At 74.8% G+C, this 56,640-nt stretch carries 52 protein-coding genes, 1 pseudogene and 1 riboswitch (2 of these 54 cut by a window edge); of the genes and pseudogenes, 17 read left to right on the top strand and 36 right to left on the bottom strand.

The features are described 5' to 3' along the window. Positions 1–300: the beginning of a L,D-transpeptidase gene (locus RMN56_RS19135; RefSeq protein WP_313718831.1), read on the bottom strand. 615 nt of this gene lie to the left of the window's left edge; only the first 300 of its 915 coding nucleotides appear in the window; it begins with the start codon at positions 298–300; its stop codon lies off the left edge, out of view. 82 nt (positions 301–382) lie between these two features. Further along, positions 383–1,828 (bottom strand): alpha-amylase, encoded by a 1,446-nt coding sequence (locus tag RMN56_RS19140; RefSeq protein ID WP_313718833.1) that lies wholly within the window; start codon positions 1,826–1,828, stop codon positions 383–385. Between the two features lie 249 nt (positions 1,829–2,077). Here RMN56_RS19140 and RMN56_RS19145 point away from each other — a divergent pair, with 249 nt between their 5' ends. Genes RMN56_RS19145 through RMN56_RS19160 form a run of 4 tightly spaced genes read left to right on the top strand, consistent with a single transcriptional unit; the run spans position 2,078 to position 6,713 of the window. Beyond that, on the top strand, positions 2,078–3,778 hold the full coding sequence (locus tag RMN56_RS19145) for a hypothetical protein (RefSeq protein WP_313718834.1): 1,701 nt from the start codon (positions 2,078–2,080) through the stop codon (positions 3,776–3,778). Beyond that, on the top strand, positions 3,775–5,241 hold the full coding sequence (locus tag RMN56_RS19150) for an NADH-ubiquinone oxidoreductase-F iron-sulfur binding region domain-containing protein (protein ID WP_313718835.1): 1,467 nt from the start codon (positions 3,775–3,777) through the stop codon (positions 5,239–5,241). The genes RMN56_RS19145 and RMN56_RS19150 overlap by 4 nt, the downstream gene beginning before the upstream one ends. A 21-nt stretch (positions 5,242–5,262) precedes the next feature. After that, positions 5,263–5,838, top strand: coding sequence for a redoxin domain-containing protein (locus RMN56_RS19155; protein WP_313718836.1), 576 nt, complete (start codon positions 5,263–5,265; stop codon positions 5,836–5,838). Continuing rightward, positions 5,835–6,713, top strand: a complete 879-nt coding sequence (locus tag RMN56_RS19160; protein ID WP_313718837.1) for a cytochrome c biogenesis CcdA family protein — start codon at positions 5,835–5,837, stop codon at positions 6,711–6,713. Before RMN56_RS19155 ends, RMN56_RS19160 begins: the two co-directional genes overlap by 4 nt. Here the strand turns inward: RMN56_RS19160 and serS are convergent. From serS to RMN56_RS19225, 14 genes and pseudogenes are all read right to left on the bottom strand, one after another. After that, on the bottom strand, positions 6,697–7,983 hold the full coding sequence (serS, locus tag RMN56_RS19165; protein WP_313718838.1) for a serine--tRNA ligase: 1,287 nt from the start codon (positions 7,981–7,983) through the stop codon (positions 6,697–6,699). The genes RMN56_RS19160 and serS overlap by 17 nt on opposite strands. A gap of 107 nt (positions 7,984–8,090) precedes the next feature. Continuing rightward, positions 8,091–8,249, bottom strand: a complete 159-nt coding sequence (locus tag RMN56_RS19170; protein ID WP_313718839.1) for a hypothetical protein — start codon at positions 8,247–8,249, stop codon at positions 8,091–8,093. A gap of 34 nt (positions 8,250–8,283) precedes the next feature. Continuing rightward, a pseudogene (locus RMN56_RS32690) lies at positions 8,284–8,823 on the bottom strand (alpha/beta hydrolase); the annotation flags it as partial. Continuing rightward, positions 8,814–10,202 (bottom strand): amidase, encoded by a 1,389-nt coding sequence (locus tag RMN56_RS19175; RefSeq protein ID WP_313718840.1) that lies wholly within the window; start codon positions 10,200–10,202, stop codon positions 8,814–8,816. The pseudogene RMN56_RS32690 and the gene RMN56_RS19175, both read right to left, overlap by 10 nt. Next, the gene (locus RMN56_RS19180; RefSeq protein WP_313718841.1) at positions 10,199–11,137 is read right to left on the bottom strand and encodes a hypothetical protein; all 939 of its coding nucleotides are present in this window, start codon (positions 11,135–11,137) and stop codon (positions 10,199–10,201) included. The genes RMN56_RS19175 and RMN56_RS19180 overlap by 4 nt, the downstream gene beginning before the upstream one ends. Next, a complete protein-coding gene (locus RMN56_RS19185) occupies positions 11,124–12,365 on the bottom strand; it encodes an acyl-CoA dehydrogenase family protein (RefSeq protein ID WP_313718842.1) in 1,242 nt (413 codons plus the stop codon). Before RMN56_RS19185 ends, RMN56_RS19180 begins: the two co-directional genes overlap by 14 nt. Beyond that, a complete protein-coding gene (locus RMN56_RS19190; protein WP_262282181.1) occupies positions 12,362–12,766 on the bottom strand; it encodes an SCP2 sterol-binding domain-containing protein in 405 nt (134 codons plus the stop codon). The genes RMN56_RS19185 and RMN56_RS19190 overlap by 4 nt, the downstream gene beginning before the upstream one ends. Before the next feature lie 78 nt (positions 12,767–12,844). Beyond that, positions 12,845–13,774 (bottom strand): ThiF family adenylyltransferase, encoded by a 930-nt coding sequence (locus RMN56_RS19195; protein ID WP_313718843.1) that lies wholly within the window; start codon positions 13,772–13,774, stop codon positions 12,845–12,847. Beyond that, positions 13,771–15,342, bottom strand: a complete 1,572-nt coding sequence (locus RMN56_RS19200) for an MFS transporter (RefSeq protein ID WP_313718844.1) — start codon at positions 15,340–15,342, stop codon at positions 13,771–13,773. The genes RMN56_RS19195 and RMN56_RS19200 overlap by 4 nt, the downstream gene beginning before the upstream one ends. A gap of 17 nt (positions 15,343–15,359) precedes the next feature. Next, positions 15,360–16,466: a TauD/TfdA family dioxygenase gene (locus tag RMN56_RS19205; RefSeq protein WP_313724793.1), complete on the bottom strand. Its 1,107-nt coding sequence runs from the start codon at positions 16,464–16,466 to the stop codon at positions 15,360–15,362. Positions 16,467–16,995: 529 nt separating this feature from the next. Then, a complete protein-coding gene (locus RMN56_RS19210; RefSeq protein ID WP_313718845.1) occupies positions 16,996–17,487 on the bottom strand; it encodes a MarR family winged helix-turn-helix transcriptional regulator in 492 nt (163 codons plus the stop codon). 205 nt (positions 17,488–17,692) lie between these two features. Continuing rightward, the gene (locus RMN56_RS19215) at positions 17,693–18,766 is read right to left on the bottom strand and encodes a DNA polymerase III subunit beta family protein (protein WP_313724794.1); all 1,074 of its coding nucleotides are present in this window, start codon (positions 18,764–18,766) and stop codon (positions 17,693–17,695) included. A 47-nt stretch (positions 18,767–18,813) separates the two neighbouring features. Beyond that, a complete protein-coding gene (locus tag RMN56_RS19220; protein ID WP_313718847.1) occupies positions 18,814–19,989 on the bottom strand; it encodes a saccharopine dehydrogenase family protein in 1,176 nt (391 codons plus the stop codon). A 53-nt stretch (positions 19,990–20,042) separates the two neighbouring features. Beyond that, a complete protein-coding gene (locus RMN56_RS19225; RefSeq protein ID WP_376787203.1) occupies positions 20,043–20,468 on the bottom strand; it encodes a hypothetical protein in 426 nt (141 codons plus the stop codon). A gap of 163 nt (positions 20,469–20,631) precedes the next feature. On the opposite strand from RMN56_RS19225, the gene RMN56_RS19230 reads away from it, so the two are divergent. Next, positions 20,632–23,547 (top strand): winged helix-turn-helix domain-containing protein, encoded by a 2,916-nt coding sequence (locus RMN56_RS19230; RefSeq protein WP_313718848.1) that lies wholly within the window; start codon positions 20,632–20,634, stop codon positions 23,545–23,547. A 12-nt stretch (positions 23,548–23,559) separates the two neighbouring features. Here the strand turns inward: RMN56_RS19230 and RMN56_RS19235 are convergent, their stop codons facing one another. After that, the gene (locus tag RMN56_RS19235) at positions 23,560–24,111 is read right to left on the bottom strand and encodes a DsbA family protein (protein WP_313718849.1); all 552 of its coding nucleotides are present in this window, start codon (positions 24,109–24,111) and stop codon (positions 23,560–23,562) included. A 103-nt stretch (positions 24,112–24,214) separates the two neighbouring features. Further along, entirely contained in the window at positions 24,215–24,892 is a 678-nt protein-coding gene (locus tag RMN56_RS19240) for a BON domain-containing protein (RefSeq protein WP_313718850.1), read from the bottom strand. Positions 24,893–25,178: 286 nt separating this feature from the next. Here RMN56_RS19240 and RMN56_RS19245 point away from each other — a divergent pair, with 286 nt between their 5' ends. Then, positions 25,179–27,914, top strand: a complete 2,736-nt coding sequence (locus RMN56_RS19245) for a cellulose binding domain-containing protein (protein ID WP_313718851.1) — start codon at positions 25,179–25,181, stop codon at positions 27,912–27,914. A gap of 63 nt (positions 27,915–27,977) precedes the next feature. Here RMN56_RS19245 and RMN56_RS19250 read toward each other — a convergent pair whose 3' ends face one another. After that, on the bottom strand, positions 27,978–28,382 hold the full coding sequence (locus RMN56_RS19250) for a hypothetical protein (protein ID WP_313718853.1): 405 nt from the start codon (positions 28,380–28,382) through the stop codon (positions 27,978–27,980). A 436-nt stretch (positions 28,383–28,818) separates the two neighbouring features. Here RMN56_RS19250 and RMN56_RS19255 point away from each other — a divergent pair, with 436 nt between their 5' ends. Both RMN56_RS19255 and RMN56_RS19260 read left to right on the top strand, forming a co-directional pair. Further along, positions 28,819–29,178, top strand: coding sequence for an STAS domain-containing protein (locus RMN56_RS19255; protein WP_313718855.1), 360 nt, complete (start codon positions 28,819–28,821; stop codon positions 29,176–29,178). A 127-nt stretch (positions 29,179–29,305) separates the two neighbouring features. Next, positions 29,306–29,758, top strand: a complete 453-nt coding sequence (locus RMN56_RS19260; protein ID WP_262282193.1) for an SRPBCC family protein — start codon at positions 29,306–29,308, stop codon at positions 29,756–29,758. 24 nt (positions 29,759–29,782) lie between these two features. Here the strand turns inward: RMN56_RS19260 and RMN56_RS19265 are convergent, their stop codons facing one another. From RMN56_RS19265 to RMN56_RS19285, 5 genes are all read right to left on the bottom strand, one after another. Continuing rightward, the gene (locus tag RMN56_RS19265; protein WP_313718856.1) at positions 29,783–30,292 is read right to left on the bottom strand and encodes a hypothetical protein; all 510 of its coding nucleotides are present in this window, start codon (positions 30,290–30,292) and stop codon (positions 29,783–29,785) included. Positions 30,293–30,388: 96 nt separating this feature from the next. After that, positions 30,389–31,465, bottom strand: a complete 1,077-nt coding sequence (locus RMN56_RS19270; RefSeq protein WP_313718857.1) for a coiled-coil domain-containing protein — start codon at positions 31,463–31,465, stop codon at positions 30,389–30,391. A gap of 5 nt (positions 31,466–31,470) precedes the next feature. After that, positions 31,471–31,601, bottom strand: a riboswitch (cyclic di-AMP (ydaO/yuaA leader). Positions 31,602–31,744: 143 nt separating this feature from the next. Then, entirely contained in the window at positions 31,745–32,659 is a 915-nt protein-coding gene (locus RMN56_RS19275) for a cation diffusion facilitator family transporter (protein WP_313718858.1), read from the bottom strand. 90 nt (positions 32,660–32,749) lie between these two features. Beyond that, complete coding sequence (locus RMN56_RS19280; protein WP_313718860.1) at positions 32,750–34,864, bottom strand: HelD family protein; 2,115 nt, start codon at positions 34,862–34,864, stop codon at positions 32,750–32,752. Positions 34,865–34,973: 109 nt separating this feature from the next. After that, positions 34,974–35,915: an alpha/beta fold hydrolase gene (locus RMN56_RS19285; protein WP_313718862.1), complete on the bottom strand. Its 942-nt coding sequence runs from the start codon at positions 35,913–35,915 to the stop codon at positions 34,974–34,976. 132 nt (positions 35,916–36,047) lie between these two features. On the opposite strand from RMN56_RS19285, the gene RMN56_RS19290 reads away from it, so the two are divergent. Then, entirely contained in the window at positions 36,048–36,677 is a 630-nt protein-coding gene (locus RMN56_RS19290) for a carbonic anhydrase (protein ID WP_376787204.1), read from the top strand. A 65-nt stretch (positions 36,678–36,742) separates the two neighbouring features. Here the strand turns inward: RMN56_RS19290 and RMN56_RS19295 are convergent, their stop codons facing one another. Next, on the bottom strand, positions 36,743–37,072 hold the full coding sequence (locus tag RMN56_RS19295; RefSeq protein WP_151463449.1) for a hypothetical protein: 330 nt from the start codon (positions 37,070–37,072) through the stop codon (positions 36,743–36,745). Positions 37,073–37,402: 330 nt separating this feature from the next. Here RMN56_RS19295 and RMN56_RS19300 point away from each other — a divergent pair, with 330 nt between their 5' ends. The 4 genes from RMN56_RS19300 (at position 37,403) to RMN56_RS19315 (ending at position 43,003) form a co-directional block, all read left to right on the top strand. After that, complete coding sequence (locus tag RMN56_RS19300; RefSeq protein WP_262282200.1) at positions 37,403–37,894, top strand: DUF3145 domain-containing protein; 492 nt, start codon at positions 37,403–37,405, stop codon at positions 37,892–37,894. A 25-nt stretch (positions 37,895–37,919) separates the two neighbouring features. After that, positions 37,920–39,650: a glycoside hydrolase family 3 protein gene (locus RMN56_RS19305; RefSeq protein ID WP_313718863.1), complete on the top strand. Its 1,731-nt coding sequence runs from the start codon at positions 37,920–37,922 to the stop codon at positions 39,648–39,650. Positions 39,651–39,743: 93 nt separating this feature from the next. Beyond that, positions 39,744–40,730 (top strand): glycosyltransferase family 2 protein, encoded by a 987-nt coding sequence (locus RMN56_RS19310; RefSeq protein WP_313718864.1) that lies wholly within the window; start codon positions 39,744–39,746, stop codon positions 40,728–40,730. Beyond that, on the top strand, positions 40,727–43,003 hold the full coding sequence (locus RMN56_RS19315) for a hypothetical protein (protein ID WP_313718865.1): 2,277 nt from the start codon (positions 40,727–40,729) through the stop codon (positions 43,001–43,003). The genes RMN56_RS19310 and RMN56_RS19315 overlap by 4 nt, the downstream gene beginning before the upstream one ends. 7 nt (positions 43,004–43,010) lie before the next feature. On the opposite strand, the gene RMN56_RS19320 is transcribed toward RMN56_RS19315, so the two are convergent. From RMN56_RS19320 to RMN56_RS19350, 7 genes are all read right to left on the bottom strand, one after another. Further along, the gene (locus RMN56_RS19320) at positions 43,011–43,643 is read right to left on the bottom strand and encodes a lipoprotein (protein ID WP_313718866.1); all 633 of its coding nucleotides are present in this window, start codon (positions 43,641–43,643) and stop codon (positions 43,011–43,013) included. A 47-nt stretch (positions 43,644–43,690) separates the two neighbouring features. After that, on the bottom strand, positions 43,691–44,434 hold the full coding sequence (locus RMN56_RS19325; RefSeq protein WP_313718867.1) for a class I SAM-dependent methyltransferase: 744 nt from the start codon (positions 44,432–44,434) through the stop codon (positions 43,691–43,693). Between the two features lie 266 nt (positions 44,435–44,700). Beyond that, positions 44,701–45,927: a beta-ketoacyl-ACP synthase II gene (gene fabF, locus RMN56_RS19330; RefSeq protein WP_313718869.1), complete on the bottom strand. Its 1,227-nt coding sequence runs from the start codon at positions 45,925–45,927 to the stop codon at positions 44,701–44,703. Positions 45,928–45,929: 2 nt separating this feature from the next. Next, positions 45,930–46,169 carry an acyl carrier protein gene (locus RMN56_RS19335; protein WP_088972559.1) on the bottom strand — a complete coding sequence of 80 codons (240 nt, stop codon included), beginning with the start codon at positions 46,167–46,169 and terminating at the stop codon, positions 45,930–45,932. Positions 46,170–46,254: 85 nt separating this feature from the next. Then, the gene (locus RMN56_RS19340; protein WP_313718870.1) at positions 46,255–47,199 is read right to left on the bottom strand and encodes a beta-ketoacyl-ACP synthase III; all 945 of its coding nucleotides are present in this window, start codon (positions 47,197–47,199) and stop codon (positions 46,255–46,257) included. Between the two features lie 58 nt (positions 47,200–47,257). Beyond that, positions 47,258–48,178 carry an ACP S-malonyltransferase gene (locus tag RMN56_RS19345; RefSeq protein WP_376787205.1) on the bottom strand — a complete coding sequence of 307 codons (921 nt, stop codon included), beginning with the start codon at positions 48,176–48,178 and terminating at the stop codon, positions 47,258–47,260. Positions 48,179–48,256: 78 nt separating this feature from the next. Further along, a complete protein-coding gene (locus tag RMN56_RS19350; protein WP_313718871.1) occupies positions 48,257–49,522 on the bottom strand; it encodes a PucR family transcriptional regulator in 1,266 nt (421 codons plus the stop codon). A 91-nt stretch (positions 49,523–49,613) separates the two neighbouring features. Between RMN56_RS19350 and pyrE the strand changes: the two genes are divergently transcribed. From pyrE to RMN56_RS19365, 3 genes are all read left to right on the top strand, one after another. After that, complete coding sequence (gene pyrE, locus RMN56_RS19355; RefSeq protein WP_313718873.1) at positions 49,614–50,159, top strand: orotate phosphoribosyltransferase; 546 nt, start codon at positions 49,614–49,616, stop codon at positions 50,157–50,159. Between the two features lie 129 nt (positions 50,160–50,288). Further along, the gene (locus RMN56_RS19360; protein ID WP_313718874.1) at positions 50,289–50,621 is read left to right on the top strand and encodes a hypothetical protein; all 333 of its coding nucleotides are present in this window, start codon (positions 50,289–50,291) and stop codon (positions 50,619–50,621) included. 36 nt (positions 50,622–50,657) lie between these two features. After that, positions 50,658–51,584 carry an NADP-dependent oxidoreductase gene (locus RMN56_RS19365; RefSeq protein ID WP_313718875.1) on the top strand — a complete coding sequence of 309 codons (927 nt, stop codon included), beginning with the start codon at positions 50,658–50,660 and terminating at the stop codon, positions 51,582–51,584. 9 nt (positions 51,585–51,593) lie between these two features. On the opposite strand, the gene RMN56_RS19370 is transcribed toward RMN56_RS19365, so the two are convergent. Beyond that, complete coding sequence (locus RMN56_RS19370) at positions 51,594–52,256, bottom strand: hypothetical protein (RefSeq protein WP_313718877.1); 663 nt, start codon at positions 52,254–52,256, stop codon at positions 51,594–51,596. Between the two features lie 210 nt (positions 52,257–52,466). Here RMN56_RS19370 and RMN56_RS19375 point away from each other — a divergent pair, with 210 nt between their 5' ends. Next, positions 52,467–53,072, top strand: a complete 606-nt coding sequence (locus tag RMN56_RS19375) for a copper resistance CopC family protein (RefSeq protein ID WP_313718878.1) — start codon at positions 52,467–52,469, stop codon at positions 53,070–53,072. A 55-nt stretch (positions 53,073–53,127) separates the two neighbouring features. On the opposite strand, the gene gltX is transcribed toward RMN56_RS19375, so the two are convergent. The 3 genes in view from gltX to RMN56_RS19390 are tightly spaced (at most 49 nt apart) and all read right to left on the bottom strand, a layout consistent with a single transcriptional unit that may run on beyond the window. Next, entirely contained in the window at positions 53,128–54,537 is a 1,410-nt protein-coding gene (gltX, locus tag RMN56_RS19380) for a glutamate--tRNA ligase (protein ID WP_313718879.1), read from the bottom strand. Between the two features lie 49 nt (positions 54,538–54,586). Continuing rightward, positions 54,587–55,864 carry an MFS transporter gene (locus RMN56_RS19385; RefSeq protein WP_313718880.1) on the bottom strand — a complete coding sequence of 426 codons (1,278 nt, stop codon included), beginning with the start codon at positions 55,862–55,864 and terminating at the stop codon, positions 54,587–54,589. After that, a protein-coding gene (locus RMN56_RS19390) for a GH1 family beta-glucosidase (RefSeq protein ID WP_313718881.1) crosses the window boundary here: on the bottom strand, positions 55,861–56,640 show its 3' portion. Its footprint extends 552 nt past the window's final position; the window shows 780 of its 1,332 coding nt (coding positions 553–1,332); its start codon lies beyond the right edge, outside the window; the stop codon is at positions 55,861–55,863. Before RMN56_RS19390 ends, RMN56_RS19385 begins: the two co-directional genes overlap by 4 nt.

Genomic DNA, 56,640 nt, shown 5'->3' on the forward strand with positions numbered 1-56,640 from the left:
CGGGCGGGTGTCGGCCGGACCGGGGTCGGCGGGGAACCCGCCGGGTGCCGGGTCGTAGGTGACCACCGGCAGGTCGTCCGGTGCGGGTGCGGCGGCCGGCACGGACTCCTCGGGGGAGGGGCTCGGCTCGTCCGGGGCGGGCGGCAGCGCCGCGGTGGGCGCGCCGGCGACCGGCGCCGGGGCCGGGCCGCCGGTGAGGCTCCGGCCGACCAGCAGCGCGGCCGCCAGCAGCACCGGTACGCCGATCGCGGTGAGCAGCCAGCCGAGCGTCCAGCGCGAGAACAATCGGTCAAACAGCACGATCAATACTGTAATCGGGCGGAAGGCCCCCGTGCCGCGAAACGGCGGCGCGGGGGGCTCCGGTTCGGCGGGGACGGCGAGGTCAGGACAGCTTCGCGCCGACGTGGACGGCCACCGCGTCGTGGGCGTTGACGGTGGCGGCGAACCAGCCGTTGGCGTCCACGGTGATCACCGGGCCGCTGCACGAGCCGTTGCTGAAGTCGCCGTGGATGACGTCGCAGTAGCGGCCGGCCGGCAGGCCCGTGTAGTAGGAGCGGCCGCTGATCGCGGCGTCCTCGTCGTTGATGGTCAGGTAGCCCCTGCCGGCCCGGCTGAAAGCGATGTGCTGCCAGCCGTTGTCGTACCAGTTGGCGACGGCGGCGCCCTGGGTGGCGTTGGCGAAGCCGACCATGTTGGCGATCACCCGCCAGCGGTGCTCGCACTCCCAGCCCGCGTAGCAGGTGGTGTTCGACGTCCGGTTGCTGGCGTCCGAGGGCGGTCCCTGGTCCTTGTTGCTGAACGTGTAGCTCGACATCACCGCCGGGGTGCCGTACGGCCAGGCGAGCATGAAGGCGTTCGCGAGGGCGTACTCGCCGCGGTCGCGGTAGGTCAGCACGCCGCCGTCGCGCTGGGTGTCGTGGTTGTCGGTGAAGACCACCGCCGAGCCGCCGGGCAGGTAGCCCCAGGACTCGCCGAAGTTCCGCAGGTACGCCAGCCGCTCGCTGTTGAACATCCGGGCCAGGTCCTTGCCGTACCGGAACTCGTGCACGTCGCCGTTGCCGGTGTACTCGGTCGGCTGGATCGGCTCGCCGGCTCCGTAGATGACCTCCTGCACCAGGTACGCCGAGCGGGACAGCTTCCCCCTGATCGCGGCGATGTCCGCGGCCGGCATGTGCTTGCTGGCGTCCAGCCGGAAGCCGTCGACCCCGAGCGAGAGCAGGTCGTTGAGGTACGCGGCCAGCCGGGTGCGTACGTAGTCCGACTCGGTCTTCAGGTCGGCGAGGTTGACCAACTCGCAGTTCTGCACCTCGTACCGGTCGCCGTAGTTGGCGATGTCGTTGTTGCCGTTGCGGCCGCAGTAGTGGAAGTCCTGGCTGGAGTAGGTGCCGGGGTAGTCGTAGTGGCCGAAGCCGCTGCCGGCCCACCCGGTGCCGCCGTTGTCCTGATCGGACATGTGGTTGACCACGGCGTCGACGATGACCTTCACACCGGCGTTGTGGCAGGTGTTCACCATCGCCTGGAACTGGGCGCGGGTGCCCTTGCGGGACTCGATCCGGTAGCTGACCGGCTGGTAGGCCACCCACCACTGGTTGCCGCGGACGTGCTCCTGCGGCGGGGAGACCTGGACGTAGCCGTAGCCCTTCGGGCCGAGGGTGCTGGTGCACTCGCCGGCCACCGAGGTCCAGTTCCACTCGAAGAGCTGGACGATGACCTTCTTGCTGCCGGGGGTGGCCGCGGCGGCCGGGGGAGCCGCCACGGTGGTGGGGACGAGCAGGCTGGCGGCCAGGCCCAGGGCGAGGGCAGCCGCGCGGCATCGACGTCGATGCATCGGGACTCCTGAGGGGGTGTGCGGCGCGGGGGAAGGCTTCGGTGCCGGCTCATTGCAAGTCGGCTTGAAATTTTCGGCAAGGTTACAAGCGTGTTGCAAGAAATGTCAACGCATGGACATACGTCGTTGCGTCAGGCGCTACACGCGCGCCGGGGCCGGACGGTTCGACGGACCGGCCGAGAAATTCGCCACCGGAGGTGATCCGCCCGCGCCGTCCGTCCGTACTGGAGAGGGGAGCAGGGTCGGCCGGTGGGGCGCCGCCGCGAGACGATCGAGGAGCAGATGGCCCGGGCACAGCAGAACGAGAAGGCGACGACCGTCCGGACCGCCACCACCAGCCGTGGTGCCCGGACGATGTCGAGATCCGCGATGGTGGCGCTCACCGCGTCCGCGCTCGCCGTCGCGTGGGCCGGCCTCGAACTGGCCGGCGCCGGCGGCGTCATGTACTCGTACGGATTCTTCTTCACCGAGTTCTTCGCCGGGGTGGTCGCCCTGGTCTCGCTCAGCCTCACCGTGATGCTGGGGCTGCTCGCCACCGACCGCCTGGTGCTGCTCATCCGGCACCGGGTGCTGCTCCAGTCGGCGCACCGGGCCACCGGCATCCTCGGTGTGGCCGGGCTGGTCTGCCACGTGATCACCAAGGTCGCGATCGGCCGGGCCGGGCCCACCGACGCGCTGGTGCCGTTCGTCGCCGGCCGGGGTCTCTACGTCGGGCTGGGCACCGTGGCCGCGCTCATGATGGTCGGGGTGCTCTGGACCGGCATCGTCCGGGTCCGGTTCGCCGGTGTCGGCCCCAAGTGGATGTGGCGGTCGCTGCACTCCATGGCGTACGTGTCCTGGCCGTTCGCGCTGCTGCACGGCCTCAACGCCGGCCGGGCGGCGAAGACCTGGGTGGTGCTGAGCTACCTGGGCTGCGTGCTGCTCGTGGTGATGGCGCTGCTGGTCCGCCTCTCCGTCCACCTCGGCAAGCGCAGCCGGGAGCAGCACCAGGCCGCCGCGCTGAACCAGGCCATGGCCGGCAAGGGGGAGGAGCGCACCGGCCTGCTCGCCGGGCTGACCCGGCGCCGGGGCGCCGGCAAGGAGGAGAGCCGGTCCAGCCGGGGCCGCGAGGGCGGCTGGGCCGAGGCCACCGCCACCTGGACCGCGCCGGCCGGCACCGCCCGCCGCCGCGACCCCGAGCGGTTCGCCGTACCCGTGGTGCCGGAGCCCGGGACGCTGCGCGAGCCCGTCCGCGCGGGGGCCAGCCGGCGGCGCGCCGAGGCGCCCGTCTCCCCGGCCCGCCGCCGCGACGCGGAGCCCGCGCCGGCCGCCCGGCGCCGCGAGGAGGGCGAGCCGGTGGTCCGGCGGGAGGAGCGCGAGCCGGTGGTCCGCCGCGAGGAGCGCGAGCCGGTGGTCCGGCGCCGCGACGACGAGCGGACCGGGCGCCGCTACCGGGACGAGGAGGAGCGGACCGCCCGCCGGTCCCGCGTCGACGCCGACGCCCGCTACTCGGCCCCGCCGGAGACCGGCGGCCGCCACTCGGCCCCGCCGGACACCGGCAGCCGCTACTCCACCCCACCCGACGCCGCCCGCTACTCGGCTCCGCCCCGCCGCGCCGACGAGCCGGAGGAGCCGTGGGACAGCCCGCGCCGCTGGGGGGGTCAGCCGGTCTCCGGCGAGCCGATCTCGGCCGGCCCGATCTCGGGCAGCCCGATCTCGTCGGCGCCGCGCAGCGGCAGCGGCCGGCACAGCGTCGAGGAGGACCTGCCGGAGGAGCCGGACTACTGGCGCCCGCCGGCCCGCTACGCCCCCGACGACGCCTTCGTCGACGACACACCGACCCTGGTCGACCTCGCCTCCCGGCGGGCCCGGAAGGCGTCCGGCGAGAGCCGGTCGAGCCGGCGCAAGCGGGCCAACGCCGACGCGGTGGACGGCGCGTACTGGGCCGGGCTGCGGGGTGAGGCCAAGTGATGCGCACGACCGTGCCGCCGGTGGCCTGCGTCGGCGAGCCCCGGCTCACCGCCGGCTTCGCCGAGTTCGGCCGGCTCGACCTGCTCGCCCACGAGGAGGTGCACGGCCCGATCGGGCCCGTGGAGCCGGCCGCCCTGCTCCGGCTGGCCGAGGCCATCGACCTCAAGGGCAAGGGCGGGGCCGGCTTCCCGTTCGCCCGCAAGCTGCGCGCGGTGCTGGAGTCCTGCGAGCGGCAGGACCTCGCCGCCGTGGTGGTGGTCAACGCCAGCGAGGGGGAGCCGGCGAGCTGGAAGGACAAGGTGCTGCTCACCCGGGCCCCGCACCTCATCCTGGACGGCGCCGCGCTGGCCGCGTACGCGCTGGACGCCGAGGAGATCGTGATCGGGGTGGCCGACGACGACGTGGGCCGGCCCTCGCTCACCGAGGCGTTGCAGGAGCGGCGGATGCCGGTGCCGACCACCATCGTCACCGTGCCGCACCGGTTCATCTCCGGCGAGGGCGGCGCCCTGGTCAACGGGATCAACGGGCTGCCGCACATCCCGCCGGGCACCAAGAAGCGGTCCAGCGACTCGGGGGTGAACGGCCTGCCCACGCTGCTCTCCAACGCCGAGACGTACGCCCAGCTCGCGGTCGCCGCCCGGATCGGCCCGTACGAGTACGCGGCGCTCGGCACCGACGACGAGCCGGGCACCGTGCTGCTCACCGTCACCGGGGCGGCGAAGCGGCCGGCCGTGGTGGAGTGCGCGGCCGGCACGCCGCTGCGGGAGATCCTGGAGCTCTGCGAGGTGCCCGACGGGCCGGGCATCCTCATGGGCGGCTACCACGGCAAGTGGATCACCCCGGAGGCGGCGGACCGGGCGGAGGTCTCCCGCAAGGGGCTCGCCGCGGTCGGCGGCACCCTGGGCGCCGGCATCATCGTGCCGCTGGCCCGGGACACCTGCCCGCTCGGCGAGGCCGCCCAGGTGGTCCGCTACCTGGCCGGCGAGTCCGCCGGGCAGTGCGGCCCGTGCAAGATGGGCCTGCCCGACCTGGCCCGCGCCGTCGACCTGGCCGTCTCCGGCAGCGCGCCGATCGAGGTGGTCCGCGCGGCGGCCGGAGACGTGAAGGGGCGCGGCGCGTGCAGCCACCCCGACGGCACCGCCCGGTTCGCGCTCTCCGCCATGGAGGTGTTCGCCGAGGACCTGCGGCTGCACGCCACCGGCGAGGGCTGCGGCAAGCGGGTCAAGGGCGTCATGGGCCTGCCCGGCGCGCCCGACGCCAACCCCCGGAAGCTCACCCTCGACTGGTCCCGCTGCGACGGGCACGGCCTCTGCGCCCACGTGGTGCCGGACTTCATCCGGCTCGACGGCAACGGTTACCCCGCCTTCCCCGCCACCCCGGTGCCGACCTGGCTGCGGGAGGGCGCGCTCAAGGCCGTCAAGGTCTGTCCCGAACTCGCGCTCCGGCTGGTCAAGGCCGAGTAGCCCAACCCGGAGGAGACGCGGATGCGCCCACGTACCGCCCGTCGACTGGTCACCGCCGCCGCGCTGGCCGCCGCCCTGCCCGGCGCCGCGTCCTGCGCGGTCGGGCCGGAACGGGCCACCCCGGTCGGCGCGGTGGCTCCCGCACCGGCCGCGTCCGCGTCGCCGGCCGCCCCGGTGGTGCCGGCCCGGGTGCCGGAGACGCTGTCGTTCACCGCGAAGACCCTCGACGGTACGGCGTTCTCCGCCGCCGCCCTGGCCGGGAAGCCGGTGGTGCTCTGGTTCTGGGCGCCCTGGTGCGCCACCTGCGCCAGCCAGGCGTGGACGGTCGCCGAGATCGCCCCGAAGTACCGGGACACCGTGCCCATCGTCGGCGTCGCCGGGCTGGGCGAGCAGAAGGCCATGAAGGAGTTCGTCAGCGAGTTCGAGCTGGCCGGCACCCCCCAGCTCGACGACCGGTCCGGCGCGCTGTGGCGCCGGTTCGAGGTGGTCGAGCAGAGCACCTTCGTGGTCGTGGACCGCGACGGCCGGGTCGTCCACCAGGGCTTCCTCGACGGCGAGTCACTCACCCGGCAGGTCGACGCGCTGGCCCGGGGATGACCGGGGGACTGCTGCTCGCGCTGACCGCGGGCATGCTCGCCGCGGTCAACCCGTGCGGCTTCGCCATGCTGCCCGCGTACCTGTCGCTGCTGGTCGCCGGCCCCGCCGACGGTCGCGGCGCGGTCGGCCGCGCGCTCACCGCCACGGCCGGGCTGACCCTCGGGTACGCGCTGGTCTTCGGCGCCTTCGGACTGGCCGTCGCGCCCCTCGCAGACTGGCTGCGCCCCCGGCTGCCCTGGCTGACCGTGACCCTCGGCGTGCTGCTGGCGCTGGCCGGCTGCTGGCTGCTCGCCGGCCGGCGGCTGCCCGCCCCGCGCCCGTTCGCCCGGGCGCCCCGGCTCACCCGCACCTGGCCGGCCATGGTCCTGTTCGGGGCGGCGTACGCGCTGACCTCGCTGACCTGCTCCATCGCGCCGTTCCTGGCGATCGTGGTGACCAGCCTGCGGGCCGGCTCGCCGCTGCGCGGGCTGGCGCTCTTCGGCGCGTACGCGATCGGGATGGGCCTGGTGGTCGGGGTGGCCGCGCTCGGCGTGGCGCTGCTGCGCGGCCGGCTGGTGGCCGGGCTGCGCGGCGCGGGCGCGTGGGTGCCCCGCCTCAGCGGCCTGGTGCTCCTGGTCGCCGGCGGCTACGTCGCCTGGTACGGCTGGTACGAGGTGCGCCTCGCCCAGGGCCGCCACGACGCCTTCGGCGACCCGGTCGTGCTGGCCGCCGCCCGCCTGCAGCAGGCCCTGGTCCGCGCGGTGGACACGGCCGGCCCGGCCCTGCTCGCGGCCGTGCTGGTGCTGCTGCTGGCGGCCGGCCTGCGGTGGCGACGACGGCGGGGCCCGGACGAGCCGGCCCCCGCCGCGCGTCAGGCCGTCAGCGGACCGGGGTGAGCAGGTCCGTGCCGAGCTTGTCGCGGAGCACCTCGGGCACCACGACCGAGCCGTCGGGCTGCTGGAACTGCTCCAGGATGGCCGGGAAGAGCCGGCTGGTGGCCAGCGCCGACCCGTTGAGGGTGTGCACGAAGCGGGTCTGCTTGCCGCCCGGCTCCCGGTAGCGGATGGCGGCCCGGCGGGCCTGGTAGTCGCCGCCCCAGGAGACCGACGACACCTCCTTGTACTTGCCGGTGCTCGGCATCCAGACCTCGACGTCGAGGGTCTTCTTCATGGCGGCGCTGGAGTCGCCGGCCGCGAGCAGGCTGGTCTGGAAGTGCAGGCCCAGCTTCTCGACCAGACCCTCCACGTGGCCGACCATGGCCTCCAGCGCGGTGCCCGCCTGCTCCGGCAGGGTGAACTGGAAGATCTCCACCTTGTTGAACTGGTGGCCGCGCACCGTGCCGCGCTCGTCGGAGTGCGAGCCGGCCGCCTCGCGCCGGTAGCACGGGGTGTAGGCGAACGCCTTCAGCGGCAGCTTCGCGGTCTCCAGGATCTCGTCCTGGAACGCGCCGAGGATCGCCGTCTCCGCCGTGGGCAGCAGGAACTGGCCGCGCGGGGCGGACTGCTTGTCCAGGTGGTAGACGTCGTCGTAGAACTTCGGGAACTGCCCGGCCGCGAAGCCGGCGCTGTCCAGCAGCAGGTGCGGCGGGAGCAGGAACTCGTAGCCGGCCTGGATGTTCTGCTCGATCAGCCAGTTGACCAGCGCCCACTCCAGCCGGGCGCCGAGGCCCGTGTACATCCAGAAACCGGAGCCGCCGAGCTTCACCCCGCGCTCGTGGTCGACCAGACCGAGCGCCCGGCTCAGCTCCACGTGGTCCCGGACCTTCTCGACGGCCGGCGGCTCGCCGAAGGTGCGGACCACCCGGTTGGCCTCCTTGCCACCGGCGACCACGTCGTCGGCGGGCAGGTTGGGCAGCTCGCTCATGGTGGTGCGCAGCCGGGACTGCACCTCGTCCAGCTGGGACTCCAGCTCGGCGAGCTGCTTGCGCTCGGCCTCCGGCGCGACCGGCTCCGGCGTGACGCCGGTCCGCTTCGCCTCCGCGTACGCCCGCGCCTCGGCCTTGCGCCGCTGCCGCTCGGCGTCGATCTCCGTGATGAGGGCACGGCGTTCCTGGTCGAGCCGCTGGATGTCGTCCAGCGCCCGGTTGGCCTCGGCGGGATCCAGACGCTTCGCCAGCGCGGTCGCCACCGCCTCGCGATCCTTCCGGATCAACTCCATGTCGAGCATGCTGCTCGTACGCCTCCGTCCAGGCAGTCAGGTAGGACCCCCAGATGCTACCGTCGCGGCCCGTCGCGCCCGGGCCGGGCGGCGGATGCCCGTCCCGACGGGTCTCCCTACGTGTCGACGGGCGGAGCCGGGCGGCCGGTGAGGAACGCCGCGGTGTGCGCGAAGATCAGCTCGGCGTCGTAGTCCAGGGTCGCCACGTGCCCACTCCGGGCGAGCGGCACCTCCACCAGATCCGCCGAGCCCACCCCGCGCCGGATCACCTCCACCGACCGCAGGCCGGCCGGCCCCGTCCGCCAGGGAACGGAACACCCGGATCGGCTGGGTGACCGCCGGAAGCCGCGGCCGCACGTCCGCCCAGAGCCGGGTCATCTGCTGCACCGCGGCGAGGGGGATCCGGCGGTAACCCGCGTACCGCGCCGACGGGTCCCGCACCTGCGGCCGCTCGTTGGCGATGCTGGGCACCACGTGCCTGAGCACCGGCAGCAGCGGCAGCAGGGGATTCTTCATCGTGATCGACGGATTGACCAGGACGACGTGACTGACGGCGGCATGCGTGGCCGCCAGCCGGAGCGCCAACGCCCCGCCCATGGAGAGACCGACGACGGCCACCGGGCCGGACCCGGCCACGTCGTCGACGGCGGCACGCGCGTCGTCGCACCAGTCCCGCCAGCTCACCGCCCGCAGATCCGACCACCGGGTGCCATGGCCCCGGAGCACCGGCACCGCCACCCGGCCCACGTGCGGCGCCAGCGCCCCGGCGAAGGGGCGCATGCTCGACGGGGAGCCGGCGAAACCGTGCAGCAGCACGGCCCCGCCGGCCACCGGCGCCGTCACGCCCACCCCGGTGCGAGCCCGGTCGTGGCGCCCGCCCGGGCCTGCACCTCGGCCACCTCGCGCAGGATCCGCCGCTCGCTGCCGTACGGGCCGCCCAGCATCGCGCCGACGGGCAGCCCGTCCACCACGCTGACCGGCACGCTGACCGCCGGCATCCCGGCGATGTTGTACATCGGCGTGAACGGCATGAACCGCGTCATGGCCTGGAAGTTCTCCTCCTCGTCGCGGGCCCGGCGGAACGCCCCGCGGGCCTGCGGTGGCCGGCCGAGCGTCGGCGTGACCAGCAGGTCCACCGTGCCGAAGACCATGTCCTCCAGCATCCGGGCCACCCCGCGGAACAGGGTCAGGCACTCGTGCAGGCGCGCGCCGCTCACCATCCGCCCCTGCTCCCGCAGCCAGCGGGTGAACGGGGTGAGGTTGTCCTCGTCGTCGACCTCGAAGGAGGTGGCGACCACCGACCACACGTCCCGGAAGGCCGCGGCCACCGCCACGTCCTGGCCCAGGTCCACCCGGACCAGCTCGTGCCCCGACTCCTGCAGGCTCACGGCCAGCTTCTCCGCGGCGGCCGCGCACTCCTGCGCCACCACCAGCTCCGGAACCATCGGGTCGGTGGTCAACCCGATCCGGAGACGTCGCCCCGGGTCGGACCACGAGCGAGCGGCGGTCAGGTCCCCGGCCATGGCGCCGGCGACCACGTCCAGCAGGGCGGACGCGTCGAGCGCGTCCCGGGCCAGCACCCCCGGCACCGACAGGCCGGTGGGCGCGGGATCCGAGGGCCCGTTGCTCACGGCGCCGTTGCTGGGGCGCACCCCCACGAGCCCGCAGCAGGAGGCCGGGATGCGCACCGAGCCGCCCGCGTCGGTGCCGAGGGCCAGCGGCGCCAGACCAGCGCTGACCGCCGCGGCCGAACCGCCGCTGGAGCCACCGGGTGAGAAGCTGGACCGCCAGGGGTTCGCCGTGTCCCCGCCCACGAGATTCTCCGTGTAGCAGGGGAGGGCGAACTCGGGCAGGTGCGTCTTGCCCAGGATGGGCAGGTGCGCCCGGCGCAACCGGGCCACCACGTTGTCGTCGCCCACCGCCTCGTCGTCCCGCTCCGCCGAGCCCCACCCGGTGAGCACGTCCTCGACGTCGAGGTTGTCCTTCAGCGCGATCGGCACCCCGTGCAGGGCGCCGACGCCGCCCGGACCCACCGCGCGGAGCACCGCGTCCGCCTCCTCCGCCTGGCGGAGCGCGAGGTCCTCGGTGACCGTCACGAAGGCGCCCAGCTCGGGGTCCAGCCGCCGGATCCGGTCCAGGTGGTGCCCGGTCACCTCGACCGAGGTCACCGACCCGGCCCGGATCAGCCGGGCGCACTCGATCGCGGACAGCTCGTGCAGCGCGGTCACGAGACGACCTCCCCCGACCCGGCCTGGCGGCGACCGCGCCGGTTGGCGGACAGCCGCGCCATCAGCCGTCGTTGCCAGGACTCGTCGTGGGTGCCGGCCAGCCCGTCCTCGATGGCATCGAGAGAACGCTCCAGGTCCTCCGGCACCAGGCTGGCGAACGGCACCGCCGGCACCGGCACCAGGTAGCTCGACCACATCAGCGACGTGCGCGGCAGCGTCGGCCTCGTGTCCGGGATGACCAGCGGATCGAACCCGATGAGCCGGAGGTGGCGCAGGGCGCCGTTCTCGCGGCTGTCGCCCACGAGCAGCGGTCGTCCCATCGCCAGCACCGACCGGCCCAACGCGAGGATCAGGTGCCAGGGCACCCGGTCCCGCGTCTGGCCGGCGGGCACGTCCCCGGCCCGCACGAACCGCTTGATCTCGAACACCTGCCGCGTGGTGAGCCCTCGGTCGGCGAACGGTGCGAGCAGGTCCACGCCGTGCGCGGCCTCGACCGGGAAGCGGCTCCGCGCCGGGTCGTCCAGCCGTCGCGGCAGCACGTCCCGCGAGCCGAGCAGACCCACGTAGCCGAGGATCCGGCCGTCGGCGTCCAGGCACACCGTGTGAACGACCGTCGAGTCCGGCGGCTCCGCCAGCAACGCCGTCTCCCGCGCCGTCCGCGAACTCATCATCGACAGGTCGATGAACTCGGCCAGCCGGAACCCGAACACGGCCTGCAGGTGGCGCTCCTCCACGGCGTCGGAGCTGAACGCGACGGTGGTGAGCCCGTCGCCCAGCTGCTCGACCCGGCTGAGCGCGGCCGCGCCGACCGTCGTCGGAAGATCCGGATAGCGCAGGGAGCGGTGCAGGGCGACCAGCGCCCGCGCGTACGTGAGGTCCAGTGGCCCGTCCCGGTGCTGGTCGCCGGGAATCGCGGTGAGTTTAGAAGTCGTCATCGTCGTCGTCCCGGTAGAGGCAGTCGGTGATCGCCAATGCCAGCGCCTCGGGCGTGCCCTCGAAGATCCGGGTGCCGAACGAGTCGCGGAGGACCTTCTCCAGGCCGTAGGACCGCATGTAGCCGCGCGAGCCCATGAGCGCGACGGCCGTGCTCGCCGTCTCGATGGCCACCCGGTCGGCGAAGAGCTTCGCCATCGCCGGCTCCCGCTCGGGAGCGGGCAGCTGGGTGTCGACCTTGACGGCGGCACGCTGGTAGAGCAGCCGCGCGGCGTCCACGTTGACGGCCATGTCGGCCAGGCGGCGCGCGGTCATCTGGTGGTCGCGCAGCAGCTTGCCGCCCTGCACGCGCTCACCGGCCCAGTGCACCGCCATGTCGAGGGCGTGCCGGGCGATGCCCGTGGAGATCGCCGCGACGGAGGACCGGGCCATGTTCCCCTGCGCCACGTTGATGGCGGCGCCCTGGCACTCGCCGCCCACCACGTCGCGGGCGGGCACGTGAACGTCGTCGAACCAGAGCTCGCTGCCGAGGCAGTTGCGGTAGCCCATCTTGTCCAGCACGTCGCCGCGGCGTACCCCGGGCGCGTCGAGCGGCACGATGACGCAGGTCAGGCCGGTGGCGCCGGGGTGACCCTCAAGGTTGGCGTAGACGGCCGAGAAGGTCGCGACGGCGCCGTTGGTGATGAACCGCTTGTGACCGTTGAGCCGGTAGCCGTCGCCGTCGCGGCGCAGCGTCGTGCGCATCCGCGCGTCCGGGAAGTGCTGCGGGATGACCAGGTCGCTGCCCGCCTCCTCCTCGGCGACCGCGTTGCAGGCCAGGATCGCCCGGGGCCCGGCGAAGTCGGACAGGTAGCGCTGCTGCAGGTCGGGATCGCCGGTGAGCAGAACGGGGGTCTGACCGAGCATGGTGGCGCCGAACGCCAGGGCGATGCCCGGATCGGCGGCGGCCAGCTCCTCCATGGCCATGGCCAGGCCGAGCACCCCGACCCCCAGCCCGCCCAGCTCGCGGGGAAGCAGCGCGCGGGTCAGCCCGATGTCGTGCCCGGCCTGGATGACCTCCCAGTCGAACTCCTCGGCGGCCTGCTGGTCGAGCCGCACGGCGCGCGGCGCGAGAACGCCCTGGGCGAACTCGCGGACCTCGTCCACGAACCGCTGGACCGACCGGGGGATCTGGTCGAAGTTCAGGTCCGCCTCGGCGGCGGTCTCCGCCCGTACGGTGGTCGCCGTCACTTCGCGGCCCCGTCCACCAGGCCCTGCGCCGCGACGAGCTGCGGGTAGCGGTCGAAGGCGGGCTGCAGGATCGGCACCAGTTCGAGGACCTTGGCCACCTTGCCCTTGATGCGCACCTTGCCGAGGGCGACGGCCGCGGGCATCAGCAGGGTGCCCGACCACAGCCGGTGGGCCGTGTCGCAGCTCATCTTGATGGTCACGGAGGCGTCCTCCGGCGCGTCGTCGCCGAAACGGACCTGGTCCGGCGTGACGTGGATGACGCAGTCCGGCTTGGTGTGCACCAGGCGGAGGGTCAGGTCGGCGTCTCGCAGCCGCTCGGTGAACTCCTCGTCGGCGGCGAGAATCGTGAACAGCTCGCCGAAGACCGCGTAGGCGGTGGACGAGTCTGGGTAGACGGACATGGCGATTCCTCCCCTAGAAATCGATCAAAATCAATGCGTTAGCCCCGGAGGGGGGCGATGGACGGGCGCCCGGGCGGCTCAGCGGCGGCGACGGGCTCCGCGGGTCATGGCGAGCAGCAGGCCGGCGACCTCGACCGGTTGGCGGAGCCGATCCCACAGCCGCTCGCCGGACGGCATGGCGAGACGGTGGACGTCGACCGTCGCCGACGAGGGCACCGGTCGCCCGGTCACCAGGCGGACCGTGAGCGTCGCCGCCAGGATGCCGAACATGTCGGCCGCCTGCACCAGCTGCGGGAAGGTGAACTCCTCCCGGTGCAGCCCGCGCCGGATGAGGCCGACCAGATCCCGCGGCACCTTACGAGCGGGCACCAGGCGGGCGAGCAGCTCCCACAACGGCATCTCGTCGAGCTGCCGCCGGGTCACCGCGCCGCCGAAGAGCCGCTGCTCCCGTCGGTAGTCGTAGACCCGGACATGTTGAGTGCCCGACATGTCCCATCCGGTCATCAACGGCAGGCCGCGGTCCCGGGCCCGCTCGTGCAGCAGGCCCTTCGCCGCGAGCCCCGAACGGGTGGTGACGTCCACGCCGTCGATGACCACGTCGACGCCGGCGAGCAGCGCGTCCACCCTCTCCTCGGTGACGCCGTCCGTGGCCACCTCGGCCACCACGTGCGGATTGATCGCCCGGGCCCGGTCGGCCGCCACGGCGGCCTTGTTCCGGCCCAGGTCGTCGACCGTGGCGTTCTGCCGGTTGAGGTTCGTCAGCTCGTAACTGCCCGGGTCGGCCAGCACCAGGGAGCGGAAGCCGAGGCGTACCAGCGGCTCCACGGCGGCGCCACCGATCGACCCGCAGCCGGCCACGAGGATCCGGGCGGCGGAGATCCGGGCCTGGTCCTCCGCCGCCACGACACCTCGGTTGCGGTCGACGAAGATGCGCTGGAACTCGTCGGGCGGCAGGGCCCGCGCCGCCTGCGGCGAGCTGACGTCCTGGTCGATCAGTGCCCCGGTCATCGTGTCTCCCCGGTCAGCGCGGAGTCCATCGGCAGGTCGTGCGCCGCCGGCCGCGGCGTGAGCCGCGAGGGAACCCAGACGAGCACCAGCAGCGCGCCGACGAGCAACACTCCGATGCCCACCCCCAGGGTCACGTGCATCGCGCCCACGAAGGCGTCCCGTGCGCGGTCGGCCAGCGCCAGCGTCTCGGGGCCGGCCGCACCCGCCGGGGGCCGGCCGCCGAGGGCGAACAGCGTCGCCCCGAGGGAATCCCCGGCGCGCTCGCGTTGCCCGGGCGGGAGCGCGTCGAGCACCGTGGCGGCGCGGTCGCGGTAGGCCATCGACAGCACCGAGCCCATCACGGCGACACCGAGTGCGGCGCCCACCTGCCGAACCGTGTTGTTCACCGCGCCGCCGACCCCCGCCTTCTGGGTGGGCACGGCGGACATCGCCAGCGTGGTCGTGGCGCCCATGACGAAGCCCATGCCGAGGCCGGCCACCAGGAGGCTGGCCTCCAGTCGCCACAGCGGCGACGTGGCGGTGGCGAGGAGCAGGCCGGCGAACGACACCGCCAGCAGCACCAGGCCCCCGCTCACGGTGAGCCGGAAACCGTAGCGCCGCACCATCCCGGCGCTGGTGACGGCCGACAGCACGCTGCCCACCGCGACCGGCAGCAGGATCAGGCCCAGCTCCAGCGGAGTGTGGCCGAGAACCAGTTGCACGTAGAAGACCAGCAGGAACGTCCCGCCGGTGAGGGCGAAGAACGCGAGCGACACGGCGGTGGTGCCGCCCGCGAACGGCGCGCTGCGGAACAGGCTCACGTCGAGCACCGGGTGCGCGGTGCGCCGTTCCACCAGGATCAGCACGGCCGTCAGCACGAGGCCGAGCGCCACCATGCCGGCGGAGGCCGGTGCGAACCAGTCGTTGTCCTCGCCGGCCCGGATCACCCCGTAGACGATGGCCGCGATCGCGGCGGTGGACAGCAGCAGACCCGGCAGATCGAGGTGGAACCGGGCGGTGGACCGGGATTCCCGGGCCACGACGAACAGCAGGGCCAGACAGGCGGCCGCCACCGGCACGTTGATCAGGAAGACCGAGCCCCACCAGAAGCGCTCCAGCAGGGCGCCGCCGAGGATGGGGCCGAACGCCACGGACAGTCCGCCGAGGGCCGCCCAGATCCCCATGGCCTTGCCGTGCTCCTCCTCGGGCACCGCGTGTTTGATGATGGCCAGGGTGGCCGGCGGCACGACCGCGCCGCCGATGCCCATCACGGCACGCCACAGGATCAGGGCGTCCGGGCTGTCGGCGAAGGCCGAGAACGCCGAGGCGACGGCGAACACGGCAAGGCCGACGGCCAGGGTGCGCCGCCGCCCCCACCGGTCGGCGATCACGCCGGCGGTGAACATCAGCGAGGCATAGACCAGAATGTAGGAGTCGACCGCCCACTGGAGCTGGGAGTTGTCGGCCCGCAGGTCCCGTTGGATGGCCTGCAGCGCCACGTTGAGGATGGTGTTGTCCATCATCACCATGAGGAAGCAGGCGCCGACGACCACGAGCAGCAGGCCCTGACGTTCCGATCTCGTCGTCATTGTGATGTGTTCCTTGTCTAGTCGTTGCTGTAGGCGGGGCGCCGGTCGACGCGCGACAGATCGGTCCCGGACTTGAAGATCCGCCGGTGCACGTGCGAGCGCGGCATCCGATCCGCGGTCGACCGGCGGAGGTCGGGCACGGCGAAGGAGCGGCGCAGCCACCGGTCCTGGCCGTCGTGCCGGGCGGCGAAGCCGGTGCGGCCGTGCACCGCCTTGTCGTTGTCGACGATGAGCAGGTCCCCGGCCTCGAGGACGTGACCGACCAGGTTGGTCAGCATCGCCCGGCGCAGGCTGGCCAGGGCCCGCCGGCCCTCCGGGTCCTCGGTGGTCATCGCGTGGAAGTCGACGCACAGCTCCGGATCGAAGGGCGACCCGCTGAGCACCGGGACCGGCCCGGCGTAGACGTCTTCCCGATCGCCCACGAACGAGCTGGCCAGCCGGATCCGGTAGATCGGCTGGGTGAGCACCTCCCGGGTCCCGCCGTCCAATCCCGCCAGCGCGCGGCGGATGCCGCTGGCCAGCGTGAGCGCCACCCGCTCGTGGTCCGGCCGGAGGGCGAGCAGGCCGATGAACCGCGGCCGTTGCGGGTGGAACCCGTCCTCGGTGTGCAGCTCCAGGAAGCAGCTGCCGGTGTTCTCCTGCCGCTTCTCGGCGCCGAGCACGGGCGCGACGTCCTGGATGATCCGGCCCGCCTTCTCGTCGGCGTACGAGATCACGTCGCCGAGGATGTTCATGACCGCCAGCTGGGTCATCGTGGCGACCTCGAGCCGCTGCCAGTCGCCGTCGTAGTTGCCCTGCTCGGGCGTGGGCGGCAGCACGTCGTCGATCGGCACGTTGCGCAGCAGCAGCGTCCCGTCCGGGTTGCTGCGGTAGCGGAACTGGGTGAGGGCGCGCACCAGCGTCTCCGGTCCCTCGCGCAGCATCCGCAACTTGCAGTCGACCATCAGGTCGTCGTCGTCCAGGTGCAGACCCGAGGGTCGGCTCGCATGCCGGGCGGCGATCCCCCGCGCCACCGTCCGCAGGCACTCGCGGTCGTCGTCGGTCAGCACGAAAGCCGCGCGCCCCGCCCGCCTGACGGGCCACGAGCGGCCCTCGTCGTCCGTCACCATGGCGACCTTGTCCATCGACACAGGTCCTCCCCCGTCTCAGTCAACTGATCACGCTCAGGATCCTGATCGCGAATCACACTACATCAATTGCTCGGGACGGACGGGGAAAAGCAATGTCAGGTCGTCGACATCTCGGCGGTGAATGATTGAACGAAGCGCACATATGCGGTGGAGCAACGCGGCTGGCGATATTGCGAGCTCGTTTCCAGCCGCTGGGACGACTGACGAGTCAAATTTCCCGGCCGGTGTCATCCCCGGGCCGCCGCCCGGCCGAGGGTCGGAAGAAGGGGCAGGATCGGCAGGTCGGTGGGCTGCGGCGAACGCCGGCGGGCGGCGCGGCGAGGGGAGCCGGCCGCTATTCCGCGCCGTCGAATCAGTCAACGATGTTGCGTAAATGTGACAGGACGCCGCTGTCGGCGCGGAGCCCTTTCGCGACCATCGCCGGCTAACGGACAAACTTATGAATCTGCTGCTTTCGCGACTTCCGGACCGGGTCGAGTGACGCGCCTAACATTTCCGCCGCAGGGTCCCGGACCGCCGGAAGTCACTCGCCGGACGTCGGCCTCGCCGACTTCTCGGGGTCGTCGAGCACCCGGCGCGCCCGCTCCAGCAGATGCCGCAGGGCGGCCAGCTCGTCCGCGCTGAACTCCTCCTCGTAGCGGGCGTCGACCTCCCGGGCGGCGAGGTCGGCGCGGGCCAGCAGGGCGGCGCCCCGACGGGTCAGGGTCAGCGCCAGGACCCGGGGGTGGATCGCCGCGGGAGTCCGCTGGGCCAGCCCGCGCTTCTCGAGGGCGGCGGTCACCACGCTCATCGACTGGGGCGTGACCCGGCACAGGCGCGCGAGTTGCGCGCTCGACGACCCGGGATTGCAGCGCAGCATCAGCATCGCGGTGTACTGGGTGACGGTGAGGTCGAACGGCGCCAGGCAGTCCGCCTTCCGGACGACCATCACCGACGCCGCGTGCTGGAGCAGGGTGCTGACCCGCCCGTTGATCTCCTGCTGCCGCGCCACGTCGGCCCTGCTCGTCGTGCCCACTGACGGTTCCTCCCGCGCCTGTCCGTCCCGGTCGGTACCCGCGGACGGCCGACCTCAGGGCCACTGTCGCACGGCGCGGGAGTACCCGACACTCGACACAGACACCCTGAGCAGCGGATCGGCCCGGGTCTCGCGCCCGGCGGCCGCCGGGCGCCGCCCGGGCGCGGCGATCAGCGGCCGCCGGCCGGGCGCGGCGATCAGCGCCTCAGAGGCGGACCGGCATGAGGATGGAGAACGCGTCGCCGTCGTCGGGGCGGCGCACGGCCAGCGGGGCGATCGGGCCGTCCAGCTCCAGCACGAGCTGGCCCCGGCCACCGGCGTCCAGGGCGTCGAGCAGGTACTCCCGGTTCACCGCCACCCGCAGGCCGTCCGGGGTGTCGGGTCCCACCACGCGCAGCCCGTCCCGGTCGTCCAGGCCGAGCACGACCACCTCGTGGTCGACCCCCGCGTACTCCCGGAGCAGCACCGGGACGCCCTCGGCGGTGAGCGCCCGCCGCAGCGCCGCCACGTCGACCGGGATCCGGTGGGTGGGCGGGTCGCCGACCTGCCCGTGCAGGAGCCGGCGGTAGTCCGGGAAGTCGTAGGGGAGCGCGGCGGCGGTCACCGGCCGGCCGGCCACCGAGACCTCGACCCGGTCCGGGGCCACCAGGAGGTACGCCTCCGGGGTGCTCCCCGCGCCGGTGTCGAGCAGGGCGCGCAGCGCGTCGACCGCGTCCACCGGCAGCAGCGCGCGCACGGGCGGGCCGTCGACCGTCCCGCCCGCTCGGGCCACGGCGAGCCGGTGCCGGTCGGTGGCGACGAGCCGGACGCCGTCCGGCTCGACCTCCAGCAGCACGCCGGAGAGCACCGGCAGTTCCGGGTCGGCGCCGACGGCGAACCGGACGGCGTCCACGGCGGCGGCCAGGTCGGCGCGGGACAGGGCGACTCGGGTGGTGGTCATGAGGTTCTCCTCCGGATCGATCAGGGTGCGGATCCGGGAGAGCTCACGGCGGGCGTCGGCGAGGCCGTCCTCCAGCCGGCGCAGGTGCGCGTCCAGCAGCCGGTGCACCAGGGCCGGCCGGTGCCGGTGCCGCAGGGCCTCGGCGATCCCGGCCAGCGGCATGCCGACCCGGCGCAGCCCGGCGACGAGGCGGGCCGGTGCCACCTGGTCGTCGGTGTACCAGCGGTAGCCGGTGACCGGGTCGACCAGCGCCGGCACGAGCACGCCGGACCGGTCGTAGAACCGCAGCGCGCTCACGGTCAGCCCGCTGGCCCGGGCCAGCTCGCCGATGCTGCGCAGTTCGCTCTCCACGACGCCGGATCCTGGGCCCTCGACCCGGTCGAGGGTCAAGCGTCCAGCACCCGGAACGTGATGCCGGCCCGGACCAGCCGGTCCAGCAGGGCGTCGCCCATGGCGGTCACCGGGGTCACCTGCCCGGCGGTCGGGGGCAGGTCGTCGAGGGCCAGGCAGAGCGCGGACTCGGCGAGCATCTTGGCGGTCTCGTCGTAGCCGGGGTCGCCGCCGGCCACCTCGGTGCGGACGGTCCGGCCGCCGCCGGTGCCGACGAACCGGACCCGGAACCAGGACTTCGCCCGCTGGGCGGCGTTCGGCCCCTGGCCGGAGGAGAGCCGGCCGAGCAGCCAGCGCCGGGTCGGCGGCAGCTTCACCAGCCCGACCACGCCGGCCAGGCCCACGCCGGCGGCCAGCACGGTGGGCAGCCGCTTCACCGCGGCGAAGTGGCGGTAGGTGAAGTCCGGGCCGTACTCGGGGCGGGCCGCCGCCGACCGGCGGACCACCTGCGGGTCGATGGTGGGCAGCGGCACCGCCCACTGGCCGAACTCCCGCACCCGGCCGACCCGCCCGGGCACCGCCCGGACCCGGCGGCCCTCCGGCCGTGGCTCGACCGCCCGGCGGGCCTTCGCCGCCCGGCTCATCTCGCCGGTGCGGGAGAACGCGGTCAGCGCCGAGTGGTACGTGCCGGCGGAGAACCGCCCGCCGGCCCGGACGTAACCGTCCACGGTGACCGGCCCGTCGGTCGGCAGCTGCTTGACGGTGAACCAGGCGCCCAGGTCGTGCGGGATCGAGTCGAAGCCGCAGGCGTGCACCAGCCGCGCACCGGTGCGCACCGCCTCGGCGTGGTGCCGCACGTACATGAGGTCGACGAACTCCGGCTCGCCGGTGATGTCGAGGTAGTCGGTGCCCGCCGCGGCGCACGCCGCGACCAGCGGCTCGCCGTGGTGGACGTACGGGCCGACGGTGCTGGCCACCACCCGCGCGCTCTCCGCCACGGCACGCAGCGACGCCGGGTCGGTGACGTCGGCGGTGAGCAGCGGCAGCTCGGCCAGGCCCGGCTCGATGGCGGCCAGCCGGTCGCGCACTCCGGCCAGCTTGCCCGGGTTGCGGCCGGCCAGCGCCCAGCGCAGCCCGTCCGGGGCGTGCCGGGCGAGGTACTCGGCGGTGAGGCCGCCGGTGAAACCGGTGGCGCCGAAGAGGACGAGATCGTACGAGCGGTCGTCGCGCATCCGCCGAGTGTGCCACCCGCGGCCGTCCGGATCACGGGGTGCGGCGCCCGCCCTCAGCCCGCGGCCGGCCGTTCCAGGGGGGAGCGGTCCGCCCGCAGCACCTCCCCGGTCTCCACGAGCTGCTGCGTCTCCCGCAGCGCCTGACGCAGGAACCGGCCGGGGTCGTCGCCGACCAGGTGGGCGGCCAGCCCGGGAAGCATCGTCGGCCCACCGGGCAGGCGGGCCGCCAGTTCGGTGCCGCGCCCGCCGGGGGCGGGGCGCGCGGACAGCTCGACCGCGTCGCCGAGCCGGTGCAGCGGTTCCGGGGGGCACCCGGGTGGCAGCACCTCCTCGGGCCGGCCGGCCACCGTCACCACCTCCCAGCGCCCGCACCGCGGCCCGGGCACGGCCGTGGGCGCCCGGCGTCGGTGCCGGTGCACGAGGGCGCCCGCGACCGCGGCGGCCAGCCCGCCGCCGGCCAGGCGTCCCATCCGTGCCACCCGTCCCTCCCGTCCTCGGGGATCCCGGGCGGCCGACGTGCTGTGGCCGGCCGCCCGCGTGCCTCCACCCTGCGGCCGGATCGGGTGACACCGGTTCGCCCGGAAGGGGTGAACCGGTCCGGGCCGGGTAACCGCTGCCCGCACCGACCGGGGGAGGGGCCGCATGCCGCAGGAGGCTGACCGCGTCGAGGTCGCCGCGACACCGACCGACGGGGCCGGGGCGACGGACGTCGCCGACCCGCCGTTCGCGCCGGGCGGGAGCGCCGGGGCGGTGGGGGTCGGCGGAGTGCCGGGCGGAGGCGGGTCGGCCGGCGGCCTCGGGGTGGTGGGCGCGCCGCTGCTGGCGTCCCGGCTGGCACCGGCCGCGCTGCCCGAGCCGGTGCTGGTCCGGCCCCGGCTGCTGGATCGGCTCGATGCGGGCGCCGCCGGGCCGGTCACCCTGGTCCTCGCGCCGGCCGGCTGGGGCAAGACCACGCTGCTCGCCGGCTGGGCCCGGGCCGTGCGGGCCGAGCCGCCGCCGGCCTGGGTGACGGTGGAGGAGGGCGACACCGGCGAGCGGCTCTGGGCCTACCTGGCGGCGGCGCTGCGGGCGGCCGCCGAGGGGGTTCCGGACGAGGGCCCCCGGCCGCCGGTGCCGGACGGCCCGCCCCGGCCGGACCAGCTCGAACTGCTCGCCGCGGCGCTCGCGGCCCGGGAGCGCCCGGTGCTGCTGGTCCTGGACGACCTGCACCGGGTGTCCGATCCCGCCGCGCTGACCGGGCTGGAGTTCCTGCTCCGGCACACCGAGGGACGGCTGCGGCTGGTGGCCGCCGCGCGGACCGACCCGCCGCTGGCCCTGCACCGGTGGCGGCTGGCCGGTGAGCTGACCGAGGTGGGGCCGGGGGAGCTGGCGTTCACCCCGGACGAGGTGGCCGACCTGCTGGTCGCGCACGGCGTGCCGCTGCCGGCCGCGGCGGTGCCCCGGCTGGCCGACCGGACCGGGGGCTGGCCGGCCGGCCTGCGCTTCGCCGCGCTTGCGCTGCGTGCCCAGGCCGACCCGGCCCGCGCGGTCGACGGGTTCGCGGGCGACCAGGCGGACGTCGCCGGGTACCTGCGCGACGAGGTGCTCGCGCCGCTGGACCCGGCCGCCCGGGAGGTGCTGCGCCGCAGCGCGGTGGCCGCCGCCGTCTGCGCCGACCTGGCCGACGCCGTGACCGGGCGGCCCGACGCCGGCCAGGTGCTGGCCGACCTGGCCCGGGAGGGCGGCTTCGTCCAGCAGGACGGGGGCATCCCACCCTGGTACCGGTGCCACCCGCTCCTGGCCGACCTGCTCCGCGACGAACTGGACCGGCTCCCCGCCGACGAGCTGCGCGAGCTGCACCGGCGCGCCGCCGGCTGGTACGCGGGCCACGACCGGCCGGCCGAGGCGCTGCGGCACGCGCTGGCCGGCGGCGAGTGGGACGCCGCCTCCGAGCTGCTGATCGCCCGCTGGCCCGAGCTGGCGCCGTACGAGCGGGACGGGCGCGCCGCACCGGCCCCGCCCGAGCCGCCGGTCGAGGCGGTGCGCCGCGATCCCGAGCTGGCGCTGGCCGGAGCGGCCGAACGGGCGTACGCCGGGGACGCCGGAGCGGCCGCGGAACGGCTGCGGACGGCCGGCGAGCACGCCCGCGATCTGCCCGCCCCGCGCCGGGACCGGTTCCGGCGCCTGGCCACCGCGGTGGAGCTGACCCTGGCCCGGCTCGACGGGAACCACGACGAGGTACGCCGGGCGGCGGGGCGCCTGCTCGCCACCGCCGCCCCGACCGCGCCCGGGGACGACCCGCGGGCCGGGGCGGCGGAGGACGCCGACGTGCGGGCGGTCGCCGGCACCGCGCTGGGGCTGATGGCGCTGGCCGAGGGGGAGCTGTCGGACGCCGCCGGGCACTTCTCCGGTGCGCTGGCGGCGGCGCGGCGCGCGGGCCGTCCGCGTACCGAGCTGGTCTGCGCGAGCCGGTCGGCGCTGCTGGACGCGGCGCACGGCGCGCTCCGGTCCGCCGAACGCACCGCCCGGGAGGCGCTGGCCATGGCGCCCTGCGAGGGGTGGTCCTCGCGGCTGGACTGCGGTTACGCGTACCTGGCGCTGGCCCTGGTGGCGTGGGACCGCGACGAGCCGGCGGAGGCCGCGGCGAACCTGGCCCTGGCCGGCCCGGCGACCGCGGAGCCGGGCGGGGCGGCGCTGGCCGCGCTCTGCCGGGCCGGGCTGCTGGCCGCCGGCGGTGAGCCGGCCGCGGCCCTGCGCGCGCTGGCCGCGGCCCGGGAGACGCCGCCCGGCCCCGAGCTGGGCGCCTGGCTGCTCGCCGACGAGGCCCAGCTGCGGGCCGCCGTGGGGGACCTGGAGACCGCGCGTGCCCTGCTCGCCGACGCGGGAGCGGGCCAGCCGGACACCCCGAGCCCGCCCGACCCGGCCGGCGCGGCCCCGGCGGGCGGGCCGGGGGCCGCCGGGGAGCCGGACGGTGCGCGCGGTGGCGGGCGGGCCGCCCTGGACGTGGCCCTGGCCCGGTTGCGGCTGGGGGCCGGCGACGCGCGCGCGGCCGGCCGGGCGCTACCCGACTGGACCGGCCCGGACGCGGACTCCTGGCCGCTGCCCGTGCGGCTCACCGCCGGGCTGCTCGACGCGGTGCTGACCGGCGCCGCCGGCGACGACCGCGGCGCCGGGCGGATCCTGGAGCGGGTGCTCGACCTGGCCGAGCCGGAGGGCTACCGGCGGGTCTTCACCCGCGCCGAGCCCGCGGTCCGCGACCTGCTCGCCGCGCACCTCGACGCCGGCACGGCGCACTGGGCGATGGTGAGCGACCTGGTCCGCGGGGCCGACGAGCGGCGGGCCGACGAGACGCCGGAGCGCCCGGCCGGCCCCGAGCGGCCCCTGGACGAGCCGCTCACCGAGCGGGAGCTGACGATCCTGCGCTACCTGCAGAGCATCCTGTCCAACGTGGAGATCGCGAGCGAGCTGTCGCTGTCGGTCAACACGGTGAAGACCCACGTGCGCAACATCTACCGCAAGCTCGACGCGACCCGCCGGCGGGAGGCCGTCCGGCGGGCGCGCGAGCTGCGGCTGATCTGACCGCGACCGGGTTCAGCCGTCCGCGGCCGCGTCCACGGCGGCCAGCAGCTCCGCCAGGTCGTACCCGCCGTCGTACCGCACCTCGTTGACGAAGAGCGTCGGGGTCCCGTCGACCCCGCTGCGGATGCCGCCCACGAAGTCCTGCCGGACCCGGTCGGCGTGGGCGTGGCGTCCCACCTCCGCGCCGACCTCGTCGGGCGGCAGCCCGAGCTGCTCCACCCCGAGCGACAGGTGCACCGGGTCGAGCTGGTCCTGATGCTCGTAGAGCCAGTCGTGCATCTCCCAGAACCGGCCCCGCCGGCCGGCCGCCTCGGCCGTCTCGGCGGCGCTCTCGGCGTACGGGTGGACGTTGGCGATGGGGAAGTGCCGGTAGACCAGCCGGACGGTGTCGGCGCGCTGGCGCAGCACCTCGGCCAGGTTGGTGTGGGCGGCCCCGCAGAACCGGCACTGGAAGTCGCCGTACTCGACGAGGGTGACCGGCGCGTCGGCCGGCCCGCGGGTGTGGTCCGTCCCGGTCACCGGTAGCCGCAGCCGGGCGGTGGTGACCTGCAGTGGCGTGGTCATCAGGCCCTCACCCGCCGATCCGGGGTGGCGTTCGGATCAGTCATGGTTCCCAGCCTCGCGCACGGCGGGGTGAGCCGGGATCACCCGGCCGGGGTGGTCCGCCTCAGCGGCCCACGGTCACCTGGTTCCGCACCTCCCGGATGCCGGGCGCGTTCCACACCACCCGCTCGATGTCCGCGCGCTCACCGGCCGAGTGGACCGACCCCTCCAGCAGCACCGTGTCGCCGTGCACCCGGACGCTGATGCCCTCCGCCTCGGTGGCGCCGTTGCGGGCCAGGGCGTCCACGATCCGCTCGGCCAGGTCGCGTCCGTCGGCGCGGGCGCTCGGCCGGACGGTGATGCCGTTGCTCACCCCGCATACGCCGGTGAGCCGGGCGACCGAGCGCTCGGCGGCCCGGCGCTGGTACTCCCATTCCACCTCGCCGTGCAGGGTGACCCAGCCGTCGGCGACGGTCACGTCGAGCGCCTCGATCGGCACGAAGGCGTCCCACTCCAGAGCGCGGCTCGCCGCGACGGCGATCTCCGGGTCGCTCTTCTCGGCGGAGGTGGCGATCCGGACGGCGATGTCGTTGGCCACCGCCCGCACCCGGGGCACCCGGTGCGCGGCCCGCTCGGCGGCCCACTTCTTGGCGTAGCTGTCCACCGAACCGGCCAGCGTCACCACCCCCTCGGTGACGGTCACCCCGATCTCGTTGGGGCGTACCCGGGGTTCCCAGGTGAGCTCGTCGAGGACGGCGGACTGGATCTCCTGGTCGGTGTGGATGGTCGTGGCGGTGGCCATGCTGACTTCCTCCCGGGATCGGTTCGCGGTGCGGCGGGCCCCGCCGGCACGGAGTCCCGCAACCCCGATCCTGCGCCCACCCCGGGTGACCCGCCCTCACCCGATACGGGTGTCCCGCTTGGGAGCGCTTCCATAATCAGCGACGCAGCGGTTAAGGTGAATGCCCCTCGGCTGTGGGAGCCAGCACGCCGACGGGGAGCCCGGGCAGCTCCCCACGAACGGTCGACGTCGTCAGGGCACGCGCGTCGCTCCCCTTCCAGCACGGGCAACCGAGAGGAACCGCCCCATGCGTAGAAGTCTCGCCGGCGTGGCCGCCGCCGCGCTGGCCGCCACCGTGGCGGCCGTCGTCGTGCCGCTCGCCGCCGCACCGGTCACCCCGGCCGCCGCCGCGTCGGCCGAGCCGTACAGCTGGCGGAACGTCCGGATCGACGGGGGCGGCTTCGTCCCCGGCATCGTCTTCAACCCGAGCGAGAAGAACCTCGTCTACGCGCGCACCGACATCGGCGGGGCCTACCGCTGGGAGCAGTCGACCCAGTCCTGGACGCCGCTGCTGGACTGGGTCGGCGCCGACCGGTGGGGCTGGAACGGCGTGGTCAGCCTCGCCACCGACCCGGTGCAGACCAACCGGGTGTACGCCGCGGTCGGCATGTACACCAACGACTGGGACCCGAACAACGGGGCGATCCTGCGCTCCACCGACAAGGGCGCCACCTGGCAGGCCACCGCGCTGCCGTTCAAGAACGGCGGCAACATGCCCGGCCGCGGCATGGGGGAGCGCCTCGCCGTGGACCCCAACCGGAACAGCATCGTCTACTACGGCGCCGAGGGCGGCAACGGCCTGTGGCGCAGCACCGATTACGGCGCCACCTGGGCGAAGGTGACCAGCTTCCCCAACGCCGGCAACTACCGGGCCGACCCGAACGACAGCAGCGGCTACCAGAGCCAGAACCAGGGCCTGACCTGGGTCAGCTTCGACAAGAGCACGGGTACGGCCGGCAACGCCAGCCAGACCGTCTACGTGGGCGTGGCCGACAAGCAGAACCCGGTCTACCGGAGCACCGACGGCGGCGCCACCTGGCAGCGGATCCCCGGCCAGCCCATCGGCTACCTGGCCCACAAGGGCGTGGTGGACCCGGTCGGCGGCTACCTCTACATCGCCACCAGCGACACCGGCGGCCCGTACGACGGCGGCAAGGGCGACGTGTGGAAGTTCAACCGGGCCACCGGCGCCTGGACGCAGATCAGCCCGGTCCCGTCGTCCAGCGCGGATGCCTACTTCGGCTACGCGGGGCTGACCATCGACCGGCAGCACCCGAACACCCTGATGGTCGCCACCCAGGTCTCCTGGTGGCCGGACGCCATCTTCTGGCGCAGCACCGACGGCGGCGCCACCTGGACCCGGATCTGGGACTTCGCCAGCTATCCGAACCGCACGAAGAAGTACACGATGGACATCTCCTCGGTGCCCTGGCTGACCTTCGGCACCAACCCGTCACCGCCGGAGGAGAGCCCGAAGCTGGGCTGGATGAACGAGTCGCTGGAGATCGACCCGTTCGACAGCAACCGGATGATGTACGGCACCGGCGCCACCGTCTACGGCACCACCGACCTGACGAAGTGGGACACCGGCGGCCAGGTCACCATCCGGCCGATGGTCAGGGGGCTGGAGGAGACGGCGGTGCTCGACCTGGTCAGCCCGCCCTCGGGGGCGCCGCTGGTGAGCGCGCTCGGTGACATCGGCGGCTTCCGTCACACCGACCTGGCCGCGGTGCCGCCGACGATGTTCACCCAGCCGATCTTCACCAGCACCACGAGCCTCGACTACGCCGAGACCAGGCCGGCGGTGCTGGTCCGGGCCGGCAACTTCACCGACGCGGACCGCCCCGGCGACAGCCACGTCGCGTTCTCCACCGACGGCGGGGCGAACTGGTTCCAGGGCAGCGAGCCGTCGGGGATCAACAGCGGCGGCACGGTGGCCGCGTCCGCCGACGGCAGCCAGTTCGTCTGGGCGCCGGGCGACGCCGGTCAGCCGGTGGTCCGGTCGGTCGGCTTCGGCACCTCGTGGGCCGCCGCGACCGGCATCCCGGCCAACGCGGTCGTCGAGTCCGACCAGGTCGACCCGAACAGGTTCTACGGCGTCAGCGGCGGGCGGTTCCACGTCAGCACCAACGGCGGCGCGAGCTTCACGGCCACCGCGGCCGGCGGCCTGCCCACCACGGGGGTCAAAGTCAAGGCGGTGCCCGGCCGCCAGGGCGACGTCTGGCTGGCCGGCGAGGGCGGGCTGTGGCACTCGACCGACTCCGGCACGAGCTTCACGAAGCTGGCCGGGGTCACCTCGGCGGTCAACGTGGGCTTCGGGAAGGCCGCCCCCGGGCAGACCTATCCCGCACTGTTCACCGTCGGGACCGTCGACGGCAACCACGGCGTCTACCGGTCGGACAACGCCGGCGCGACCTGGGTGCGGATCAACGACGACCAGCACCAGTACGGCAACGCGGGCGAGGCCCTCACCGGCGACCCGCGCGTCTACGGCCGGGTCTACCTGGGCACCAACGGCCGGGGCATCCTCGTGGCGGACCGGCTCGGCGCCACGCCCGGCCCGACGCCGACCACCCCCGGTCCCTCCCCGACCACCCCGGGACCGTCCCCGACCACGCCGGGTCCGACGCCCACCTCCCCGAGCCCGTCACCCAGCTCGCCCGGCCCGTCGCCGAGCAGCGTGGGCTGCACGGCGACATACGCGGTGACGAACTCCTGGCCCGGGGGCTTCCAGAGCGAGGTGACGGTGCGCAACTCCGGCGCCGCCCCGATCGCCGGCTGGACCGTGGCCTGGACCTTCCCGGACGGCCAGAAGATCACCCAGGTCTGGAACGGGTCGTACACGCAGACCGGGTCCGCGGTGACGCTGCGGGACGCCGGCTGGAACGGCAACCTCGGCGTGGGTGGGGTCACCACAGCGGGCTTCACCGGCACGTACACCGGCGGCAACCGCGCGCCGGCCCCGTCCTGCACCGCCCGCTGACCGGACCGGGAACAGCGCGTGGCCGCCCCCGTCCCCGGGGGCGGCCACCGTCGCGTCCGGGGCTCAGCCGTCCAGGCCGGCGGGGGAGTTGGGGCGGTCGACGTCGACGAACTCGATCTCGTCGACGTCCCGCTCCCGGCTGCCGGCGGCCCGCGCGGCGGTGCCGGCGGCCCAGCCGATCGCCGCGCCGGCCAGGGCCGCGGCGATGAGCAGCGTCCAGGGCAGCGCCGGCCGACGGCCGGCGAGCGCGTCGAAGGCGAGGGTGGCCCTGCGGCGGGCCTCCTCGGCGGCCGAGCCGACCAGGTCGGTGGCGTCGTCGGCGAGGCCGGAGGAGTTGCGGCGGGCCGACCGGGCGGCGTCCCGCACGCTGTCCCCGGCGGAGCCGGCGGCGGAGAGCAGGTGCTGCCACGCCTGGTCGGCGACCCGCTCGGGCTTGCTGCGGCGGTCCAGCAGGGTGGATCCGAACATGGTGTTACCTCCTCGGGGTGCCGAAGTCCGGCGGCCAGATCGGACTCCGGGTGTCATCCGGCGCGTGACGGTTCGCTCACCGGGGCCAGTGCCCCCAGCGGAGCCGGCGCAAACCCACCGGGGTGGGCCGGGTCGCGCCGATCGGCGCGGGACCGGACGAACCACGCGGACGCGCCGGGGGCGGGTGCCACCCGGGCGTGCGCCCGCCCGCTACCCTGGGTCGGCGGATCGGCCGGGCCTACCCCGGCCGATCGACCGGTTGGGACCCCGCGCCGCGGGGAAACAGGAGCCCGAAGGTCCGGATTGGGATGCCCAGGTGTGCCCAGTACGCGAATTGCTCATCCCGAGGGGTGGCGACCGAGGCCGTCGGAGGAATACTCTCGGTCGCGGCCCGCGTACTGATGAGGCGCCCGTACGGGCGAGTGGAGGTGCTCGCGTGAGCCTGTCGATCGTGAAGTCGGTGCTGCCGGGTGGTGTGGTCCAGATCGCCCCGCGAGGGGAGATCGACGTCGACACCGCGTACGAGGTGCGGGAAGCGATCGCCGAGGTGCTCGCCAAGGGCCGGCCCTCGCGGATCGAGCTCAACATGCGGCTCGTCACCTTCATCGACTCCGTCGGCATCAGCGCCATGGTCGCCGGCTTCCAGACCTGCGAGGTCAGCGGCGTCAAGCTGGTGGTCACCGAGCCGAGCCGCTTCGTGCACCGGCAGCTCTGGGTGACCGGCCTGCTCGGCCTCTTCGGCGCGCCCGAGCCCTGGTTCGCCGACAGCACCCCCCAGGTGCTTCCCGGCGCCTGATCGACCTCACCCCTCGCTGATCGAGTCCCGCTCGCCGACCTACCGCCAGCCGGGACCTTCGACCCGTTGCCAGCCCGGCTCCGGTACGGGACGATCGTGCGAATCCACGACGGCGAGGGGGTGCCGCTTGCTCAGCAGCGACAGCTTCAGCTACACCGTGCAGGCCCGGTGCACGAGGGCCCACGCGGTGGCTCTGCTCGGCGACCTGAGTCGGCAGGGTGAGCTGCATCCGCTGATCGTCCGGGTCCGTCAACTGCCGGCCCGTCCCGGGGCGCTGGCCAGCTACGCGATCACCGACCGGCTGGCGCTCGGCCCGCTGCACTTCCCGGTCACCTACCAGGCGGACGTGCTGGTCGCCAACGAGGACGAGGTCGTGACGGTGGCGCGGCAGCAGCCGGCCACCACGGTGCGCAACCACACCCGGCTGCGCGACGAGCCGGACGGGGTGGTGCGCATCGACGTGGAGATCACCCTCTCCGCGCCGGCGCCGCTGTTCGGCTACGCCTTCCGGCAGGCCCGTGCGGCCCACCTCGGCCTGGCCAGCCGGCTCGGCGCCACCCTGGAGGGGCAGGCGTCCTGACCCGGCCACCGGCGGCGGCGCGGCTCAGCCGCGGCGCCCGGCGGACACCGGTCGCCGGACCGTCGGGCGCGCCGGCCGGAGCCGCCCCCACGGCTTGTAGGTGGACAGCACCGTCACGACGAGCAGCAGCGTGCTGGAGACGGTGGGGGCGACCACCAGGTCGACGCGCAGGTGGTCGTCGGCCGCTCCGGCCAGCTCACCGAGGTGCCGGACCCGCGGGGTGAGCAGGAGCAGCACCAGCGTGAGCACCACGGTGGTGACGGCGAACTTCACCAGCACCCAGCGCCAGCGCAGCAGCCCCCACGGGGTGAGCAGCGCGCTGGCGAGCCCGACCAGCCAGACGAGCACGCTCAGCGGGGCGAACAGCCAGGTGACCAGCAGCGCGGCGGCCGGGTAGACCACCTCGGGGTCGGCCCCGCGCAGCCCGGCCACGCCGAGGGCCAGCAGCACCAGGTCGGCGCCGAGCCACCCCAGCGAGGTGACCAGGTGCAGGATGAGCAGGGCCTTGCGCCCGGCGGGGGAGAGTCGAGTCATGCCCCCGATGCTCGGCCGTGGCGGGCGCCGCGTCGTGGGCCGCGCGGCGACACCCGGCCTACGTCGTGGCGCGTAGGCCGGGTGCCGGAGCGCGGATCAGTACACCGACAGGTGCACGTGGTTGGTGTGGTCGCTGGACGGGTCGCCGTTGCCCCCGCTGTACGACTTCCAGCCGCTGCTGGGCAGCCAGATCTGTTTGAACCAGATCACGTAGAGCACGGCGAGCGCGTCGGCGTTGCGGATGAAGTAGGCCGCGAGGTTGTTGCCGTACGTCTTGTCGCCGCCGGTGGCCACGCCGCCGAAGCCGCTCTTCTGCGCGGCGAAGTCGCAGGCCCGCCCCTTCGGGTGCTCGCCCGAGCCGCTGGGCCGGTGGCAGGAGACGTAGCGGGTGAAGCCCGCCGCCTTGGCCTGCTGGAGCGCGTGCAGCGTACGCGGGGTGATGCAGCCGTCGGCCGGGGTCGGGTCGTCGACGCTGCACGACTCCGACGGCCAGGAGCCGTCGGCGTTCCGCTTGGCCGGCTTGGCGTTGGCCGAGGAGGTGCCCTGCACGCTGCCGCCGCCGCTGCTGGACGCCCGGTTGTTCGCCACCTCCAGGGCGCGTTCGGCCTGCTGCTTGCGCTTGGCCATCACCGCGACCTGCTTGCGCTGCTCCTGGATCTCGCCGGTGAGCGCGGTCTGCGTGCGGGTCGCCTTGTCCCTGGTGTCGAGGAGGTCGCGGAGCGCCCGGTCCTCGTGCGCGGCCACCTGCTCCAGGGCCGCGGCGCGGTCCATGAAGCCCTCCGGGCTGGTGCTGCCGAGCAGCGCCGCGGCCGTGCCCAGCCGCCCGGACCGGTACGCCACCCCGGCGATCTCGCCGACCTTCGCGCCGCGCACGGTCAGCTCGGCGTTGACGGTCTTGAGCTGGGCGGTGAGTTGCTGCTGCCGGGTCACCGAGCGGTTCAGCGCGGTGCGTGCGTCCAGCCAGCCCTTGCTGGCCGCGTCGAGCTGGGCGCGCAGCGCGGGGGTGCCGCCCTCGTCGTCGCCGGGCGCGGCGGCGAGCAGGCCGGTCGGGGAAGCGGCCGTGGTCGCCGAGGCGGGGGAGACCGGCGCGGTCACGACGCCGAGGGCGAGCGTCGCGACGAGCAGGGCCGCCAACCGGGCGGCCGTCCGTCGTACAGGTGCCACTGGGGGCATTCACGTGTCCTTCCGTCAACCGCCGACCGGGTTAGCTGACGGGTTCGGGACGGAAGATCCCTACCGCTGACGCGGATGCACCCCACGAACGTGGTTCCCCGGCTCGCCCGTGCGGGCGATTAGGCGCTGGCCACCGCGGGCGCCGCTGGGCGCCGCCCGGCGGGGGCCGCGGTCGAGCCTACCGGCGCTGTGCCGGGGCGGCTCTGCTGGTGGGAGCCGGTGTCCCGGACAAAACCGGCATAGGTGCACAATAACCACTTGGATTTAAGATTGCCCTAATTACCACTCGACTGCGCCGCACGCGCCGGGAGACGCTCCGGGTTCGATCTGCAACGTGGCGTGATCGATGGAGAAGTCCTCGTGCAGGGCGGTACGGGCGGCCGTCAGCACCTCGCCGACCTCGGCGCCGGGGGCCATGGTCAGGTGCGCCGACGCCACCTCCATGCCCGAGGTGAGCGTCCAGACGTGCAGGTCGTGCACCTCGGCGACGCCGGGCACGGCGGCCAGCCGGTCGTGCACGGCGGTCACCTGGAGGTGCTCCGGGGCGGCCTGCACCAGGATCCGGACCGCGGCCCGGCCGAGCCGCCAGGTGCGGGGCAGGATGAACAGCCCGATCGCCACGGCGACCAGCGGGTCGGCCCACCACCAGTCGGTTATCGCGATGACCAGGGCGGCGCCGATCACGCCGAGCGAGCCGAGCAGGTCGCCCAGCACCTCCAGGTACGCCCCGCGCAGGTTGATGCTCTCCTCGGCGCCGGCGCGCAGCAGCGCGAACGCGCCGATGTTGGCGAGCAGGCCGAGCACCGCCACGGCGAGCATCGGCCCGGCGAGCACCTCCGGCGGCTCGCCGAACCGGCGTACCGCCTCGACCAGGACGTAGACGGCCACGGCGCCGAGCAGCACCGCGTTGGCCAGCGCGGCCAGCACCTCCAGCCGGTAGAGCCCGAAGGTGCGCTGCGGGTCGGTGTCGGCGTGCCGGGTGGCGGTGATCGCGGCGAGCGCCATGCCGATGCCGAGGACGTCGGTGAACATGTGCCCGGCGTCGGAGAGCAGGGCCAGCGATCCGGTCGCGAAGGCGGCCACCGCCTCGACCACCATCAGGGCGGTGAGCAGCGCGAAGGCGCCCCAGAGCCGACCACGGTGACGCTGCGCCGCGTTGGCCACCGCGCCGCTGTGGTCATGACCTGCGCCCACGCCCACACCCTCTCGTCCGCCGCCCCGGCCGGGCTCAATCTATGCTCACATCGCTATGTGTGCAAGTGAACGCCGGACGAGGCGCCGTCGTCACCCGACCGGGTCGAGCGTGGTGAGCCGCTGGGTGGCCCGGGAGAGCGCCACGTACAGGGTCCGGACCCCCGACCCCGGATCGGCCCGGATCTCGCTCGGGGCCACCAGCACCACCCCGTCGTACTCCATGCCCTTGGCCTGGAGGCTGGTCACCACCTGGAGCCGGCCGCCCAGGTCGCCCAGCCACCCGGCCACCTCGTCCCGGCGCGGCACCGGCGTGATCACGCCCACCGTGCCCTCGACCTCCGCGAGCAGCGCGCGCGCCGCCGCCGCGGTGGCGTCGGGCAGGTCGGCGGCGGGCACCGTCCGCTCGACGGGGGCCACGCCGGTGGAACGGACCGCGGTGGGCAGCGCCAGATCCGGGTGTACGCGGTGGATCTCCGCGGCCGCCACGGCGAAGATCTCCGCCGAGTTGCGGTAGTTGGTGGTCAGCTCGTACCGGTGGCGGCGGCGCCGGCCCAGCGCCTGGTCCCGGGCCCGGGCCAGCTCCTGCGGGTCGCCGGTCCAGGCGGTCTGCGCCGGGTCGCCCACCACCGTCCAGGAGGCCAGCCGGCCGCGCCGGCCGACCATCCGCCACTGCATCGGCGAGACGTCCTGCGACTCGTCGACGACCACGTGAGCGTAGTCGCGGTAGTCCTCCGGGCGCTCCCGGGCGGCGGCCCGGGCGGCGCGCTGCCGGTCGGCGGCCGTGCTCAGCTCCCGGACGCCGCCGGCCAGCAGGAACGGGTCCCGCTTCTGCCTCGCCCGCTGCACCGGCCGGCCGAGCAGCGCGTCCAGCTCGTCCAGCAGCGCCACGTCGGCGATCGTCAGCCCCTCCCCGTCCAGGCTCCGGTACGCCTCGGTCAGCAGCCGGATCTCGGCACCGGACAGGACGCCCCCGGCGTACCGGCGCAGCCGCTCCGGGCGCGCCAGCCAGCCCAGCACGTGGCGGGGGTGCAGCCGCGGCCACCAGGCCTTGAGGAACTCCCGGAACTCCGGCCGCTCGATGATCTCGTCCTCGAACGCGGGCTGCTCCGGGAGCCGGCCGATCCGCAGCCGGCGGGCCTGCGCCCAGAGCGCGGCGAGGACCGCGTCGAAGGCCGCCCGGCGCACCTCGTTGCGGCGCGCGCCGCGCGACAGCGTCCGGTCCCGGATGGCGTCCAGCTCCGCCCGCTCCAGCCGGAGCAGCTCACCCCGGTAGAGCAGGCGCAGCTCGCCGGGGGAGTCGGGCACCGCGTCCCGGACCGCCCGCTCCAGCACCCGGCGCATCCGCAGCGACCCCTTCACGGCCGCCACCTCGGGCGGGTCCGTCCGGTTCGCCGACACGCCGGGGAAGAGGGAACCCAGCGAGTGCAGGGTGGCCGTCTCCTCGCCGAGCGAAGGGAGCACCGAGGCGATGTACTGGACGAACACGCTCGACGGGCCGACCACCAGGATGCCGCCGCCGGCGTACCGGGCGCGGTCGGAATAGAGCAGGTACGCGGCCCGGTGCAGGGCCACCGCCGTCTTGCCGGTGCCCGGGCCGCCGGAGACGATCGTGACCCCGCTGGCGGGGGACCGGATCGCCTCGTCCTGCTCCCGCTGGATGGTGGCGACGATGTCCCGCATGCCGTGGCCGGTGGCCCGGGACAGGGTGGCCAGCAGCGCGCCGTCGCCGACCACGGCCATCTCCGGCGGCGCCGACTCCGGGTCCAGCAGGTCGTCCTCGATCCGGGTGACCTGCTCCGCGGACGACTGGATCGTGCGCCGCCGCACCACGCCCTGCGGATCGGCGGGGGTGGCCTGGTAGAACGCGGCGGCGGCCGGCGCACGCCAGTCCACCACCAGCGTCTCGGCGTTCTCCCCGCGCACGCCGAGGCGCCCCACGTGCAGCACCTGCCCGGTACGCAGGTCCAGCCGGCCGAAGACCAGCCCCTCGTGCTCGGCGTCCAGCACGTGCCGGCGCTGCGCGGCGTGGAAGACCATCGCGTCCCGCTCGACCAGCGCGCCGAAGTTGCCGACCCGGGCGAGCCGGTAGCCCTCCCGCTCGGCGTCGGCGGCCGACCGACGCAGTTCGGCCAGCCGGGCGTACACCCGGTCGAGATGCCGTTGTTCGACGGCGATCTCCCGTTCCAGGGTGGTCTGGTCGCTCAACGCGGGGGCTCCTGTGGTCAGACGGCGCGGCTGAATGAGGGTACGGGCCTCCGACCCGGCCCGTGTCGGGGCCATGCCGCTGCCCGCCGCCGCCCGTCCGGGTTGCCCGTTATCCGGGCGTTCCCACCCGCTGCCCGGCCGTTCCCGCGTCCGTCCCCGAGAGCACCTGGTGCAGCACCCCGGCGACGGCCGCGGTCACCTCGTCGGGGCGTTCCATCATCAGCATGTGGCCGGCGCCCGGGCAGACGGTCAGCTCGGTGGTCGGCAGCGCCGCGGCGATCGACTCGGCGCACGGCGGCGGGGTGAGCCGGTCCCGGTCGCCGACCAGCGCGGCGGCCGGCAGCCGGCCGAGCGCCGCGAGGGTGTCCAGCCGGTGCTGGGCCCCGATCGAGGCGCGGAACCCGCCGATCGAGCGCAGCGAGGCGTGCGCCACCGCCGAGGTGACCAGCCGGATGTCGGCGGGGTCGCAGCGGTCGCCGAAGAGCATCCAGCGGATGCTGGGGCGCAGCGCGCGCAGCAGCGCGTGCGGCGGGCGCCAGGCGCCGCACCGGGCCAGCACCCCGGCGCCGGTGGTCTCGGCCAGCCGGATCAGCCGGGCGATGCGGGGGGAGAGCCCGTAGGCGGTGTGGGTGTGCCCCTCGGCGGTGGTCGAGACGAAGACCAGGCCGGCGACGCGGGCGGCGAAGCGGTCGGGGTGGCGGTGGGCGAACTCCATCACGGTCATCCCGCCCATCGAGTGCCCGATGAGCACGATCGGGCCGGACGGGACGAGCTGGTCGACCACCGCGGCCAGGTCGTCGCCGAGCTGGGCCAGGGTGGCGGTGCGCAGCGCCATGCAGCTCGACCGGCCGTGCCCCCGGGCGTCGTAGGTGAGCACCCGGATCCGGTCGCCCCACCGGTCGCGCAGGCCGGCGAGCTGGCGGTGCCAGCTGCGACCGTCCAGCGTCCAGCCGTGCAGCAGGACGGCGGTGACCTCGGCGTCGACCGGCCCGGTCGCCGTCACGTGCAGGCGTACGCCGTCGGGAAGTCGCACCTCCAGGTGCTCCGGCATGTTCCACCTCCCCGGGCCGACCGGTGACCGCGCACCGGAGTGACCCGGTGGTGACACCGGCGTACCCCTCATGACAGCACGGCAACCGGGGTGGTGAGAAGATTCCCAACCCCGCCTCGCGGCGTCGGATCGGTGACCAGGCTGGAGGGCATGCCGCCCACCCCCGCCGCCCGGACGCCCCGGGCCGCCCTGGCCGAGCTGCTCTCCGGCAACCGGCGCTTCGTCAGCGGGCAGCCGGTGCACGGCCACGACGTCACGGCCGCCGCCGCGGTGGCCTCGGGCGACCAGCAGCCGTACGCCGTGGTGCTCGGCTGCATCGACTCGCGGGTGCCGCTGGAGGCGATCTTCGACCAGACGTTCGGCTCGATCTGCGTGATCCGCACCGGCGCGCACGTGCTCGACCGGGCCGTCCGCGGCTCGATCGAGTACGTGGTGGGGCAGCTCGGTGTGCGGCTCGTGATGGTGCTCGGCCACGAGCGCTGCGGCGCGGTGGGCTCGGCGGTCGAGGCGCTGCGCAGCGGGCACCGGCCGGGCGGCGCGCTGGGCTACGTGGTGGACCGGATCACGCCGGCGGTCCACGAGGTCGGCGTGGACGACCCGGACGCCCACCCGCTCGCCGTCCGCCGGCACGTCCGGCGCACGGTGGCCGCCCTGCGCGCCGACGACCTGCTGGCCGGCCCGGTGGCGGCCGGCGAGGTGGCCGTGGTCGGCGCCCTGTACGACCTGGCCACCGGCGAGGTGGCGCTGCTGCCCGGGGAGTGAGGAGAGACAGAACCGCCCGCCGGGGTGACCCCCGGCGGGCGGTTCGTGGTGTCGCGGGTGAGGGCTCAGCCCTCGAAGACGCCGGCCTCGACGAGACGCTTCTCGGTCTTGTCCCAGCCGTGGTCCGGGTGGGTGGCGGCGAGAGCGTTGATCTCGGCGCGGACCTTGGCGGCGTGGCCGGCGGCGGCCAGCACCCGGATCTCCTCGACGAAGGCCTCGGAGTCGGTGCGCAGGTGCGCGGTCTTGCCGTTGGTCAGGTTGCGCACGTAGGCGTGCTTGCCGCCGTTGAGCGGGATCAGGTACTTGAACTCGCCCAGCACGCTGAGGGCGCCACCCTGGCCAGCCTGGCCGGCCCGGACTGACGCGCGCGCGGTCTTAGAGGTGTTGCTCGCCACGGAGGTACTCCTTGCAGACGTACGGGAGGACGGAAACCGTCCGGGGGCTGAATGTGCGGTTGACGCCCGGGGTGAGCGTCAGCCCGCGAAGACGTGCGGCGGCACAGAACCGCCCAGAGAACTGTACACGACCCCGACGCCTGGCTGGTCGTCGCGCCGTCAGGGAGCACAACCAGGTCAACCTCCCGGGTATTTCCCGGTCACCGGCACCGGCGAATTTTCCGATTCGCTGGCGCACCATCCGTCACACAGGTCATCATGTGTTGCAGAGGCCACTCGCGTGGACGAGGTCGTAGGGGAAGACGCACCTCGGCTCACCGGGAGGTCACCGTGCCAACGCGTGGCGTCGTATACGTCCACTCGACCCCGCTCGCCGTGTGCTCACACGTCGAGTGGGCGATCGCGCGCGTCCTCGCCGCGCCGGTCAACCTGCACTGGACGGCCCAGCCCGTCGATCCCGGGGCGCGGCGCGCCGAGTGCGGGTGGACCGGCAGCCCGGGGACGGGCGCCGAACTGGCTGCTGCCCTCCGGCAGTGGCCCATGATTCGTTTCGAGGTCACCGAGGAGCCCAGCGCGGGGGTCGACGGCGAGCGCTTCATGTACGTCCCGGGGCGCGGCCTGTTCCGGGCCACCGTGGGCGCGGCCGGTGACATCCAGCTCGGCGAGGATCGGCTGCGCGGCATCATGGCCGCCGCCCGGGCCCCGGAGGCGCTCGCGCACGCCCTGGACAAGGCACTCGGCACCGCCTGGGACGCCGAGCTGGAGCCCTACCGGTACGCCGGTGACGGCGCGCCCGTGACACTGCTCACCCGGGTGGGCTGACGGAAGGTCAAGTTGCCCCGATACGGTGGGGCGCGTGTCGATTTCCCCGCGCCGCACCTGCGTCGCGCTCGCCGCACTGACCGCGCTGCTCGTCTCCGGGTGTTCGGGTGAGCCCGAACGGCCCCGACCGACCCCGTCGAGCCCGGCGCCGGTCCCGTCGTCGGCCGCCCCCGCCCCGACCGGCGCCGACCCGGCCGCCCGGGCGGCCGCCCTGGTGGCGACGCTCTCCGACGAGGATCTCGTCGGCCAGGTGCTGATGCCCTACGCGTACGGCAGCTCGGCGACGAAGGTCTCGCCCGGGTCGGCGGCCGGCAACCGGGCCCTGGCCGGGGTCGACACCCCCGCGGAGATGGTCGCGAAGTACCGCCTCGGCGGGCTCATCCTGGTCGGCTTCAGCGCCGACGACCCCACCTCGGGCAACCAGGAGACCACCAACGTCGACAACCCGAAGCAGGTCCGCGCGCTGACCGACGGGCTGCGCGCGGCCGCCGGCCGGCTGCCCGCCGGGCCCGCCCCCTTCCTGATCGGCACCGACCAGGAGTACGGCGTGGTCACCCGGATCACCGACGGGGTGACCCTGCTGCCCAGCCCGCTCGCCGCCGGCGCCGCCGGCAACCCGGCGCTCACCGAGGCCGCCTGGCGGGCCGCCGGCGCCGAGCTGGCCGCCATGGGCGTCAACCTGGACTTCGCCCCGGTCGCCGACGTGCTGGCCACCCGCAGCACGGTGATCGGCTCCCGCTCCTTCGGCGCCGACCCGACGACCGCCTCGGCGCAGGTGGCCGGCGCGGTCCGGGGGTTGCAGGCCGAGGGCGTCGGTGCCGCCGTCAAGCACTTCCCCGGGCACGGGCTGACCGCCGCCGACTCGCACACCGACCTCCCGGTGGTCGGGCAGTCCCGCGCCGTGCTGGACCGCACCGCGTTCCCGCCGTTCCACGCCGGGATCGACGCCGGCGCCATGGCGGTGATGTCCGCCCACCTGGACGTCAAGGCGGTCGACCCGGGCACACCGGCCACGTTCTCCCACAAGCTCCTCACCGACGTGCTCCGCGGCCAGCTCGGCTTCCAGGGCGTGGTGATCACCGACGGGATGAACATGGCGCCGGCCAAGCGGTGGTCGCCCGGCGAGGCCGCGGTCCGCGCGCTGAACGCCGGCAACGACCTCATCCTCATGACCCCGAACGTGGGCCAGGCGTACGACGGGCTGCGTGCCGCGCTCAAGGACGGCTCGCTGCCCCGGACCCGGCTCGTGGAGGCGGTCACCCGGGTGCTGACCATGAAGTTCAAGCTGGCCGACCGGCCGGCGCCGGCGCTGTCGACGCTGGACAGCCCCGAGCACCGGAAGGCCGCCGCCGACCTGGCCGCCGCCGCGGTGACCATGCTGCGCGGCCGGTGCGGCAGCCCGGTGGCCGGCCCGGTCACCGTCACCTCCGCCAAGGGACGGGACGGCACCCGGGCCGCGCTGACCGCCGCGCTCACCGCCGCCGGGGTGAAGGTCGTGCCCAGCGGCGGCACGGTCGTGCACCTCGTCGGGTACGGCGACGGGAGCGCGGACCTGAACGCCGACGCGGACGTGACGGTGGCCATGGACACCCCGTACGTGCTGGCCGGGGCGAAGTCACCGACCCTGCTGGCCACCTACTCGTCCACCCGGACGTCGATGACCGCGCTGGCCGCGGTGCTCGCCGGCAAGGCCCGCCCGACCGGCCACTCGCCGGTGAAGGTGTCCGGCCTGCCCGCCACCACCTGCGGCACCTGATCGGGGTGGCTGCTCCGCGACCGACCCGCCCTGACCTGCCCGGCTGGTAGCGTCGGCCCGGTCCGCCGCCAGGGAATCCGGGGGTCGAGTGCCGTGACCGCGCCGCAGCCGGCCCTGTCCGTCGTGGTGCCGATGTTCAACGAGGAGGCCGTCCTCCCGCTGTTCGCCGTCCGGCTGCGCGGCGTGCTTGACGGGCTCGGCGAGGCGTACGAGGTGGTGGCCGTCGACGACGGCAGCACCGACGCCACCGGCGCGGCGCTGGCCGCGCTGCGGGTCGGCTGGCCCGAGCTGCGGGTGCTCCGGTTGCGCCGCAACAGCGGGCACCAGGTCGCCCTGCACGCCGGCCTGCTCCGCGCCCGGGGCGCGTACGTGGTCAGCATCGACGCCGACCTCCAGGACCCGCCCGAGGTGATCGTCGAGCTGCTGTGCCGGGCCCGCGCCGACGGCGTGGACGTGGTCTACGCCGTGCGGGCCGACCGCAGCCGGGACACCCGGTTCAAGCGGTGGAGCGCGGGCGGGTACTACCGCCTGGTCCGGCGGCTGGTCGGCGAGCAGGTCCCCGCCCAGGCCGGCGACTTCCGGCTGCTCGGCCGGGCCGCCGTGGAGGCGCTGCGGGAGCTGCCCGAGCGCAGCCCGGTGCTCCGGCTGGTGGTGCCCTGGCTCGGCTTCCCCAGCGCCGAGGTGACCTACGAGCGGCAGGAACGCGCCGCCGGCCGCACGAAGTACCCGCTGTCCCGGATGGCCGGGCTGGCCGCCGAGAGCGTCACCAGCTTCTCCGCCGCGCCCCTGCGGGTGGCCACCTGGCTGGGCCTGGTGGGCGTGGCGGTCTGCGGGGTGCTGGTGGTGGCGGCGCTGCTGGCCTGGTTCGCCGGCGCCACGGTCACCGGCTGGCCCTCGCTCTACGTGGCGATCCTCTTCCTCGGCGCCGTGCAGCTGCTCTGCCTCGGCCTGCTCGGCGAGTACGTGGCCCGGATCTACACGGCCGTGCAGGGCCGGCCCGCGTACCTGGTGGCCGGCGACAGCGCCGCCGCCGGGCCGGCCCACCCGGACCCCGCCGAGCTGGCCGACAGCCTGCGGTGACCGCCCTCGCCGCCGGCGCCACCCCGGCGGCCGTCGACCCGCGCCGCCGTCCGGCCGGCCTGCGGTGGGCCCCGGCCGTCGCCGGGTACGCCGCCGTCGTCGCCGTGCTGCTCGCCGCCGGCACCCCGGCCGGCGCGATCGCCCGGTGGACCGCGTACGCGGCGCTGGCCGTGCTGCTCCCCGGCACACTGGTGTTCCGCGCGCTGCGCCGCCGGCCGCACACCCTGGTCGAGGACCTGGCCATGGGCGCGGCCGTCGGCCTGGTGCTGGAGCTGGTCGCGTGGGCCGCGTTCACCGCGGTCGGGCTGCCCGGCTGGCTGCGGCTCTGGCCGCTCGCCGTGGTGGTGCCCTTCGCCGCCGTGCCCCGGCTGCGCCGGCACTGGCGGGTCCGGTACCCGACCGTGGCGCCGGCGGGGTGGGCCTGGTCGCTGGCCGGGGTGGTGGCCGGCTTCACCCTCTACCTGTACGGCTCGTTCCTCGCGGTCAACCCGGTGCTGCCCACCGACGAGGGTCAGGCCCAGTACATCGACCTGGCGTTCCAGCTCACCCTCGCCGGGGCGGCCACCCACCAGGTGCCGCCCGAGGTGCCGCAGGTTGCCGGTGAGCCGCTGCACTACCACTGGTTCGGTTTCGCCCACCTGGCCGCCACCAGCCTGGTCAGCGGGGTGGACCTGCCGACGGTGCTGTTCCGGCTGGCCGTGCCCGCGCTCTGCGCGCTCGCCGCCGTGCTGGTGGCCGTGGTCGGCTGGCGGATCAGCGGCCGGCCGTACGCCGGGGTGGTGGCCGCCGCGCTGCTGTTCACCGTCGGCGAGTTCGGCTTCGAGAACGGCTGGCGGCAGCTCTTCGGCAGCCAGGCCACCTTCATCGTCTGGGGCAGCCCGTCGATGACGTACAGCTGGGTGCTGCTGCTGCCGCTGGTCGCCGCGCTCGGTGAGCTCGCCGGCCGGGCCCGCGGGGTGACCGTGCCCGCGCTGGGCCGCGGCGCCTGGGCGCTGGCGGTCCTCTTCCTGGCCGCGTCGACCGGCGCCAAGGCCAGTTCGCTGCCGGTGGTGCTGGCCGCGCTCGGTCTCACCGCCGCGGTGACGCTGGTGGCCCGCCGCCGGCTGCCCCGGGCCGTGCTCGTCGCCGCCGGGCTGGCCCTGGCCGCGCAGGTGTTCGCCACCGCCGTGCTGTTCGCCTTCGAGAGCCACGGGGTGGTCCTGGACCCGTTCTCGGGGCTGCGCCCGTACGTGCCGACCGGCCGGCCCGCCGGGGTCACCGCGCTGTGGTGGGTGCTCGTGGCGGTGGCGTTCCTGCTGAACCTCCAGCTCCGGGTGGCCGGTGCCCTGGCCTTGCTCCGGCCGCGCCGGTGGCGGCTGGAGCCGGTGCAGGTGTTCCTGCTCGGTGGCGCGCTGGCCGGCCCGGCGATCTACCTGCTCGTCGGTCATCCCGGCAGCAGCAACCAGTACTTCACCCGGACCGGGTTCGCCTTCGGGGTGCTGCTCTCCGGGTGGGGCTGGGCCGAGGTGGCCGAGTGGGCCGCCCTCTCCCCCCGGGGGCGGTGGCTGCTCGGTGCCGGCGCCGCCGGGTTCGCCGCGCTGCTCACCGCGGTGCAGCTCCACTCCGCGGCCAGCTCGCCGGCCGTCCCCGCGTACGCCCCGGTGCTGCCGTTGCTGCGCTGGGCGGCCGTGCTGGCCGTGCCGGCGGTGCTGGTGGCCCTGTGCTGGCCCGCGCTGGTCGGGCGCTGGCCCGGGCTGGCCGGCCGGGGCGGGCTCGTGCTGCTCACCGCCGTGCTGACCGCCGGGGCGCCGGGGCTGGTGCTGGACGCGACCGCGACCCGGGAGTACCCGAACGGCGGGGCGTACCCGGTGGTGGCGATGCCCGCCTCCCGGGTCGAGGCGGCCCGCTGGGTGCGGGCGCACAGCGCGCCGGACGACGTGCTCGCCACCAACGCCCACTGCCGGGAGGTGGTGGACGGGTGGTGCGACGCCCGGTCGTTCTGGCTGAGCGGCTACGCCGAGCGGTCGGTGCTGGTCGAGGGGTGGGCGTTCGCGCCCCGGATGGTCGGCCGGCCCGACGGCCCGTACGCGCCGTTCTGGGACGCCGACCGGCAGCGCGCCAACGACGTGGCCTTCACCGCACCCACGGCCGCCGGCCTGGCCGCCCTGCGCGACCGGTACGGGGTGCGCTGGCTGGTGGTGGACCGGCAGGTCGGCCCCGAGGCGCCGGCCCTGCGGACCCTCGCCGACCTGCGCTTCGAGAACGCGCGGACGGCCGTCTACCGGCTCCGTTGACCCCGGCTCACTCCCGGTTGTTCTTGGCGGTCTGCTTGGCCAGCTGGTACGCCGGCAGCATGGCCAGGTGCTCCTCGTCGTCCGCTCCGCCGAGGGTCAGCAGGTAGCGCCCCCAGATGGTCGAGACCAGGATGGCCCGCTCCCGGGTGCCGCCCGGCCCCACGAAGCTCGCCTCGTAGGCATCGAGCGGGCCGGCCTTCGTCCGGCGGTACTGCCGCTGGGTGGCTTCGCCGTACGCGTCGAGGAACTTGTCCATCGTGTACTGCTGGCTGAGGCCCGCATCGGCGTCCCAGACGCGCAGGAAGCCGAGGTGCCCGGCGGGTTTGCCGTCGATCTCGCACATCGGCACGGCGTCGCCGATCGCGGCGTCCCGGCCGGCCGTCACCGCCTTCGCCCGCCACTTCGCCGGGATCGAGAAGATGATTCCCATCGGGCACGGGCTCGCCTTGCCGCCGATCTCACCGGCGGCCTCGATCGGGGCCACCTCGTCGTACCAGGGCGGTCCGGCGACGACGGGTGAGCCGGTCGGGCTCGGTGCCGTCGAGGCCGTCGCCGCTGGCCGCGGCTTCCCGTCGCCGCAGCCGGCCATCCCGGCAAGGGCCAGCACGGCCACCATGGCAGTGGCGGTACGTCGCCGCATTTCCGTCCTCCTGAATGGGTGCCACCGTGCCCGGCGGCCCAGGAAGGCTAGTCGATCTTCACCGGCCCTGGTGTCCCGGGATCGGACGGGCGGTGCGCCCGCAGCATCAGCGAGACCCCGGGCAGCGCCTGCACGGGCAGGTGCCGCTCGACCGCGACCACCGTACGCAGGCCGAGGTTGACCAGCGGGTGCGGCTCGTCCAGGTCCGAGCCGGTGCACCGGCGGCGCCGCCAGGCCGCCACCGGGCGGAGCAGCACGTTCCAGCTCCACAGCTCGTCCACCACCAGCCCGGCCCTCTCCACCACGGCCCGCAGCCCGGCGCGGTCGTAGCGGCGGACGTGCCCGACCGCCGCGTCGTGCGCCGACCAGAGCCGCATGTCGGCCGGCACCGTGATGAGGGCCGTCCCGCCGGGGCGCAGCGCCCGCCGCAGCTCGGCGGCCGCGAGGTGGTCCTCGTCGACGTGCTCCAGGATGTCGAAGGCGACCACCAGACCGAGCCCGGCCGAGCGGACCGGAAGCCGCCGGGCGTCGGCCCGGATCACGTCCAGGCCCCGGCCCCGGGCCACCCCGGCGCCCTCGGCGCTGTATTCCAGCGCGACCGGCCGCCAGCCGTGCGCCCGCAGCACCCGGGTGTTCCCGCCGCCGGCCGCGCCGATGTCCAGCGCCCGCCCCGGCCGGGTGCCCGCCGCCGCCAACCGGCGCAGCGCCCGGCCCAGCAGGACGCGCCGCTCCCGGTACCACCAGTGGGTGTCCTCCAGCGCGGCGAGCTTGCGGATCTCGGTCGCGTCCACGGGTGGTGCTCCTCGACGGCTCGGCGGTCCTCACCGTAACCGCCCCGGCGGGCCGGAACCGGGCCGCCGGCAAATCCGGGTGCGGCCGGACGCGGGCGCTGGCAGGGCGACGCCGATGGGGGCCGCGCCTGGTGATGGTCCGGTGGACCGGCAACTACCGGCGGGGCAACGAGCGGACCGCGCGGGAGCATCCCCGCAACCGGGGCTGAGACGCGCTCGAGGCCCGCGTCCGGTGCGGACGCGGGCCCCGAGCGGGCAGGCCGTGCTCAGGCCCGGGTGAAGACCAGGGCCACGTTGTGCCCGCCGAAGCCGAACGCGTTGTTCAGCGCCGCCGGGATCTCCAGGTGACGCGCCTTGTGCGCGGCCACCTCGAGGGTGAGGCCCTCGTCCGGGTCGTCGAGGTTGATCGTCGGCGGCACGACACCGTCCCGGATGGCCAGGATGGTGGCGATCGACTCCAGCGCACCGGCCGCACCGAGCAGGTGCCCGGTCATCGACTTGGTGGCCGATAGCAGCACGTGGTCGCCCACCGCCTTGTGCAGCGCGCCGATCTCCAGCATGTCGCCCACCGGCGTGGAGGTGGCGTGCGCGTTCACGTGCCGGATGTCGGTCTTCGCGACGTCCGCGTCCGCGACCGCCTTGGCGATGGCCCGGATGGCGCCCTCGCCCTCGGCGTGCGGCTGCACGATGTCGTACGCGTCCGACGTGATCCCGGCGCCGGCGAGGCGCGCGTAGACCCGGGCGCCGCGGGCGGCGGCGTGGTCGGCGCGCTCCAGGACCACCACGCCCGCGCCCTCACCGAGGACGAAGCCGTCGCGGCCCTTGTCCCACGGGCGGGACGCCTTCTCCGGCTCGTCGTTGCGGGTCGACATGGCCCGCATCGAGGCGAAACCGGCGATCGGCAGCGGGTGGATGACCGCCTCGGTGCCGCCGGCCACCACCACGTCGGCCCGGCCGGAGCGGATGATGTCCAGCCCCAGCGCGATCGCCTCCGCGCCGGTCGCGCAGGCGCTGGCCACCGAGTGCACGCCGGCCTTCGCGCCGAGTTCCAGCCCGACCCAGGCGGCCGGGCCGTTCGGCATCAGCATCGGCACCGTGTGCGGGGAGACCCGCCGCGGGCCGGAGGCCTCCAGGATGTCGTCCTGGGCGAGCAGGGTCGTGGCGCCGCCGATGCCGGAGCCGACGCTGACCGCCAGCCGCTCCGGGTCCAGCCCGGAGTCGGCCAGGCGGGCGTCCGCCCAGGCCTGCTGCGCCGCCACGATGGCGATCGCCTCGGACCGGTCCAGCCGACGGAGCTTGACCCGGTCCAGCACCGTCGACGGTTCGACGGCGAGCTGCGCGGCGATCCGGACGGGCAGTTGCGCGGCCCACTCCTGGGTGAGCGCACTCACCCCGGAGCGGCCGGCGAGCATGGCGTCCCAGGTCGACGCGACGTCCCCGCCGAGCGGGGTCGTCGCGCCGAGCCCGGTGACGACGACGTCGGGACGACTCATGATCAGGACTGCGCCGCGATGTAGCTGACGGCGTCGCCCACGGTCTTGAGGTTCTGCACCTCGTTGTCCGGGATCTTGACGCCGAACTTCTCCTCGGCCGCCACCACGACCTCCACCATGGAGAGCGAGTCGACGTCGAGGTCGTCGGTGAAGGACTTCCCCTCGGCCACGTCGTCCGGGTTCACCCCGGCAACCTCTTCGAGGATCTCGGCGAGGCCGGCGGTGATCTCGTCACGGGTCATTGCGGTTGGTTCCTCTCATCGGGGGTTCACTCGACGGCCGGCGACGCCGGCCGTCACACCTCGGCGCTCACGCCCGAGGGGGTCTTCATGGGCAGCGGACGACCTGACCGGCGTAGGTCAGGCCACCGCCGAAGCCGAACAGCAGCACCGGGGCGCCGGAGGGCACCTCACGCCGTTCGACCATCTTCGACAGGGCCAGCGGCACGCTCGCCGCCGACGTGTTTCCGGACTCGACGATGTCCTTCGCGATGATCGCGTTCGGGATGTCCAGCCGCTTGACGATGCCGTCGATGATCCGGGCGTTGGCCTGGTGCGGCACGAACGCGGCCAGCTCCGACGGCGCCACCCCGGCCTTCTCGCAGGCCTGGAGCGCGAGCGGGGCCAGCGCCGTGGTGGCCCAGCGGAAGACCGCCTGCCCCTCCTGCGCGATGTACGGCCGCCAGCCCTCGATCCGGACCGCGTCGCTCTTCTCCGGCACCGAACCCCACACCACGGGGCCCACCCCGGCCGGCTCGCCCTCGGCGGCCGCGGTGACCACGGCCGCGCCCGCGCCGTCACCGAAGATGATGCAGGTCGACCGGTCGGTCCAGTCGGTGAAGTCGGACAGCTTCTCGGCGCCGATGACGATCGCGTTGCGCGCCGCGCCGGCCAGGATGGCGTGGTCCACGGTGCCCAGCGCGTACGCGAAGCCGGAGCAGGCGGTGTTGATGTCGTACGCGCCCGGGGCGCTGATGCCCAGCTTGGCCGCGACCCGGCAGGCCACGTTCGGGCTGCGGTCCACCGAGGTGCAGGTGGCGACCACGACGAGGTCGATGTCGGCGGCCGTGAGGCCGGAGTTGGCCAGCGCCTTGCCGGCGGCCGCGGCGGCCATGTCGGCCACCGTCTCGTCGCCGGCGATCCGGCGGGTGACGATGCCGACCCGGTCCCGGATCCACTCGTCGTTGGTGTCGACCATCTGGGCGAGGTCGTCGTTGGTGACCACGCGGGAGGGCTGGTAGTGCCCCATCGCGACGATCCGGCTGCCGGCCATCAGTGGATACCTTCCGTTAGCGACTGCGGGACCCGCAGGATCGGCTCGTGGTGCGGGCTCATGCGCGGTGCCGGGCGATCAGGTCCCGCGCGGCGGGCAGGTCGTCGGGGGTGTTGAGGGTGACGATCTCGGGCGCCCCCGCGCCCTTGAGCTCCCGCTTGACGAGGCCCGCCAGGGTGCCGGCCGGCGGCAGCTCGATGACGCCGGTGACGCCGAGGTCGGCCAGCGTGCGCATGCACAGGTCCCAGCGGACCGGGGCGGTCACCTGGCGGACCAGCCGCTGCACCAGCTCCTGGCCGTGCTCGACCGGCGCGCCGTCCAGGTTGGAGAGCAGGATGCGGGCCGGGTCGGCGGGGGTGATGCCGGCGGCCACCTCGGCCAGCGCGGCCTCGGCCGGGGCCATGTACGGCGTGTGGAAGGCGCCGGCCACCTTGAGCATGATGACCCGGGCCCGGGCCGGCGGTTCGGCGGCGAGCTTCTCCAGCCCGGCCACCGCGCCGGCGGCGACGATCTGGCCGGCGCCGTTGCGGTTGGCCGGGTGCAGCCCGTGCGCGGCCAGGGCGGCGAGCACCTCGTCCGGGTCGCCGCCGAGCACGGCGGCCATCCCGGTCGGCTCCAGCGCGCAGGCGGCGGCCATCTCGCGGCCGCGTACGCCGGCCAGGCTCACGGCCGTCTCGGCGGTCAGCACCCCGGCCAGGGCCGCGGCGCCCAGCTCGCCGACGCTGTGGCCGGCGACCAGCCCGACGTCCTCCATGGGGAGGTGCCCGGCGGCGAGCAGCGCGGCGGCGACGAGCAGCGGCTGGGTGCGGGCGGTGTCCTTGATCTCGTCCGCGTCCGCCCGGGTGCCCAGGTGGAGCAGATCGACCCCGGCCAGCGCCGACCAGGAGCTCAGGCGCGCCTCGGCGCCGGGCAGGTCGAGCCAGGGGGTCAGGAAACCGGGCTTCTGCGAACCCTGTCCGGGTGAGAGTACGGCGAGCACGTCTACGACTCTGACGGATACTCGCGGGTCGCGCTGTAACGCACGGCACCAAACCGCACTAGAAGGTTTGGAGGATACCTACAAAGATCGGCGCCGATCATCACCAGTCTGCGGCGTTTTGCCGGCACCTGGGCTCATTGTCTGGCTCGGGACCGGTGCGACGCCCGGTACCACCGGGTCGAGCCGGCCGACCGTCAGCGCCACCTGGAGGGTGAACGCGTCCCGCGGCGTGAGCGGCGAGAAGCCGGCCACCTCGGCGACCCGCTTGAGGCGGTACCGCACGGTGTTCGGGTGCACGAAGAGCGCCCGGGCCGCGCTCTCCAGGGTGCCGCCGGCGGCGAAGAAGGCGTCCAGCGTCTCCAGCAGCTCGCCGCCGGCGCGGGCGAGCGGGGCGTACACGTCGTGGCGCAGCCGGCGGCGGGCCTCGGCGTCCCCGGCCAGGGCCCGCTCGGGCAGCAGGTCGGCGGCGGAGACCGGGCGGGGCGCGGTCGGCCAGGCCGGCGCGGCCCGGAAGCCGGCCAGCGCGGCGCGCGCCGAGTCGGTCGCCTCGTCGAGGCTGGGCACGGCCGGGCCGACCACCACGGGGCCCTCCCCGAACGCGGTGAGCAGCTTCTCCGTGGCCGCCACCGGGTCGGCCGCCCCGCCCAGCACGATGACCAGCCGGTCGCCGTGCACGCCGCCGATCACCTCGACCCCGATCCGGCGGGCCTGCCGGTAGACGGTGTGCAGCACGGCCGCCACCTCACCGCCGGGGGAGCGGCCCACCGCCACCGCCACGGGCGGCGCGTCCGACCAGCCCAGCGCCGCCGCCCGGCTGGCCAGCACGTCCGGGGAGTCGCCGCGCAGCAGGGCGTCCACCAGCAACGCCTGCAACCGGGCGTCCCAGGAGCCGCGGGTCTCGGCCGCGCGGGCGTAGACCCGGGCGGCGGCGAAGGCGATCTCCCGGGAGAAGCGCAGCACCGCCTCCCGCAGCAGTTGCTCCTCGCCCTTCACGGCGAGGTGGGACACCTGCTCCTCGACCACCTCGATGGTCACCTTGATCAGCGCCACGGTCTGCTGGAGGGTGATCGAGCGCGCGAGGGCCTGGGGCGCGGCGGCGAAGACCTCGTCCGACACCTCCTGGGTGCTGTCGGTCGCGCCACCGCCCTGGTGCAGCCACTGGACCAGCGACCGGACGCCCGCCTGGGCGACCAGCATGACCCAGGAGCGCTGGTCGGCCGGCAGCTCCCGGAACCAGGGCAGCGTCTCGTCCATCCGCGCCACGCTGGCGGTCGACAGCGCGCCCGCCGCCCGCTCGATGCGGCGCAGCGTCGCCGACAGCTCGGTCCCGCCCGGTTCGCTCACGGCACCAGCCTGACACGCCGTGACCAGCGGCTCCACTCCGAGGGCCGCCCGCCGGCCGGGCGCCGCCGGCCGGCGGTGACAATGATCTCCCGTGACCGACGACCCGCGCGCCCGCGCCGAACTCGCCCGCGACATCGACGCCACCTGCCGGCTCACCGGCCGGTTCGTGCTCCGCTCCGGCCGGATCGCCGACGAGTACTTCGACAAGTACCGGTTCGAGGCCGATCCCGTCCTGCTGGACCGGGTCGCCGCCGGCCTGGCCCGGCTGGTCCCGCCCGGCACCGAGGTGCTGGCCGGCCTGGAGCTGGGCGGCATCCCGGTGGTCACCGCCCTGGCCCGGCACGTCGGGCTGCCCTGCGCGTTCGTCCGCAAGACCGCCAAGGCGTACGGGACCGCCCGGCTGGCGGAGGGCGCGGACGTCGCCGGGCGGCGGGTGCTGGTGGTCGAGGACGTGGTGACCTCGGGCGGTCAGGTGGTGCTCTCCACGGGCCAGCTCCGGGAGCTGGGCGCCACGGTCGCGGACGCACTCTGCGTGATCGACCGGGGCGAGGGCGGCACGGAGGCGCTCGCCGGGCACGGCATCGCGCTGCGCGCCCTGCTCACCCGCGCCGACCTGGACGCCGCCCGCCGAGCCTGACCCGTTCCGGTCCGCCGGCGATCTCCACGGGTAGCGCTGAACAGCCCGTCGGGCCCGGCCAGTACGGTGTCAGGGCACGTCGGGGTGACGACCGCCCGACGGGCGTGAGGCGAACGTGAGGAGACCGGGATGGCGCACGGGGAGGCCGAGCACGGCTGCGCCCAGGGCGAGCCCTGCCGACCGGGCCACCACGACCAGCCGGCGCCCGCCAAGCATCCGCGCCGGACGGGTCTGACCCATCCGGAGCCGGTCGCCGGCTGGGCGCCCGAGCGGGCCGACGACGAGCCGCCGGTGCCCCGCCAGCGAGCCGCCGAGCCGGTGCCGCCGGCCGGGCCCGAGGCCGAGCCGGCCCAGGGCTGCCGCAGCGACCTGCCCGGCTGGGCGGGCGCCCACCGGCACGGCCCGGTCCGGCCGCGCAGCCGCGCGGTGCGCCGGGAGAGGCCCCCGCGCCGCTGGTGCTGACCGCGCGGCCGCCGTCCGGCGGCTAGCCTGGGCGGGGTGAAGGCGATCGCGATCGACGCGTACGGCCCGGTCGACCGGCTCGCCCTGCGCGAGTTGCCCACGCCGCCGGTGGGGCCGGACACGGTCCTGGTCCGGGTGCGCACCGCCGGGGTGAACCCGGTCGACGGGAAGATCCGCGAGGGGAACCTGGCCGCCCTGATGCCGACCCACTTCCCGCTGGTGCCGGGCTGGGACGCCGCCGGGGTGGTCGAGGCGGTCGGGCCGGCGGTCGCCGGGTTCGCCGTCGGTGACGAGGTGATCGGTTACGTCCGGCGCGACGACGTGCAGCACGGCACGTACGCGGAGCTGGTTCCGGCTCCGGAGCGGTGCCTGGCCGACAAGCCGGTGCAGGCGTCCTGGGCCGAGGCGGGCGGGCTGCCGCTGGCCGGGCTCACCGCGTACCAGGCGTTGCAGCTGGCCCGCACGGGCGCGGGCGACACGGTGCTGGTGCACGGCGCGTCCGGCGGGGTGGGGCACCTGGCGGTGCAGCTGGCCCGGGCGCTCGGCGCCGGCCGGGTGATCGGCACGGCGAGCGAGGCCAACCACGACTTCGTCCGGTCGCTGGGCGCCGAGCCGGTCAGCTACGGCGACGGCCTGCTGGACCGGGTCCGCGCGGTCGCGCCCGACGGGGTGGACGTGGCGCTGGACCTGTTCGGCGGTGACGCGCTGGACGTCTCCGCCGAGCTGCTGACCCGGCCCGCGCGGCTGATCTCCACGGCCGACCCGGAGCACGTCACCCGGCTCGGCGGCAGCTACGTCTTCGTGAAGCCGTCCACGGCCGACCTGAGCGTGCTGGCCGGGCTGGTCGACGCCGGCCGGCTCGCCGTGCACGTGACCCGGACGTTCCCGCTGGCCGAGGCGGCCGAGGCGCAGCGCCTGGTGGCGGCGGGACACGTCCGGGGCAAGGTCGTGCTGGAGGTCTGAGGCCGGTGGTCAGCGGGTGCGGCGCCGCACCAGCAGCGCGATGCCGGCCAGCCCGGCGGTGATGACCACCATGACCCCGACGTTGAGCAGCAGCAGCCGCTGGAGCTCGCCGAGCGCGCTGTCGATGTCCTGCACCGGGTCGAGCGCCTCCTCCGGGATGACCCGCTCGCCGCCGCCGATGCCGCCGCTGAGCGTGTCGAACTGCCGCTCCAGCGGCACCCCCACGGTGCGCAGCGTCTCGGACATGTTGAGCCGGCCGAAGAACCAGCCGGCCCGGGTCTTGCTCAGGTCGGGCTGCTTGGCCGGCCGGTAGACGCGGGGGCCGCCCTTGGCGAGCGGGTAGAGGTCGTAGGTCTTCGTGGCCGTGCCCGCGACGAACAGCACGACCGTGTACTTCGGGCCGAGGTCCTTGGCCGCCGGGCCGCGCTGCTGGCCGCTGGCGCCCAGCCACTTGACCTGGTCGACGACCATGTTCACCTCGGCGGGCCGGGTGTCCGCGCGCAGTTTCAGCGGCTGGTCGAGTCGGTGGCCGGTGATGTCCACACCGGCCGGTGCGAGCTTCGGCTTGGGTGCCGCCTGCACGGGCGTCGCGCCGACGAGGGCCAGCGAGCACGCCGTCGCCACCACCATCCCGGCCACGGCCGCCAGCAGCCGCCTCACCTTTCGGACCATCGCCGCCTCCTCGCCCCGTTCGATGGGTGGCTTCCGCTGCAGGTCGCGCTGGGTCGGCCGAGGGGTGGTCGCCGGGCGCGGACCGGCGTCCACCTCAAAGACTCCGCAGAACGGCGCTAGGTTGCACTCGCCGGAAGAGTATTTGGAACTATGTGCGATCTGCGACCGACCAACACAGCGGCCGATGATCAGCGGCCGGATCGTACCCGGATGGAGGAGTTCATGGGGGGCAGGGTTCGTGTGGCGCGGGGCTGGTCGGTGGTGCTCGGGGTGGTGGCCGCGGTGTCGGTGCTGCTGCCGGCCGCGCCGGCGGCCGCGCACAACTCGCTGACCGGCAGCGACCCGAAGAACGGGGCCCGGCTGGCCACCGCGCCGAAGCGGGTCGAGCTGACGTTCCTCGCCGCACCGGCGCCCGCCACGACGAAGATCACAATCACCGGGCCGGACAACGTGGCGGCCGCGGGTGGCGCGCCGACGTTCGCCGGCAAACGGGTGAGTGTGCCGTTCACCCCGGGCGAGGCCGGCCTCTACATCGTGGCCTACCGGGTCGGCTCGACCGACGGCCATCCGGTCAGCGGGGAGATCCGCTTCACCCTCACCACCGGCACGGCCGCCGCCCCGCCGTCGGCCACTCCCGCCGCGACCGGCGCCGCCCCGAGCACCCCACCCACGACGTCCGGGGTGAGCCCCACGCCCGCCGCCGACGAGGCCGAGGACGACGGGGGTACGGGGTGGCTGTGGGCGGTCGGCGCGGCCGTGGTGCTGGTCGCGCTGGGCGCCGGCCTGCTGCTGCGCCGCCGGTCCACCCGCGGCTGACGCGGATACGCGAGGGGCCCGCCGGACGACCGGCGGGCCCCTCGGCGAGCCGGGGTCAGAACAGGCGCACCCGGGCGGCCCGCAGCCGGGTCAGGGTGCGGTCGCGGCCGAGCACCTCCAGCGACTCGAACAGCGGCAGGCCGACGGTGCGGCCGGTGACCGCGACGCGGACCGGCGCCTGCGCCTTGCCCAGCTTCAGGCCGCGCTCCGCGCCGACCGCCTCCAACGTGGACTTGAGCGAGCCGGCGTCCCAGGACTCCAGGGTCTCGAACGCGGCGATCGCCGCGTCCAGCAGGTCGGCCGCCCCCTCCTTCATGGCCTTGGCCCAGGCCCCCTCGTCGATCAGCGGGTCGGCCAGGAAGAGGAAGTCGACGTTCGGCACGATCTCGGCGAGCACCGCGATCCGGGTCTGCGCCAGCGGCGCGACCGCGGCGAACGCGGCGGGGTCGAACTCCTCCGGCTGCCACGGCGGCGGGGCGATCGTGTCGGTGCCGGTCAGCCACGGCTGGCAGGCCGCCACGAACTCCTCGACCGGCAGCGCCCGGATGTAGTCGCCGTTGAACGCGCGCAGCTTCTTCTCGTCGAAGAAGGCGGGGGAGGGGTTCACCTCCTCCAGCCGGAACTCCTCCTCGATCACCGACCAGGGCACGATCTCCCGGTCGCCCGAGGGGGCCCAGCCGAGCAGCATGAGGTAGTTGCGCATCGCCTCGGCGAGGTAGCCCTCGTCCCGGTACGCCTCCAGGGCGACCTTGTCCCGCCGCTTGGAGAGCTTCTGCCGCTTCTCGTTGACCACCACCGGCACGTGCGCCCAGACCGGCGGCTTGACCCCGAGCGCGTCCCAGAGCAGCTGCTGCTTCGGCGTGTTGGGCAGGTGCTCCTCGGCCCGGATCACGTGGGTGATCCCCATGGTCATGTCGTCGACCACGTTGGCCAGCAGGAAGACCGGTGAGCCGTCGCCGCGGGCGATGACGAAGTCCTCGATCAGCTTGTTCTCGAAGGTCGGCTCGCCGCGGATCAGGTCGACCACCACGGTCTCGCCCTCGTCCGGGGTCCGGAAGCGCAGCGCCCGCCCCTCGCCCGGGCCGAGCCCCTTGTCGCGGTGGAAGCCGTCGTAGCCCTGGTACTGCGAGCCGGTGCGCGCCTGCACGTCCTCGCGGGTGCAGTCGCAGTAGTACGCCCGGCCGCCCTCGTAGAGCCGCTGCGCGGCGGCCCGGTGCTCACCCGCGTAGGAGGACTGGAAGTACGGGCCCTCGTAGCTGCCCCGGGCGATGCCGATCCAGTCGAGCGCGGAGAGGATGCCCTCGGTCCACTCGGGCTTGTTGCGGGCCGCGTCGGTGTCCTCGATGCGGAGCACGAACACCCCGCCCTGCTGCTTGGCGTAGATCCAGTTCTGCAGGGCCGAGCGGGCGCCGCCGACGTGGAACATTCCGGTCGGGGAGGGGGCGAAGCGTACACGTACCGTCACGCCCCCCAGCCTACGGCGGGCCGCGACCGCTTTCCGGCAGGGGGCCGGTTCAGGGCACCGCCTTGATCTTCACGACCAGGGCGCTACCGACCAGGGTGACCGCCGCGGTGACCGCGTACAGGGTGGGGTAGCCGCCCAGGTGGACCACGATCGGGGCGGAGAGCGCCGGGCCGAGCACCTGCGGCGCCGAGTTGGCGATGTTGATCACGCCGAGGTCCTTGGCCCGGTCGGTGGCGGCCGGCAGCACCTGGGTGATCAGCGCGGCGTCGACGGCCAGGTAGACCCCGTAGCCGGCGCCGAGCAGCAGCGCGGCGACGATCGCCATGGGCCAGGTCGGGGCCACCGCGAGGAGCGTGGCCGCCACCGCCATGATCAGCCCGGAGACGATCACGAAGACCTTGCGCCGGCCCGAGCGGTCGGAGATCCGCCCGGCCACCACGGCGGTGAGCATCATGCCCAGCGTGTAGAGCAGGATCAGCACCAGCAGGGAGCCCTCGGGGTCAGCCACCCGCACCCCGTCGGTCAGGAAGTAGAGCAGGTAGAGCGTGCCCAGCGCGTTGCCGGTCTGCACCAGGAACCGGGTGAACCAGGCCCAGGCGAAGTCGGGGTGCCGGCGCGGGCTGATCCACATCGAGGCGAGCAGCGCGCGCGGCCGCAGCGGCGACCGGTGCTCCCGGGGCAGCGGGTCGTCCTGGGTGAGCAGCGCGAACGGCAGGGACAGCAGCAGCACCGCGAGCGCGATGGCGGCGTACCCGGCGGCGTTGCCGGTGACCACGGCGGTGACCAGCACCGCGCCGACGACCAGGCCGAGCGCCTGCGGGATGCCCACCCAGCCGGAGACGCCGCCGCGCTGCGCCACCGGCACCCGGTCCGGGATGGCGGCGGTCAGGCTGGCCAGCATGGCGTTGAAGCAGACCTGGGCGGCGACCCAGGCCGCCGCCACCCCGGCGATGCTGTCCTGCCGGGCCAGCACCACCAGGAAGAGCGCGCCGACCACCGCGCCCGTGGCGGTCCAGACGTGCCGACGACCGAGGTGCCGGTTCGCCAGGCGCAGCGAGGTCCGGTCGGACAGCGCCCCGGCGAGCGGGTTCGCCAGCACGGCGGCGAGCGCGCCGAGGCCGGTGACCACCGCCAGCATGGCCTCCTTGTCGCCCGGCGCGATCCGCTCCACCTGCTGCGGCAACAGCACCTGGATCGGGGTGAAGAAGGCCATCCAGACGCCCAGGTTGGCCGCGAAGATCAGCGCGATCCAGCTCCGCCGCACCGGCACGGTCGGCTCGGCGAGCGCCGCCGGCAGCGAGGCCGGCGTCGGGTTGACGGTGGTCATCGCCGGACCAGGTCCCGGAACCAGGCGTACGACGACTTCGGGGTGCGCCGCTGGGTGGGGTAGTCGACGTGCACCAGGCCGAACCGCTTGGTGAAGCCCTCGGCCCACTCCCAGTTGTCCAGCAGCGACCAGACGAAGTACCCGGTCACCGGCACCCCGGCGGTCAGCGCCTCGTGCACGGCGCGCAGGTGCCCGTCCAGGTACGCGATGCGCTCCGGGTCGGGCACGCGGCCGTCGGCGTCCGGGACGTCGTCGTACGCGCAGCCGCTCTCGGTGATCTGGATCGGCGGCAGCGCGTCGCCGTAGCGCTGGTGGAGCTGGAGGAGCAGCTCGCGCAGCCCGTCCGGGACCACCGGCCAGTCGAAGGCGGTCCTCGGGTAACCCTCCAGCGGCACCATCTCGAACGGCAGCGGCGAGTCCTCGTCGGCCGGGACGCGGATGCCGGTCGGGTTGTAGTAGTTGACCCCGAGCACGTCGATCGGTGCGGCGATCACGTCGAGGTCACCGGCCCGGACCACGGCCGGGTCGAAGCCCGGCTCCTCGGGATACCCGAGGCCGAGCAGCGGGTCGGTGAAGAGCCGGTTGTGCAGCGCGTCGTACGCCGCCCCGGCGGCCCGGTCGGCGTCGGTCTCCCCGGCCAGCCGCACGGGTGAGTAGTTGTTGGCGATGGCCACCGGGCTGGTGCTGCGGGCGCGCAGCGCGGAGACCGCGAGGCCGTGCCCGAGGAGCTGGTGGTGGGCCACCGGGAAGGCGTCGAAGAGCAGCATCCGGCCGGG

Origin of the sequence: Micromonospora halotolerans (genome assembly GCF_032108445.1) — a bacterium.
GTDB lineage: Bacteria > Actinomycetota > Actinomycetes > Mycobacteriales > Micromonosporaceae > Micromonospora > Micromonospora halotolerans.

What these genes read in the sequence shown, in the direction of transcription:
- RMN56_RS19140 (WP_313718833.1), bottom strand. Translation starts at nt 1,828, where the DNA reads ATGCATCGACGTCGATGCCGCGCGGCTGCCCTCGCCCTGGGCCTGGCC.
- RMN56_RS19155 (WP_313718836.1), top strand. Translation starts at nt 5,263, where the DNA reads ATGCGCCCACGTACCGCCCGTCGACTGGTCACCGCCGCCGCGCTGGCC.
- RMN56_RS19160 (WP_313718837.1), top strand. Translation starts at nt 5,835, where the DNA reads ATGACCGGGGGACTGCTGCTCGCGCTGACCGCGGGCATGCTCGCCGCG.
- serS (WP_313718838.1), bottom strand. Translation starts at nt 7,983, where the DNA reads ATGCTCGACATGGAGTTGATCCGGAAGGATCGCGAGGCGGTGGCGACC.
- RMN56_RS19180 (WP_313718841.1), bottom strand. Translation starts at nt 11,137, where the DNA reads ATGACGACTTCTAAACTCACCGCGATTCCCGGCGACCAGCACCGGGAC.
- RMN56_RS19190 (WP_262282181.1), bottom strand. Translation starts at nt 12,766, where the DNA reads ATGTCCGTCTACCCAGACTCGTCCACCGCCTACGCGGTCTTCGGCGAG.
- RMN56_RS19195 (WP_313718843.1), bottom strand. Translation starts at nt 13,774, where the DNA reads ATGACCGGGGCACTGATCGACCAGGACGTCAGCTCGCCGCAGGCGGCG.
- RMN56_RS19200 (WP_313718844.1), bottom strand. Translation starts at nt 15,342, where the DNA reads ATGACGACGAGATCGGAACGTCAGGGCCTGCTGCTCGTGGTCGTCGGC.
- RMN56_RS19205 (WP_313724793.1), bottom strand. Translation starts at nt 16,466, where the DNA reads ATGGACAAGGTCGCCATGGTGACGGACGACGAGGGCCGCTCGTGGCCC.
- RMN56_RS19220 (WP_313718847.1), bottom strand. Translation starts at nt 19,989, where the DNA reads ATGCGCGACGACCGCTCGTACGATCTCGTCCTCTTCGGCGCCACCGGT.
- RMN56_RS19230 (WP_313718848.1), top strand. Translation starts at nt 20,632, where the DNA reads ATGCCGCAGGAGGCTGACCGCGTCGAGGTCGCCGCGACACCGACCGAC.
- RMN56_RS19235 (WP_313718849.1), bottom strand. Translation starts at nt 24,111, where the DNA reads ATGACCACGCCACTGCAGGTCACCACCGCCCGGCTGCGGCTACCGGTG.
- RMN56_RS19240 (WP_313718850.1), bottom strand. Translation starts at nt 24,892, where the DNA reads ATGGCCACCGCCACGACCATCCACACCGACCAGGAGATCCAGTCCGCC.
- RMN56_RS19245 (WP_313718851.1), top strand. Translation starts at nt 25,179, where the DNA reads ATGCGTAGAAGTCTCGCCGGCGTGGCCGCCGCCGCGCTGGCCGCCACC.
- RMN56_RS19250 (WP_313718853.1), bottom strand. Translation starts at nt 28,382, where the DNA reads ATGTTCGGATCCACCCTGCTGGACCGCCGCAGCAAGCCCGAGCGGGTC.
- RMN56_RS19265 (WP_313718856.1), bottom strand. Translation starts at nt 30,292, where the DNA reads ATGACTCGACTCTCCCCCGCCGGGCGCAAGGCCCTGCTCATCCTGCAC.
- RMN56_RS19270 (WP_313718857.1), bottom strand. Translation starts at nt 31,465, where the DNA reads ATGCCCCCAGTGGCACCTGTACGACGGACGGCCGCCCGGTTGGCGGCC.
- RMN56_RS19285 (WP_313718862.1), bottom strand. Translation starts at nt 35,915, where the DNA reads ATGCCGGAGCACCTGGAGGTGCGACTTCCCGACGGCGTACGCCTGCAC.
- RMN56_RS19320 (WP_313718866.1), bottom strand. Translation starts at nt 43,643, where the DNA reads ATGCGGCGACGTACCGCCACTGCCATGGTGGCCGTGCTGGCCCTTGCC.
- fabF (WP_313718869.1), bottom strand. Translation starts at nt 45,927, where the DNA reads ATGAGTCGTCCCGACGTCGTCGTCACCGGGCTCGGCGCGACGACCCCG.
- RMN56_RS19335 (WP_088972559.1), bottom strand. Translation starts at nt 46,169, where the DNA reads ATGACCCGTGACGAGATCACCGCCGGCCTCGCCGAGATCCTCGAAGAG.
- RMN56_RS19340 (WP_313718870.1), bottom strand. Translation starts at nt 47,199, where the DNA reads ATGGCCGGCAGCCGGATCGTCGCGATGGGGCACTACCAGCCCTCCCGC.
- RMN56_RS19360 (WP_313718874.1), top strand. Translation starts at nt 50,289, where the DNA reads ATGGCGCACGGGGAGGCCGAGCACGGCTGCGCCCAGGGCGAGCCCTGC.
- RMN56_RS19370 (WP_313718877.1), bottom strand. Translation starts at nt 52,256, where the DNA reads ATGGTCCGAAAGGTGAGGCGGCTGCTGGCGGCCGTGGCCGGGATGGTG.
- RMN56_RS19375 (WP_313718878.1), top strand. Translation starts at nt 52,467, where the DNA reads ATGGAGGAGTTCATGGGGGGCAGGGTTCGTGTGGCGCGGGGCTGGTCG.
- RMN56_RS19385 (WP_313718880.1), bottom strand. Translation starts at nt 55,864, where the DNA reads ATGACCACCGTCAACCCGACGCCGGCCTCGCTGCCGGCGGCGCTCGCC.